The sequence below is a fragment of the Sporosarcina sp. P25 genome (assembly GCF_002743235.1).
Classification (GTDB): Bacteria; Bacillota; Bacilli; order Bacillales_A; family Planococcaceae; genus Sporosarcina; species Sporosarcina ureae_B.
In genome coordinates, this window is sequence record NZ_PDYV01000018.1 from 1 (window position 1) to 57671 (window position 57671).

Here is a 57671-nt window from a genome sequence, read left to right on the forward strand (position 1 = left end):
ACGTAGGATGGAAGCGGAAGTTGGGGCGACTCCTGGAGGATCAGCGTGAGTTCGAGACCCTGGACTGAACGAAGTGAGGGAAGCGGCTCGGGCCACGCCCTCAGGAAAGCGTCCGCCAACTGGAGCTTCCATCCCATCACACTCACAAATTCACTCACCACTTCAAAGTATTCGCTTTTGAACTTACATTACTTAAAATACATACCCATTTTATTTATGCAAATTTTCGAAGGTCGTACAAGTAGAAAACCCGTTCGTATGCTATAATAGCAGGTATACTTTAGGGGGAGAATATTTTGTACGATTACATAAAAGGCCATGTGACACGCGTGACACCAGAATATGTTGTGCTGGAGCAATCGGGAATCGGTTGGCAAGTTATGACGCCGAATCCATTTGCGTTCCACGTAACCGACGAGGTGCAGCAAGTGTTCACGTATTTGCATGTGCGTGAAGATACGCAGTTATTGATCGGCTTCAAGACGCTGGAACAACGTGAACTGTTCCGTAAACTGATTACCGTTTCGGGAATCGGTCCTAAAGGCGCGCTCGCAATTCTTGCGAACGGCTTGCCTTCTCAAGTAGTGAGTGCGATTGAGCGTGAAGATGAAGCATTCCTTGTGCAATTTCCGGGTGTCGGCAAGAAGACAGCGCGTCAGATGATTTTGGATTTAAAAGGCAAACTTCATGATCTATTTACGGAAATTGATTTGCCGGATTCCGAGGACACGCTCTTGACACTTACTGAAAGTGATGAGCTCGATGAAGCAATGTTAGCGTTGACTGCGCTTGGTTATTCTGATCGCGAACTGAAGAAAGTGAAGCCGAAACTCGAGAAAGAAGAACTCGATACAGAAGGCTATATGCGACTGGCGTTAAAATTACTATTGAAACAAGGCTAATACGATGGAGGTGGTTCCAATGGATGAACGCATACTGACGAATGAGGCGACCGATTTTGATGATAGTTTTGAACAATCATTACGCCCGCAATTATTGCAACAATATATCGGTCAGCAGCAAGCAAAAGATAATTTATCGATTTTTATCGAGGCGGCAAAGAAACGGGAAGAAAGTTTGGATCATGTTTTGCTGTATGGTCCTCCTGGGCTTGGAAAGACGACGCTCGCTACGGTCATAGGCAATGAAATGGGTGTCAATGTCCGCATGACGAGCGGTCCTGCAATTGAACGTCCCGGTGACTTGGCGGCAGTGGTATCTTCATTGGAACCGGGCGATGTTTTATTCATCGATGAAATCCACCGACTAAACCGGGCAATTGAAGAAGTGCTGTATCCGGCGATGGAGGATTTTTGTCTCGATATTATGGTCGGAAAAGGTCCGACTGCGCGTTCTGTGCGACTGGATTTGCCGCCTTTCACGCTGATCGGCGCGACAACGCGTGCAGGGGCATTGTCTGCACCACTTCGTGACCGCTTCGGTGTACCGCTTCGACTGGAATATTATGAAGTGGAATCATTGACAGAGATCGTCATTCGAAGTGCGAATTTGTTTGACGTGCACATCGATCCGCAGGCAGCTGTGGAACTGGCAAAACGCTCTCGTGGAACTCCGCGTATTGCAAATCGTTTACTGCGAAGAGTGCGCGATTACGCACAAGTACGCGGCAATGGAGTCATTACGCTTTCGATTGCACAAGAAGCGCTTGATATGCTGCAAGTGGATCACCATGGACTCGATCAAATCGACCATCAGTTGCTCCATAGCATGATCGAACGATTCCGTGGCGGTCCAGTTGGTATCGATACACTCGCTGCGAGTATTGGCGAAGAGTCAGTGACAATCGAAGACGTCTATGAGCCGTATTTATTACAAATGGGATTTATTCAACGTACATCAAGAGGTCGGATGGCAACGGAAAAGGCTTACGAGCATTTCGGCTATCCGCTTCCTGAATGACAGATAGGAGTTAGCATGATGGAAGTAGAAGACTTTGATTTTGATTTACCGGAACATTTAATTGCCCAAACACCACTTTTGGATCGCACAGCGAGCCGTTTACTCGTTATGGGACGCGATAACGGTATCGTGACACATAAGTATTTTCGTGATTTAGTGGATGAACTAGAATCTGGGGATTTGCTAGTGTTAAACGATACAAAAGTATTACCGGCGCGTTTGATCGGGACGAAAGAAGAAACTGGCGCGACGATTGAAGTGTTGTTGTTAAAAGAAACAGGTGATGACCGCTGGGAAACACTGGTCAAGCCTTCGAAACGTATAAAAGTGGGGACGGTCGTGACGTTTGGCGACGGCTTGTTGCAGGCTGAATGTACAGCACTTGGCGAGCAAGGTGGGCGTGAGTTCAAATTTAGTTATGATGGTATTTTCTATGAGTTGCTCGATCAACTTGGACAGATGCCGTTACCACCATATATTACGGAAACATTAGAAGATCAGTCGCGCTATCAAACGGTTTTCGCAAAAGAGCGCGGCTCTGCGGCGGCACCTACAGCGGGCTTGCATTTTACGGATGAAATCTTGGATGCACTGCGTGAAAAAGGCGTTCAGATCGCTTTCATTACGTTGCATGTAGGACTCGGTACATTTCGTCCTGTTAGTGTGGATTCAATTGAAGACCACACAATGCATGCAGAATATTATGTTATGACAGAAGAAACGGCGGCACTTATTCGCGAGACAAAAGCTAGTGGCGGCAATGTAGTAGCGGTCGGTACGACGTCTACTCGGACGCTTGAGACCATTGCTTCAGAGAATAATGGAGAAGTAGTCGCGGCAAGCGGTTGGACTTCAATTTTTATTTATCCAGGGTATGCGTTCAAGGCGATTGACGGCCTAGTGACGAATTTCCACTTGCCGAAATCCACGCTATTGATGCTGTTATCGGCATTTGCTGGACGCGATCAGGTTATGCATGCATATAACGAAGCAGTGAAAGAGCAGTATCGCTTTTTCAGTTTTGGGGACGCGATGTTCATCCGCCCTGCTACAAGAAAGGAACGAGATTAATTGGCAGCTATTACGTACGAACACATCAAAACATGTAAACAAACGGGTGCGCGACTTGGAATTGTCCATACGCCACACGGTTCATTTGAAACACCTGCTTTCATGCCAGTCGGAACACAAGCTACGGTCAAAACAATGGCTCCGGAAGAATTGAAGGCAATGGGTGCAGGCATTATTTTAAGTAACACGTATCATTTATGGTTGCGTCCAGGTAATGAAATCGTTAAAGAAGCGGGCGGATTACATAAGTTCATGAACTGGGATCGCCCCATTTTGACTGATTCAGGCGGCTTCCAAGTGTTTTCACTTAGTAAATTCCGTGATATTAAAGAAGAAGGCGTTCATTTCCGTAATCATATCAATGGAGATAAGCTGTTTTTGAGTCCGGAAAAAGCGATGGAAATCCAAAACGATCTTGGAGCCGATATTATGATGGCATTTGACGAATGTCCTCCATTTCCTGCGACGCATGAGTACATGAAAGCAAGTGTTGAGCGTACGTCACGATGGGCAGAACGTTGTCTAGAAGCGCACGGGCGTCCTTTAGATCAAGGATTATTCGGTATCGTACAAGGTGGAGAGTTTGAAGATCTTCGTAAGCAAAGTGCACGTGATTTAGTATCCATGGATTTCCCAGGCTACGCAATCGGTGGATTGTCAGTCGGAGAACCGAAAGATATTATGAATAATGTGTTGGAGTTCACGACACCTTTACTTCCGCAAGATAAGCCACGTTATTTGATGGGTGTTGGATCTCCAGACTCCTTGATAGACGGTGCAATCCGCGGAATCGATATGTTCGACTGTGTCTTGCCGACGCGTATTGCACGTAATGGTACGTTGATGACAAGTGAAGGTCGCGTAGTTGTCAAAAATGCGAAGTACGAAAGAGATTTTGGTCCACTGGATCCGAACTGTGATTGTTATGCGTGCAAAAACTATAGTCGTGCATATATTCGACATTTAATTCGTGCGGGGGAAACTTTTGGTATACGTTTGACGTCTTATCATAACCTGCACTTTTTGCTTAACTTAATGGAGCAAGTACGTCAGGCCATACGTGAAGATCGTCTCGGTGATTTTCGTGAAGAGTTTTTTGAGCAATACGGCTTTAATAAACCGAATGCAAAAAACTTTTAAATCTTGTATAATAAAAAATGATGCTTCAGGAAGGGGGAAAATATATAATGATGGAACAATACGGTGGTATTTTCACACTAGTAATCATGGTAGCTATAATGTGGTTTTTACTCATTCGTCCTGCTCAAAAGAGACAGAAGGCAGCGAAAGAGATGCAATCTAGTTTAAAGCGTGGAGACGAAGTGGTTACAATCGGCGGTATTCACGGAACTGTGGATGCAGTAGATGAAACGTCTATTTTCTTACGTGTATCTGACACTACAGTTTTGCGTTTTGACAAGCAAGCAGTAGGCAGAGTCGTAACAGCGTCATAATAAAAAGCGGTTATCTAGTGGTATATCCATAGATTGCCGCTTTTTTGTTTTGTCACGTATAGAAAAAAGATCTGCCGGCACACTAGGTGTGAAGGAGGCAGATATGCTGTGCACGAGTTACTCATCATCGGATTACGTACGGTATTTTTATATGTTTTTCTTCTTGTGATATTGCGTATTATGGGAAAGCGAGAAGTTGGTGAATTGGGCGTTATTGATGTCGTCGTTTTCATTATTATGGCGGAAGTAGCTGCGATGATTGTAGAATCTCCCGACAAACCCATTATCAAAGGAATCCTTCCTATACTTATTTTGCTGGTCATTCAATATATTTCGTCGATGATTTCATTGAAGAGTAAGAAGTTTCGTGACCTAGTCGATGGAGATCCGACGTTGATTATTAAACATGGAGAAATCCAACAACATGAAATGCGTAAACAACGTTATAATCTCGACGACTTGTTTCAACAATTACGGGAGAATCAAGTCGGGTCAATCCATAATGTGACGTTTGCGTATCTCGAATCTTCCGGGAATTTATCTGTATTCACAAAAGACGGTGACTTACCGATTGTCGGACTAGTGCTTGACGGCGATATTCAACCGGAGCATCTAAAGTTGATTGGCAAGACGGAAGATTGGTTGCTACAGGAGTTACGTGCTAAAAACATCACCGATTTGAACAAGATTTTCTATTGCTCGTATGAACAAGGTGAAATAAGAGTCCAACTGACACAAGATCAATAGCGTTTAACTAAATTACGTAGCATGACAAAGTCCTGCGTTTTGATTTGTCTGGTTAGTAATAATAAAGCGAACAGCACGCCGGACGTAATGGCGCATTCGACAAATAGATGATGCGAGCCGATAGGAATGAAAATCGGACGGATGACGACGGTCAGCAAGAATACGATATAGGTCATGGCGAACATCGAAAACCCTGTGGCGGTCGATTTGTTTTGCCGTAGCGTGGCAATATGCAAGAAAGATGTCACGAGTACACCGAAGCCGATTGCGAGAACCGCGCCAGTTTCTTGAAGTCCTGGTTGCGAAGCCAAGATGAACATCACCGCAAGTTTTGCGATCCCTCCGTAGACCGAGTTCATCATGCCGGCTTTCGCATCGCCTGTCGCTTGCAAAATCGAATAGAGTGGACTTTGTATATAATAAAAGAAGAAGATGGGCGCAAGCAATGTCATATAGCTGCCGCCATCTACAATGTGGAACAGCTTTTCTGCAAGTGCTTGCCCGTGCATATAAAATACAGTAGCCGCAAATGCGCCCGTTAAAGCGGATAAACGCAATGCTAAATGAATGCGTTCTTGCAACTTTTTGACGTTGCTAGAAGCCGCTGCACCACTGACCGCTGGGACGAGCACGACGGATAATGCATACGGAATGAATGCGGGAAACAATAATAACGGAATAAGCACACCAGAAATTACTCCATACAATGATGTCGCCGCTACCGTTCCAACGCCTGCCATGGAGAGGGCGCGTAAAAAGATGATGGGCTCAAGGAACCAAGTGAAGGTCCCAAATAAACGACTGCCTGACGAAGGAAGTGCCACCTCAAGGATGGGCTCCATCGGATATCGCGGTTGTTTTTTCTGTGGTTTCGGTTCTTTCTTTTGTTGCTGCCGGTATTTGTATAGAAGATAGAGAACCGATACAACTTCAGCGAGGAATGTGACAGCCATAGCATACGCTGCATTCATCATCGGATCTTCCGGAGCCAGAATGTACGGCAGCATCCAAGTGATCAATAAAATACGGAAGATTTGCTCGATGACTTGTGCCCATGCCGTTTCTTCAATACGTGAAATCCCTTGGAAGTACCCTCTGATTAATCCGCCAATTGAGGCGATAGGTACGATGGCGAGGGCTACATATAAGGCAGTGGATGTTGCGCTGTTACCGAGTAACGTCTCCGCTAAAAAAGGGATGAACAGAATACACGCTGGAATGAAAACGGCACCGGATAAAATGGTGATAAACGTGGCGGTTTTCATAACTTGTCGTAATTGTACCGTGCCGCCTTGTGCTTTTATTTCCGCTATGACCTTCGCAATCGCAATGGGTACGCCAAGCTGTACTAACGAGAGGAAAAAGACGAACGCCGGGTATGCGGTCATATAGATCCCGACTGTTTCCTCTCCTGCAACCCGCATAAATTGAATTCGATAGACGAAGCCGAGTAATTTTGATAAAAACACGGCCGCCATCAAAAAGATCGTCCCCCGAATAAATGATGACACCCTACACCACTCCTTCTGATTTGCCCCGTTTTCGGATATAATACGAATGCTTGTGCAAAACCCAAATATAGTTAAGTGTATGTGATATAATTAAGTTTATTCCGGAACTATTCACGAGGGGGGAAGTGGCATTGGATCAACAGTTGACAGACTTATACAGACAGTTGCTCCCTGCACTAGAAAGCAAAAAGCAAGAATTGACGTTTTACGGCTACTCGGAGATTACGGAAGAAGATTTACTGAACTATTTGGTGGAGAAGAAGTGGCGGAAAAAAGAAATTTCTGCGATGCGTTCGTATGAAATGATTTCAGATGTTTTGGCAATTACTGCGGCACAGTTCATGACCCATACGCAAACAGAAGCTCAACGGAACAGTGAAGAAGTGATGGAATTGAGTAAAGAAGAATGGTCTGTGCTATTTTCGCCCAAAAAAATGGATTGATTTGCAATTCTTATCATGAAGTATTTGACACGGACAACCTACTGTTTCATAATTGGTATGTTGTACAATGAGAGAAGAAAGTACATAACAGGTGCTATGCCGCTCTAGTATATGAGGGGGAAAAGGAAATATGAAAAACAGAGGAAGGATCGTCGCGTTTTTGCTGCTTATCGTCATTTTGGCATCAACGATATTTTCTACGACGAGTCCCATTTTAAAAGATGTCAAGCTAGGACTTGATTTGCAAGGTGGTTTCGAGGTTCTTTACCAAGTGAAACCATTGAAAGAAGGACAAAAGATTACGGAGTCGACGGTTGCCGATACGGCCCGCGCATTGACGAATCGTATTGACGTGCTCGGTGTAAATGAACCCAGCATTCAAATCGAATCAAACAACCGAATCCGAGTTCAGCTTGCTGGGGTAGAAGATCAGGAAACTGCCCGCGAATTATTATCCACTCAAGCCAATCTTTCTTTCCGTAATGCGGATGACGAATTGATGCTCGACGGAAATGATTTGAAAGCAGGTAAAGCAAAAGCCAATTTCGATGAAAATAACAACCCTGTTGTTACATTGGAAATGAAAGATCCAAATAAATTTGGAGAAGTTACATCTGAAATTGCAGCAATAAAGCCGAACAACGTGCTAGTTATTTGGTTGGATTTCATTGAAGGTGAAAATTCCTTTGCGGAAGAAGCTACAAAACCGGAACCCGCATTTATCTCGGCTCCGTATGTTGCTAACACCATTAACTCTTCAAATGTCGAAATCTCAGGTAACTTCACTATTGAAGAGACGAAAAACTTGGCTGGTATTCTGAACGCCGGTGCATTACCTGTTGATTTAGAGGAAATTTACTCGACTTCTGTCGGTGCACAGTTTGGTGAACAAGCACTAGATAAAACGATATTTGCTGGAATTGTCGGTGTCACCTTAATCTTTATCTTTATGGCATTCTATTACCGTTTGCCAGGGATTGTGGCAGTTGTCACTCTATCTGTTTATATCTTTTTAATATTGCTAGTGTTCACATTAATCAATGGTGTGTTGACACTACCTGGTATTGCAGCATTAATGCTCGGGGTCGGTATGGCAGTCGATGCCAATATCATCACTTATGAGCGGATCAAAGAAGAATTACGTGTCGGAAGATCGGTTAAAACGTCCTTTATGGCTGGAGCGAAGTCTTCGTTCACCGCAATCCTCGATGCGAACGTCACGACACTCCTTGCAGCAGTTGTATTGTTCATTTTCGGTACAAGCTCAGTTAAAGGTTTCGCGACCATGCTCATTATCAGTATTTTGGTCAGTTTCCTAACAGCCGTTTGGGGATCTCGTCTATTGCTTGGACTACTCGTTCACAGCGGATACCTCGATAATAAAGTTGGCTGGTTCGGATTGAACAAAAAACATCTTCATTCAGCAGATGAAGGCTATGAAACGCTAGATCTCACAACAAAATTCGATCGTTTCGATTTCGTTCATTCAAGAAGACGTTTCTATGCACTTTCTATCGTCTTGTTAATTGTCGGTGCGATCATGCTAGGTGTCTTCAAGCTCAACTTGGGAATCGACTTCTCCGGTGGTACACGTGTGGAAATGCTAGCTGAACAACAGCTCGATGAGACGGAAGTAACGAAACTTCTTGAAGATATTGGCCACCCAACGTCGGATGTCGTCATTTCAGGCGATGAAAAGAACATTGCGGTTGCACGATATAAAGAAGACTTCTCACAAGAAGAAGTCAACAAAATCAAAAAAGAGTTATCTGAAACATTCAGTGCAGAGCCGAACGTTTCAACAGTTTCCAATACGGTAGGTAAAGAGCTCGTGCGTAATGCGATTTATGCACTTGCGGTTGCGGCTCTTGGGATCATCATCTACGTAGCGTTACGTTTTGAATGGCGCATGGGTCTGGCGGCGATTATCGGTTTACTGCATGACGCATTCTTCATGATAGCCGTCTTCAGTATTTTACGACTCGAAGTAGACATCACTTTCATTGCGGCGGTATTGACGATTGTCGGTTACTCCATCAACGATACGATCGTCACCTTTGACAGAATACGTGAGAACTTGAATCGCTCGAAGCATATTAGCGAAGAAGATGAATTGGCAACGATTGTCAATAAATCATTGCGACAGACGCTTGGCCGTTCGGTTAACACAGTTCTGACTGTAGTCTTCGTCGTAGTGGCATTGATGGCACTCGGTGCAGAATCAATTCGACCGTTCTCGATCGCATTATTGATCGGCTTGCTTGCAGGTACGTATTCTTCCATCTTCATCTCTGCTCAACTTTGGTTCGACTTAAAGAGAAAGCAAATTTTGAAGAATGGCGGAATAAAAGTAGATAAAGAGAAAAAACAATGGGGCTCAGACGAACCTGTTGTGTAATACGTTTGAACTATAGTGAAAGCAGGGTATACTTCGGTATATCCTGCTTTTTTTGAATGGAGGAATGGAACACATGAAGTTTCAATGGACTGTTCTAGTTGGTTTGTTATTTGCTGTGTTCATCGCATTGTTTGCTGTATTTAATGTAGAATCTGTACCGGTTAATTATTTCTTTGGTACGACGATGATTCCACTTGTATTAATTATTCTTGGGTCAGCGTTGCTTGGTGCGATTATTAGTGGTTTCTTTGCTATTTACAAGTCGTATAGAAGTGGACGACGTGTCAAAGAGTTGGAGAAGCAGATGCATTTGAAGGAGAAGGAATTGACTGCGCAACGTAGGCAGATGCAAGAGATGGAAGAACGGATCGATGTGTTGATGGAGGCGCCGTTGGTTGAGGCTGAGATTGTTCCACCGAGGGAAGTTTATTAGCGTGTGAATTGCCGCAGTGAGTCGTGCTTAGCGACTTGTTGTGGCTTTTTTGCTGTTGTTTCTTTTAATGTGCTTTTAGTTGGGAAGTAAGAAGTGGCAGGGGATGGCCTTCGTTGGAAAGTGTGTAGGGCAGTGCTAGTAGATGTTTTTAATCGATTTAGTACTTAAGTGCTTGTCGAATTGTAGTTCTGTTAGGAGTTTGTGGTTTTGCTGGCAATGTAAGTGTAATGCTCATTGTCCCCACTACAGCGCTGGTGGATGGCTTTCGCAAGATAGTGTGTAGTGCAGTTCATACACTTCACTCGCAAGAAACAAGTGATAGCTATCTCAATGTCACTGTTTTTCTTTTTGCTAGAAACACGAACTAATTCATTTCCCTACGGTAGCGCAGGCACAACTGCGGGGTAGGCCGTGGCCATGAGACAACTGGCAGCCCCACCGCCAGCTGGCTCATGGCTTTAGGCAATCCCCCACGTGCCTGCGCGGGTCCAGAAAGTGAACACTTGCCAACTTTAGTATCCAAAAATAAGTCGAGCGACGTACCCAACAAAAAGTGAGCAAGAAATGCATGATAGCTATCACAATGTCGCTAGTTTTTCTTTGTTAGAAACACAAACTAATTCATTTCCCCACAGTAGCACAGGCACAACTGCGGGGTAGGCCGTGGCCATGAGACAACTGGCAGCCCCATCGCCAGCTGGCTCATGGCTGTAGGCAATCCCCCACGTGCCTGTGCGGGTCGAGAAAGTGAACACTTGCTAACTACAGAATCCAAAAAATAAGTCGAGCGACGTACCCAACAAAAAGTGAGCAAGAAATGCATGATAGCTATCACAATGTCACTGTTTTTCTTTTTGCTAGAAACACAAACTAATTCATTTTCCCACAGTAGCGCAGGCACAACTGCGGGGTAGGCCGTGGCCCTGAGCCAACTGGCAGCTCTATCGCCAGCTGGCTCATGGCTGTAGGCAATCCCCCACGTGCCTGCGCGGGTCCAAAAAGTGAACACTCGCTAATTTTAGTACCAGATAATCAGTCGAGCCACGTCCCCAACAAAAAGTGAGCAAGACCGGCAGCCGTGTAGTCGCTCTGCCATAAGGATTTCTCTGTTAAGTAATGTACAAAATTTCTTATTTTGCTAGAACCACAATCTACATCATGACCACTCAGTAGTGCAAGTACAACTACAGCACTCTCAAATTCGCCCACTCGAGCAACGGCCTACTATGCCTATGAGGCTAACTGCTATCTCTCACTCTTTATATCAACTACCTCTGCAGGTCTTATAGGAAGAAAACGATGCTATCCTGTTCTTACTCCCCATCTTTCCATCCCGTTTCCTTTCAGTCTCCATCTTCATTAGCTATAATAAGAACAGAGGATGTGAAAGCATTGATACAATCAAAAAAAAGATGGCAAATCGATCGGCCAGATGAAGAACTCGTCAACCAGCTCGCAAAGGACTTGAAGCTTTCCACGATGCTGACAAAAATACTTGTCGCACGCGGAATCACGACAAGCGAACAAGCAAACGCGTATCTGCACATGGACGAGTCCAACTTACATGACCCGTTTTTATTACATGACATGCAAGAAGCCGTCGATTGCATCCAACATGCAATCGACACACAACAGCAAATTACAATTTTTGGAGATTATGATGCGGGTGCGACACGTTTCTAAGTGAAAAGCTTAGACACTAGGAGAAATCCTAGGAGAACTGATTTCTTGATAGGTAGAATGATGGGGTAACGCCTTGAAATGCCTACTCTGATACTCCGACATGCCTTTTCTAAGGTTATAGTAGAAAGGTATGAAGCTCGGTGAAGTCGGCAGAGAGATACCGTAAGTTAGGGAGAGCATAGCGAGTACCTGACACGAAAGCTGTCCAGAGGTGGATGGTGTGTCCCATATGCCGGGAGTCCATAAAGTATCTATGGTTAGAATGTGCTGAACAAGCACTGACGAATCTCTGAATGTACGGGTCTAGACGTAGTTGTCACAGAAATGTGATAGGTGGTAGTGCCATCGCATGTGTGGATGAGTAAAAATCTGGCGTTATGAAAATCCATAGTTTGTTACAGGCAAGCTCAAGCATGCAGGATCATAGGAGAAACCTAAAGATATATGTAAGGATAAAGAAATTGGAACGTGGAAAGCGAAGGATGCGGAGGTATTAACCTACCTGAGAAGCAGTTCAGTAGATAAAAGGGCGACCTATTAAAACTGATTTACCTTTCGTGAGAGTGGAGCCATAGTACCTTTGAAACCATGATAATAAGTGGTGGAGGGATAGGCTCTAGTCGGATATTTCAAAGACTTATAAATGCATAACAGACACAGATTCGAGTATGACTAAAAGAATCACCACTTGAGAGAGGGGTTGATGTCTGTGGCAAATTCACAAATCGTTAAACATGTTAAAAAGTCCAAGCTTAGAAACGCAGAGTATTACCACATGCAAGATACATTTGACATGTTGTATGAACAAAGCAACAATAGCAGTTCTTTCAAAAACTTAATGTCCATAATTAGTTCAGTTGAAAACATTAAGTTGGCGTATCGAAACATTAAGAAAAATACAGGTAGCAAAACGGCTGGCGTGGATGGTCGAACAATCTATCATATATCCAAGCTGACCGAGGAGCAATTTGTAGGTTTTGTTAGAAACAAACTGCGAGATTATAAACCGAAAGCAGTTAGACGAGTGGAAATACCAAAGCCAAATGGAAAAATTAGACCTTTAGGAATTCCCGCTATCTGGGATAGGATAGTCCAACAATGTATATTGCAAATTCTTGAACCCATAGTGGAAGCAAAATTCTCCGGAAGAAGTCATGGATTTAGACCGAACCGCTCAGTAGAGAATGCGATAGCTCAAAGTTATCGTCTTATGCAGAATTCAAAAATGTCATATGTAATCGATATAGACATAAAGGGATTCTTCGATAACGTGTCTCACTCCAAGTTGCTAAAACAGATGTGGGCAATGGGCATTCAAGATAAGAATTTACTCACTATCATTTCAAAAATGCTTAAAGCTAAAATTAAGTTGCCAAATGGTCGAATCATTGAGAATGATAAAGGTACGCCACAAGGTGGAATCCTATCTCCTTTGCTATCTAATGTTGTTCTAAATGAACTTGACCGTTGGATTGAAAGCCAATGGGAGGATATTCCTACTCAAAAGGATTATCTGCAATACCATTACAAGAAAAATAATCACGCAGATAAAGGTTACAAGTACAGGGTGCTTAGGAAATCTAAGCTAAAAGAATGTTATATTGTTCGATATGCAGACGATTTCAAAATCTTTTGCAGTAATCCTAATCACGCCAAACGATTATTTTTCGCAGTACAAAAATGGCTGAAAGAAAGACTTGGTTTAGAAATAAGCGAAGACAAATCAAAAATAGTGAATCTCAAAAAGGATTATTCTGAATTTCTCGGGTTTAAAATGAAGCTAATTCCAAAAGGTGAAAAATGGGTTGTGAAAAGTCATATGTGCGACAAAGCAGTTCAACGCACAAAGAAAAACTTGAAGCAAATCATAAATGGTATTCGATATGATAGCGGTGTTAACGATCAAGCAAGAAAAATAGCACTCTACAACTCAACTGTAATAGGACTTCATCAATATTTCCGTACCGCTACAATGATTTCCGAAGATATGGGGAACATTGCATACGAAGTAAATGCATGTATGAAAGACCATCGTATGAAAAGGCGAATTAAGAAAACAGGTGTGATAACATCTGATTTCATTAAGAAAGAATACGGAAAGAGCAAACAATTAAGATTTATATCACGAGATCCGCTCCTTCCAATTGGATATATTAAACATAAGAATCCAATGATGAAGCGTAACGCAGTAAATGCATATACAAAAGAAGGTAGAGTAGAAATTCATAAAAACCTGATAACTGTTGATATCAGTATACTTCGATTTCTGATGGAGCATCCAATTCCCCAGAGAAGTATAGAGTACAACGATAACCGTATAGCATTATACTGTGCACAAAGAGGAAAATGCCATGTAACTGGGCAAATGTTAAACCCGATGACGATTCATTGCCATCATAAAGTACCACGGTTGCAAGGTGGTAATGACCAATATAACAACCTCTGTCTCGTTGATAAGGAAATCCACATTTTAATTCACGCAATAGATGAAGAAATAATCTCAAAGTATAAAAAGTTACTAACCAACTCACAAAGCCTGAATAAAATAAATACGCTACGAAAGAAATTGGAACTACAGCAATTAACTATCTAATTGGACGATTAGACATACAAACGAACAAGTGAATTCTGTTAAGTTATGTAGATTACCAAAGTTTTGAAATTTTTCGATAGAACGCCGTGTGAGGTGAAAGTCTCACGCACGGTGTGAAGTGGGGGAAAAGCTGGCGATAAACTCAAAAGCTTACCTATCACTATACGGCGTAACAAGTGTCACAGTGCTCTTGACAGCGCTCGAACGTCTTGGTGCAAAAGTGAACTTCGCCATCCCGAACCGTTTTGAACACGGTTACGGACCGAACAGCGACTACTTTGCACAACTACATACAGAAGGCACAGAAGTCTTGATCACAGTAGACAACGGAATCTCAGGCATTGAACAAATCGCTTTCGCCAAGTCGCTTGGACTGTCGGTCATCGTGACGGACCACCACGAAATGGGTGACGTCTTGCCTGACGCGGATGCGGTCATCCACCCACGTCATCCCGATGGCAATTATCCATTTGGCGAACTTGCAGGTGTCGGTGTAGCGTTCAAACTAGCTTCTGCTTTACTTGGAGAGCCGCCACTCGACTTGCTGGAATTCGTTGCCATCGGTACGATCGCGGACTTGGTTCCGTTAGAAGATGAAAATCGCTATATGGTGAAAGAAGGTATTCGCAGATTGCGCCGCACGCAACGTCCTGGAATTAAGGCGTTGATGCAAGTGAGCGGTCATGAACAAAATGCTTTATCGGAAGAAACGATCGGCTTTACGATCGGTCCACGTCTGAATGCACCGGGCCGACTTGGCGATGCAGATCCAGCAGTTGATCTATTAAAGGCAGAAGATGAGCAACAAGCACTCGGAATTGCAGAAGAATTGAATGATTTGAATAAAGAACGGCAACAATTAGTGAAAGAAATCGCAAAGGAAGCACAAGAGCAAGTGGAAATCCGTTATGGCGATCAAGTTCCTCACGTGCTAGTCGTAGAAGGGGAAGGCTGGAATCCGGGTGTCGTCGGCATCGTGTCATCGAGACTGACGGAGAAATACTACCGTCCTTCCATCATTTTGTCGATCGACCATGAAACAGGAATGGCGAAAGGTTCTGCGCGTAGTATTGAGGGCTTTGATTTATATAAAGAGTTATCGAAGAATGCGTCAATTCTGCCACATTTCGGAGGGCATGCGATGGCTGCCGGGATGTCATTGAAACTAGAGGACGTTGAATTATTGCGTTCGAATTTGAATGAACAGGCGAAGGAAATATTGACAAGAGAGGATTTACAGCCTATTTTATCCATCGATGTGCCGCTTGCGCTGGATGAAATTGATATTGCCTCAATCGAAGCGCTCGAGAAAATCCGGCCGTTTGGAATGGGATTCCCGAAGCCAGTTTTCTTATTGGAGCAGCTCGACACGATATCTGTCCGTAAAATCGGTACAGCGAAGGATCATTTGAAACTTGAAATGGGCGACCATACTGAACGTCTAGATGCAATCTACTTCGGAGCGGGGGCATTGGCAGACGAAATGGCACCGCAAAGTAAGCTTAGTTTGACGGGTGATTTGCAAATTAATGAATGGAACGGGAACAAAAAAGCGCAGTTACTTGTCGAAGATGTGAAATGTGACGAGTGGCAGTTGTTCGATTACCGTGGAATCCGAGAGCCAGCTAGATGGTTGCCGCTGATTCCGGATCAAGCCCAATTTATTGCGTTCAGTGAAGAAGCTATCCAACATTTCGCTCCGTTCTTTAAAGATATTCCAATTGCTTTAATTGGACGCGACGAACTTCGTCTTTCTTCAGCTATTGTATTGCTCGATATGCCTCAGGCTGAAGAACAGTTGAAACAAGTGATGGAAAAGACGCGTGCCGACCGAGTGTATCTTCATCTGCATGTGCATGATTCGATGTACTTCGAAAAGATACCAGATCGCCAACAATTTGGTTGGTATTACAGCTTTTTGAAAAAGCGTGAGACATTTGATATACACAATCAAATCGATATGCTTTCCAAACATAAAGGTTGGAAAAAAGATGTGATAAAGTTTATGACAAAAGTGTTTTATGAACTGGAATTTGTTACACTAGAGAATGGTAAGGTGACGATGCTTACTTCTGCCGGCAAACGAGATTTGGCAGAAGCGCCATCTTATAAAAAACGCCAACAGCAGATCAAACTGGAAGAGTTGTTGCTTTATGCTCCGTATCAGGACTTGAAGAAAGTATTCGACTCTTTGCGTGAGACAGATGCTGTTGAGGAGGAAAAACTGTGGACTTAAAAAAGTTTGTAACGACTGTAGACGATTATCCAAAGCCGGGTGTCAGCTTTAAAGACATCACGACGATCATGGATAACGGAGAAGCATATAAATATGCGACAGACCAAATTGTTGAGTATGCGAAGGGATTGGACGTAGATATCATCGTGGGGCCAGAAGCACGCGGTTTCATCATCGGATGTCCTGTTGCTTATGCACTTGAAATCGGTTTTGCACCGGTTCGTAAGCCAGGTAAATTACCACGCGAAACGATCTCGGTATTTTATGACTTAGAGTATGGACAAGATGAGTTAACGATCCATAAAGATGCTATCAAGCCTGGCCAACGCGTACTCGTTGTCGATGATTTACTTGCAACTGGTGGTACGGTCGGCGCAACAGTCGAATTGATCGAGAAACTTGGTGGCGTTGTAGCTGGCTGTGCATTCTTGATCGAACTATCGTACTTGAACGGTCGCGAAAAGTTGACGAATGAAAACATCAAGGCATTAATTACGTACTGATGAGGGAATCCTTCGCTTAATGCGGAGGATTCTTGCTATATAAATATAGGCGCTGAGTTTGATTCGCTTTACATATAGGTGATAATATACATATACTACTAAAAACTATTGTCTAAATATTTACAGAATAGGCTGAAAGGGGTAAGTCAATGGCGAAAAATCAAGACCTGACAGAACAAGACATATACGACTTGGTCTCCAAATATATGAACGAAGAACACGTCGAATTCATCAGGCGGGCATATGTGATGGCTGAAAAGTCGCACGAAGGGCAGTTTCGGACTTCAGGTGAACCGTATATCAACCATCCGATTCAAGTCGCAGGAATTTTGGCGGGTCTTCAAATGGATCCGGAAACGGTCGCAGCCGGCTTTCTACATGATGTGGTGGAAGATACGGAAATTAGTCGCGAAGATATTATTCGTGAATTCGGTGATGAAGTCGCCATGCTCGTTGATGGCGTAACGAAGCTCGACAAATTAAAATTCAGATCCAATGAAGAAAAACAAGCGGAAAATCACCGTAAAATGTTCATTGCGATGGCGCAGGATATCCGTGTCATTTTAATCAAACTTGCGGATCGATTGCATAATATGCGGACATTGAAGCATGTCCCGGCAGCGAAACAACGCCGGGTATCGGAAGAAACGTTGGAGATCTTCTCACCACTCGCTCATCGCCTCGGAATTTCCACGATTAAATGGGAACTGGAAGATATTGCGTTGCGTTATTCCAATCCCCAACAATATTATCGTATCGTCAATTTGATGAAGCAAAAGCGGACAGAACGCGAACAGTATTTGAAAGACGTCATGAATCAGATGCGTGTCGAACTGGATGAAATGGGTATCGCTGCAGAAATTCATGGTAGACCAAAGCATTTGTATTCTATTTATCAAAAGATGGTTATCCAGAAAAAAGAGTTCAATGAAATTTATGATCTACTGGCGGTACGTATTGTCGTGAAGAGCATTAAGGATTGCTATGCGGCGCTTGGAATCATTCATACATTATGGAAGCCGATGCCGGGACGATTCAAAGATTATATCGCCATGCCGAAACAAAATTTGTATCAATCTATCCATACGACTGTTGTCGGACCTGCAGGAGATCCACTCGAAGTACAAATTCGGACAGAAGAGATGCACCGGATTTCAGAATTTGGTGTGGCTGCTCACTGGGCATATAAAGAAGGTAAACAAGTCGCGAAACTAGCGAGTGATATTGATTCGAAATTGACATGGTTCCGTGAGATTTTGGAAATTCAAAATGAATCCTCTAATGCACAGGAGTTTATGGAATCATTGAAGTTTGACTTATTTTCGGACATGGTCTATGTGTTTACACCGGACGGAGATGTTGTCGAATTGCCGCAAGGATCGGTACCGATTGACTTTGCCTATCGGGTCCACTCCGAAATTGGGAATCGGACGACCGGGGCTAAAGTGAATGGTAAAATCGTGCCGCTTGATTCGTCATTATCAACAGGTGATATCGTCGAGATTCTAACTTCGAAACAGTCATTTGGTCCAAGCCGTGACTGGTTAAAATTAGCGCATACCTCACAAGCGAAAAATAAAATCCGCCAATATTTCAAAAAGCAATTGCGTGACGAGAACATCGACAAAGGTAGCGAGATGATTCAGAAGGAACTGAAAGAAGAAGAGTATGATATCAAGGAAGCGTTGAGTAAAGAAAATATGCAGCGTACCATTGAAAAATTCAGTTTTACTTCTGAAGAGGACCTTTATGCTGCAGTCGGTTCCGGTGGCATTACCGCGCAACAAGTAGTCAATCGACTAGCTGAGCGAATGCGCAAAGAACGCGTGAAGAAAGAAACGATTGATAAAATCGTCTCAGAAATTCAAGCGCCAAAGCCGGAAAAACAGACGGAATCAGGTGTAATCGTCAAAGACATTGACAATATGCTGATCCGTATTTCGAAGTGCTGTAACCCGGTACCCGGCGATGAAATTGTCGGTTTCATTACACGTGGCCGTGGCGTTTCCGTGCACCGTACCGATTGTCCGAACGTATTGTCTGAACAAGGACAGCAAGAACGTATTATCGAAGTCCACTGGGCATTGCAAGACGATCAAGTTCGCAAAGAATTCCAAGTCGATATTGAAATTTCCGCATTCGATAGACAAGGTTTACTCAATGAAGTGATGATGGTCGTCGCCGATATGAATACGCCAATTACCGCAGTGAGTGGCAAAGCAGACAAGGATGATATCGCCCATATCCATATGTCGATTAAAATCCAAAACATCGCGCATTTGCAACGCACCGTCGATAAAATCAAACAAATCAAAGACGTTTATTCTGTAGAACGAGTTATGAACTAATTAGGAGATGTGAACATGCGAGTTTTATTACAGCGTGCGAAAGACGCTTCCGTAACAGTTGGCGGAGAAATTACAGGCTCCATTTCAACTGGCTATGTGTTGCTTGTCGGCATCACACATGACGATACCGAACAAGACGCCACGTATATTGCGAATAAAATTGCTGGCTTGCGTATCTATGAAGACGATGAAGGAAAATTGAATCGTTCAATCAAAGAAATCGATGGCGCGATTTTGTCCGTATCTCAGTTTACTTTGTATGGCAACGTACAAAAAGGGCGCCGTCCAAGTTTTATCGAGGCGGCCAAAACTGATGTGGCAGAACCGTTGTGGGAATACTTCAATGAACAACTGCGCAGTCTTGGACTTTATGTTGAAACAGGCCAATTTGGTGCCACGATGGACGTGCAGTTGACGAATGATGGTCCTGTGACATTGATGATTGAGTCTAGGTAAGTGAAGTGGTGCGTCTATGAGCGGATGTGGGTCGTGATAGAGCGCTTGACGTAGGTCTATGAGCGGATACCAGGTGCCATAGAGCGGTTAGGACGTTTCATAGAGCGCTTATGGACGTTAATAGAGCGGATAAATGTTTTGAATGAGCGTTTGCTAGTGCTGACCAACATATATAATTCACCAAAGAAGTTGACAGTAGTAGCAGTTACGACTAACATAGATAGTAATCGAATTAATTCACATACCGATGATGTGGAAAATACCTTTACTATAGGCTGGAAAGAGAACGGGGAACTTGGCTGAAATTCCCTGACAGAACCGTAAAGCGAACAACACCACGGAGGATTCATGCTGAAATTAGTAGGCGTGGACGGAACCGGCCGTTATCCGGATTCGAGTGGGCACTTTTGTGTCAATTTGGGTGGAACCGCGGAAGCTACAAGCTCTCGTCCCTGTTTTATTAGGGATGGGAGCTTTTTTGTGTTCTCAGAAAGTTCGCCCGTTATTAGATAATCGAAAGGAGTTTTACTAATGAATTTTAAAGTTCCCCGCGGTACGCAGGATATTCTTCCTGATGTTTCTTGGAAATGGCAGCGCGTTGAAAAGATCGCTCGTTCGATTTGTGATGTTTACAACTACAAGGAAATCCGTACACCGATTTTCGAACAAACCGAATTATTCCAGCGCACAGTCGGTGATACGACAGATATCGTGCAAAAAGAGATGTACACATTCACGGATCGAGGAGATCGCTCGATGACATTGCGTCCAGAAGGTACAGCGCCAGTCGTGCGTTCATTCGTCGAACATAAAATGTTTGGCTACGCAGATCAGCCCGTGAAGCTATACTACACAGGTCCAATGTTTCGCTATGAGCGTCAACAAGCTGGCCGTTACCGTCAATTCGTCCAATTTGGCGTAGAGGCAATCGGCAGTGATGATCCAGCAATCGATGCAGAGGTAATCGAGTTGGCAATGAATATTTATAAGAAAACAGGTCTTTCGGATATCAAACTGGTACTAAATTCACTTGGCGACAAAGAATCACGCGATGCACACCGAGAAGCGCTGATTGCACACTTTAGCCCAAATATTGCGGAATTCTGTTCGGACTGCCAAAACCGTCTAGAGAAAAATCCATTACGAATTTTGGATTGTAAAGTGGATAGAGAACATCCATTGATGAAAACAGCGCCTTCACTCGCGGATTATCTCAATGAAGAATCGAGCGCGTACTTCGAAAAAGTGAAGAACTACTTGGACATCGCAGGCATCGAGTACGAATACGATCCCAATCTTGTCCGTGGACTGGATTACTATAACCACACTGCATTTGAAATCATGAGCACATCCAAAGGTTTTGGCGCGATCACGACACTATGTGGTGGCGGACGTTACAACGGACTCGCTGAAGAAATCGGCGGCCCACCAGCACCGGGTATCGGCTTCGCTCTTAGCATCGAGCGGCTTTTGCTAGCGCTTGAAGCGGAAGAAAAATCTTTCACGGACGAACCGTCACTCGACGTCTACATCGTCACACTTGGCGATGCAGCACGACAAAAAGGCTTCGAGATTCTCGGCAAGCTACGCAAGAATGGTTTACGCAGCGTGATGGACTACATGGACCGCAAGATGAAGGCCCAAATGAAGTCCGCTGACCGCTTGAAAGCGAACTACGTCATCGTCATCGGCGAAGACGAAGTGAACGAAAACGTCGTTCAGCTGAAGAACATGGCGGGCGGAGAACAGAAAAAGGTTACGGTTGACGAATTAATTGGGGAATTGGAGAAGTAAGAGCTTGTAACGTCATGGGGATTTCCGTTCCGAGCGGACGCTTTCCTGCGGGCATGGCTTGAGCCAAGCGAACAGCGAAGGGTTCGCTTTGCCGTATTTCTGTTTACTTTGCAGAAATTAAGGCATCTGTCCGGGGTCTCAAGGCTCATGCTTATCCCGCGGGAGTCGCCGCTCTGCACTCCACTCCCTACCTTTAGAGTAGGGAGTACTCTGTTACTGTTCTTGAATTTAAATTTTAAAGAATTAAAAAGCAGTACACTTATTCACTCATAAATTTCAATGGAGTCACTAACTAATCATAGTCCCCACTTAGGATTGGAGCGTAAGAGGGGCGACTCCGGGAGGATCAGCCCGACAGGTGAGACAACTAAAGGGAGCACAGCGACCTAGTTGGCTCACCGCGGGCCCTCTGGAACGCGTCCCCTCTGAAGCGTAAATCCCAAGCACAACACCATTTCACTCTCTATAGTACTTTTACTTTTTTAAATTAAAAATACAAACTCAAACATCAGAAGGGTAGTGTAGTCACTATGCAACGCACACATTATTGTGGGAACTTATCAGAACTACAAATCGGAGAAGAAGTCACGCTCAAAGGCTGGGTGCAGAAGCGCCGTGACCTCGGTGGACTCATCTTCATCGACGTCCGCGACCGTGCAGGCATCGTCCAGACGGTCTTCAACCCAGATATCTCAAAAGAAGCTCTCGAAATCGCTGAAACATTGCGTAACGAATACGTCATCGAAGTCACAGGTCTCGTCATCGAACGTGAAGAGCGTACGAAGAACAAAAACATTGCAACGGGTGCAATAGAAGTTCAAGTGGTGGAAGTCAAAGTCATCAACGAAGCGAAAAACCCACCGTTTACTATTGAAGACGAAACGGACGTAGGTGAAGAAACGCGTCTGAAGTACCGTTACCTCGATCTTCGTCGCCCAGAGCTTGCAAAAGTTTTCAAAATGCGTTCAGATATTACGAAAACAGTGCGTAACTTCTTGGATGAAGAAGGATTCTTGGAAGTAGAAACACCGATCCTAACGAAATCCACTCCTGAAGGCGCGCGTGACTATTTAGTACCAAGCCGTGTTCACGAAGGTGAATTCTACGCATTGCCACAGTCCCCACAGTTGTTTAAGCAGTTATTGATGGTATCAGGCTTCGACCGTTATTACCAAATCGCTCGTTGTTTCCGTGATGAAGACTTGCGTGCAGACCGTCAACCGGAATTCACACAAATTGATATGGAAATGAGCTTCATGTCAATCGAGGAAATTTTGGAGCTTAACGAACGTTTAATCAAGAAAGTAATGAAAGATGTTAAACAAGTGGATGTTGAAACTCCATTTAAACGTATACCATATGATGAAGCGATGGGACGTTTCGGTTCAGATAAGCCGGACACTCGTTTCGGTATGGAATTGACGGATGTATCTGAAATCGTCAAAGACTCTTCATTTAAAGTATTCGCTGGCGCAGTTGAAGCGGGCGGCCAAGTTAAATTGATCAACGTTAAAGGCGCGGCGGATAAATATTCACGCAAAGATATTGATGCACTTGGCGAGTTTGCAAAAGTATATGGCGCGAAAGGTATGGCTTGGTTGAAAGTGACGGAAGACGGCTTCAATGGCCCCATTGCGAAATTCTTCGATGGAGAAATCGGCGAAGCGCTAAAAGTAGCTGGCGGCGGAGAACCTGGAGATTTGTTCTTATTCGGAGCAGATAAGAAATCTGTTGTAGCGGATTCACTTGGTGCATTGCGTCTGAAGCTTGGAAAAGAATTAGACTTGATTGACCAATCTCAATACAACTTCCTATGGGTGACGGACTGGCCGTTATTCGAGTACGACGAGGAAGATGGCCGTTATTACGCAGCTCATCACCCATTCACGATGCCTGCTGATGTGGAAGAATTGAAAACAAGTCCTGAAACTGTAAAAGCCCAAGCATATGACTTAGTGTTGAACGGTTATGAGCTAGGTGGCGGATCATTGCGTATTTATCAGCGTGACGTACAAGAAGCGATGTTCAAGGCACTTGGATTCACGGAAGAGCAAGCGCGCGAACAATTTGGCTTCTTGTTGGATGCGTTTGAATACGGTACACCTCCACACGGTGGAATTGCGTTCGGTCTAGACCGTATCGTGATGTTGCTTGCTGGATCTACCAACTTGCGTGACACGATTGCCTTCCCTAAAACAGCTAGTGCAAGTGATCTATTGACTGAAGCACCAAGTACTGTGGATGATGCACAGTTAAAAGAACTTGGGATTAAAGTAGTTGCTGAACCAGTAAAAAAGTGAGTAAACAACTATTTTAAAAGACTTCGCTCAAATTGATTGAATTATAAAAAAACATGTGATAAGATGAAGGTAGTAGAAATCCTGAAGTGTTCGTCATTTGTAAATTAGTTTTGACCCAACATCTTATCGTCGGGAGTTCAACGTTATAGCTTGGCTGACATGCCTTTAAACGGGACGTCAAAAGAGTTATACAGGACACCCACCTGCTATTAGCGGGTTCAAAGCGATATTCAAAGACGGCACAGTCGGGATTTCACTTTCTTACAAACATTCACCTTCTTGCTTACGCAAGGAGGTTTTTTATTGCCTAAAATTCAGTTAGTTGCGCGTGTGCAGGAAACTGTTTTAGGATAGAGTAAATACAATTTATGATAAAGGATGCGGTATGGATGTTACATCAATTTTCGAGAAATGAATTATCGATAGGTAAAGAAGGCGTAGAGAGAATGAAGGGCAAGACAGTTGCGATTTTAGGCGTCGGGGGAGTCGGTTCATTTGCAGCTGAAGCATGTGCGCGGACAGGAGTTGGACGTATTATTTTAGTCGATAAAGATACGATTGATGTCACCAATATCAACCGCCAACTCGTCGCCTATTTATCGACGGTAGGGCGTTCTAAAGCCGCTGTCATGAAAGAACGAATTGCAGATATCAACGCAGACTGTGAAGTGATTGATCTACATATGTTCTATACTGAGGAAACGTCTGAAGAATTCTTCTCGTACGCGCCGGATTATGTGATCGACGCTTCAGATACGATCAGCTATAAAATTCATTTGATCCAGCAATGTGTCGAACGCGGAATTAAAGTGATTTCGAGCATGGGCGCTGCCAATAAAACGGATCCAACACGTTTCCGGATTGCGGACATTTCGCAAACGCATACAGATCCATTAGCAAAAGTGATGCGTCTTCGTTTGCGCAAGCTGGGTATTCCTAAAGGTGTACCTGTTGTGTTCTCGGATGAAAGCCCCATTGTTGTGCGTGAAGATGTCCTTGAAACGGTCGGAAATGCCGATGCATCGATCCGAAAAGCACAAATGCCTCCAGCTTCCAATGCATTTTGTCCGTCGGTGGCGGGTTTAATTCTCGCCAGTTGGGTATTAAATGATATAGTGGCAGATATTCCTGTGGAACGTGTCAATGATGCCAAATAAAGGAGAGGTTATATATGGAAACAACCGAAATGATCATTAATGGAAAGCGACTTGGTGCGGATCTACCGCAAATCGAAGTAGTGAATCCTTCAACTGGTGAGACAATCGGTGCCGTACCTAAAGGCGGCAAAGCGGAAGCAACGCAAGCGGTCGATGCGGCTTCTGCTGCATTTTCGGATTGGGCAGCTTTGTCTGCGTATGAGCGCAGTGCGTATTTAATGAAATGGCATGCCTTGATTGAGAAAAATGAGGAAAGTATAGCTGAAACTATGACGGCTGAGCAAGGGAAGCCTTTAGCGGAAGCACTTGGTGAAATGCGTTATTCGAATGGATATATTAGCTGGTTTGCAGAAGAAGGTAAGCGGATTTATGGTGAAACCATTCCTGCTACGCAATCCAATAAGCGAATGTTCGTCCAAAAGCAACCAGTAGGTGTCATCGCGTCGATTACGCCATGGAACTTCCCTGCAGCTATGATTGCACGTAAAGTCGGCCCTGCACTTGCAGCAGGCTGTACAGTTGTGATGAAGCCCGCTTCTCAAACTCCATTGACTGCGATTCGTTTAATTGAGCTTGCACAAGAAGCAGGCATTCCTGACGGTGTGCTGAACCTCGTAACGGGCAGTGCGAGTGAAATTGCAGAAGCTTGGCAGGAAGATGGTCGCGTGCGCAAGCTGACATTTACAGGATCTACTGAAATCGGCAAAACATTGATGAAAGGTGCAGCCGATACGATGAAGAAGATTTCATTGGAATTAGGTGGACAGGCACCCGCGATTATTATGGCTGATGCGGATCTTGATAAAGCAGTGGATGGTGTCATCGCGGCAAAATTCCGCAATGCAGGACAAACGTGTGTCTGTGCGAACCGTATTTACGTACATTCATCGATTGCAGAGGAATTCACAACACGCATTGCAGAAGAAACAAGGAAATTAAAAGTCGGCGACGGCAAAGAAGAAGGTGTCGTAATCGGTCCATTAATTGATCAGGATGCAATTGATAAAGTGGACGAGCATGTACTAGATGCAAAATCCAAAGGGGCAACAGTCGTTACGGGCGGTGAACATATTGAAGGGTTATTCTACCAACCAACGGTCTTGAAAGACGTAACCGACGAGATGCTCTGTATGGAAGAAGAAACATTCGGCCCTGTATTGCCAATTGCGACGTTTGAGACACAAGAAGAAGTCATCAAGCGTGCGAATGATACAGTATTTGGATTAGCAGCATACGTCTTCACGGAGAACATCACACGAGGTATTCAACTATGTGAAGCATTAGAGTATGGGATCGTAGGTCTGAATGATGGCTCGCCATCCGCACCGCAAGCTCCGTTTGGTGGCTTTAAACAAAGTGGTCTTGGGCGAGAAGGTGGACATCAAGGTATAGACGAATATCTGGAAGTAAAATATATCTCACTAGGTTTATAATAAAAGGAAGCAAAAAGGGAGAGCTGTACTCTTCCTTTTTGCTTCTTTTAATTGGTATGGAATTCGCGCAAAATACTATTGCCATCCAGTACTTTAAAATGCGCAGTCATCGTGCGGTCTTGTACACTGTCTGCCGCAACATGATGGCCGAAATCGGGGACATAGACGCGATCGAGACCAAAATTCACGATGTAATGGTCGTTCTGGCGATACTCTCGGTCGGTGGTCTGTGCCAGCCAGCCCATTAAATAGACACCTTCAGCAGGTTTTTTATCGCTTAATGAAACTAATTCAGCGACACCGTTGTTGTGTTCCAATACGCCAAATACCCGTGTCTGACCGATGTCGTTAGGTTTTTTTAATGCTGTCACCAAACTAGGGGTCATGCGCTCCTTTGGTACTTTTTCGACGTCGTAGCGAAGTAGGACATAATTTTCGTTTGCATCTTGCTCGGTAATCGTTTCTGATTGCAGGTAGATATCCGTGCCGTTTTGAATTGTGGTGAAGTAAGGAATTGTAAGACTAGCTAAGATGAGCAGTGGAACGATGAAGAGTATGGATATACTGAATTTACTATGTTTGGGTCCCATTTCAGAGTCACCACCTTTTCTGCCGTTTTCATAAAAAGTGTTCTTCTTATGTACAGATAGCATGTGCAGATGATGTATGTTTTAGTAATTAATTACCCAGTTTTTTATTTAGGAAACCTCTCACAATGGTTATGTATATAGTAGAGTGGGGTGGGTAAGGGGAGTTGTGTGCTTTTGTGATGTGTCTGCGCGAGGCGAGACAGAGGAAACGCATGAACTCCAGTACCTGATAATCAGACAAACAATGTTCCCGTCCAACACTAAGTTCATTCTATACATGGTGCGCACCCCTATCCTATTCACTATTTCTCTAACACAAAAACTGCCACAACAAGTCATAGCGACTAGTGTGGCAGTACTTTTATTAAATCAATAATCCAAACAATGTACTATCTTTGTTTACTTCTTTATAAGGGAATCCGTTTTTTTCCATGCGAGCAATCAGGCCGTTATAGTCTTCTTTGTGTTTAATCTCAATTCCGACAAGACCTGGACCGCTCTCTTTATTATTCTTCTTCGTATACTCGAACATCGTAATATCGTCATCCGGTCCAAGTACACCATCAAGGAACTGGCGTAGTGCACCTGCGCGTTGTGGGAAGTCGACGAGGAAATAATACAGTAAGCCTTCGTAAATCATCGACTTCTCTTTGATTTCCTGCATTCTACCGATGTCGTTGTTTCCACCGCTGATCACACAGACGACGCACTTGCCTTTGATTTCATTTTTATAGAAGTCGAGTGCTGCAATGGGAAGGGCACCTGCTGGCTCGGCGATGATCGCGTGTTCATTGTATAGATCGAGAATTGCCGTGCATACTTTACCTTCAGGGACGCTGACGATATTTTCGAGATAGTTATTGCAAATATCGTAATTCAGATTACCTACACATTTGACGGCCGCGCCATCAACGAATTTATCAATCGTTGCCAAAGGGACAACCTTTTGCGCATCGATAGAAGCCTTCATGCTCGCTGCACCTGCTGGCTCTGCACCGATCATCTTCGTATGCGGAGACAAGTTTTTGATGTATGTACTAATTCCGGACATCAATCCACCGCCACCGATACTTGCAAATACATAATCAATTGGCTCTTCGATATCATTCATGATCTCAACAGCTACTGTTCCTTGACCTGCGATGATATCCTTGTCATTAAATGGATGAATGAAAATACGCTTTTCTTTTTCCATCAATTCAACCGCTCTCTCGAAACAATCGTCGAACGTATCTCCGACTAAAATAATTTCAATGCGATCGCGTCCGAACATTTTCACCATGTTTACTTTTTGTCTAGGAGTTGTTTGTGGCATGAAGATTTTGCCGTCAATATCGAGTTTCGCACATGCGAACGCTACACCTTGTGCATGGTTACCTGCACTCGCACAGACAATTCCTTTTTTACGTGCTTCTGTTTCGATGCGTTTCATCTTATAATAAGCACCGCGCAATTTAAAGGAGCGGACATGTTGCAAATCTTCACGCTTAATATACACATGGCAGTCATACTTTTCTGATAGACGATCATTTTTCTGTAAAGGCGTATGAGCTACGATGTCTTTCAGCAGCTGATTGGCGATTAAGATATCTTCTACTTGAACACTTGGAGTTTCCATTTTTTTCACCTTCATAACTTATCATCTAACCTCCGTTATTGAGTCAACGTTTACTCATAATAACATGAAAAAAACTGAATGAACACAAGAAAGTTCAAAATTGTGAGTTTATTTTAAGAATAGCGACTTTATTTTAAAAAGGCTTGTAGATGTAAGCGGTTACTTCGTTGGCGAAGACTTTCGATAAATTGGATAGATCAATCATTTGATTTATTTATTATATAAAGGAGTTATTTACCTGTTATACCATAGCATTAGACAGTACATGTAGATTGCATTTCAGATTATGCACGAGTAAGTGGTGTTTAATTCATAAAACATAAGGGAAAACTAGTGGATGAAGAACTAACACACCAGGAAGGAAGCGTTTATTCATGCAGAAATGGGATAGTAGACCCGAAAAGCCGGATAATATGCAATGGACGGTGTTTGTCGTAACTCTTGTCATTATCGCGGCTGTAATAGTTTACGGGTTGATCATGTAAAGAGGTGAGAAGTGGTATGCCATAAGATGGGCGTACCACTTTTTAATTTCATCTTTTACAATTCCTTCATTCGTCGCGCTCTTTTGTATTCTGTCGCGTAATAAAAGATTTCATCCGAAAAGAGTGACAAATCTGACGACTCTGTTATATATTAGTCTTAAGAAAAGTTGCTGTATCAGTACAGCGAATCACACAAACCGAATGGAGGAATGAACGATGAAAAAGAATACAGAGCAGAAAAGACAAATGGTGGAAAAAGTTTGTACGGAATGTGGAAATCAGTTCAAGGAAAAGCAAGAGTCCGTAATGTACGAATGTGAGCGTTGTGTCGGACGACATGAAGAATAATCATCATCCTATGCCCCCTTATACGGGGCATAGGATTTTTTATGGATGAAAGTTTAAGGAAGCGATGCGCGTAAAGTTATTGATTTGCTAACAAAAAAATTCGTGAAACCGTGCCAATGCTGACTATATATACATTTCACATGAAAGATATCCTAAAACCATCCGAACGATACCGTGATTTCTTTTTCATAATCCTATCCAATTTGTTAGTATAAGTGGATAGAGTGTGTGGAACGCTCTATCGATAGTCTTAAAGTTGCTCACGTGTAATCCGTTCAGCTCGCAGATGAAAAACCTCATTCGGATAGCAATGGGATACTGTATACAAATTTAAATTATATAGGGGTGTATTAGTTTGGATGACAAAAAAGATGTATTAGATAGCGGTCCTTTCTTTCATGGAACAAAAGCAGAACTGAAAGTTGGAGATTTATTAGAACCACAATTTCTATCAAATTACCAAGATAAAAAATCTAACTATATATACTTTACTGCAACAGTAGAAGCGGCTAAATGGGGTGCGGAATTAGCAAGGTCTAAATCAAAAGAGAGAATTTACCTTGTAGAACCAGTGGGTGTTTTTGAAAATGATCCCAACTTAACTGACAAAAGATTCCCTGGAAATCCAACACGTTCCTATAGGTCTAAATCTCCTTTGAAAATAGTTGCCGAATTAAGTTCATGGGAAAGACATTCCGACGAAGAGATAAATCATATGCTAACTTCTTTAAAAGAGTTAAAAGAACAAGGGAAAAATGTAATTGAAGATTAATTCTTACTATCTCTTAAGGAGTAAAGGAAGCATATGTAAAAAGTCCGATTTCTTAGTATACAATTGAGAAATCGGGCTTTTTCATTTCCTTAGAAAGAGCCCGTTAACGAAAGGTATTATGCAGAATAAATCATATCCTTAGCCCTTGTTAAAGAACTTCGAATGAATAATGTTTTAGAAAAACTGAGAGTGGTATAGAATGATAAGATGTATTAAGTATGTTGGAAAGGAGGATGTGTGTATGGCGTACATTGGTTTATTATTAATCGCAATCTCAGTATTGATTGTCGCCATCTACCTTTCATTGTTACTAACGAAGGCTTCGAACTTATTGCTGACGGTTATGGGAACGGTAAAAGGGGTAGAGGCAGAGCTCGACAAAAGCATTGAACAATTATATGGAACTTTACATGAGACTGAACAACTGGCGACAGATGTTCAAGTGAAACTCGCTGCAACGACGCCTTTATTTTCTACTATCGAAAATATTGGACGATCAAGCCAGTACTTGAGTGAAGAAGTAAACAAGCGGACAAGACAATTTGAAGAGGATGGTTCTCTTCCAGGAACAGAAAAGTTTGTTCAAGCCATCCAATATGGAGAGTTTGGTGCCCAAGTTTACGATTCATGGCAACGTGGCAAAAAGAGTTTAAAAAATACGTAAAAGGAAATGAGGGTTGAGAATGGATCTCGTTGGAATTGGCGTCATACTCATCGGTATCGCCTTCGTCATTTTAGCTATTTATTTTGCTAAGGTATTACAACAAGTTGGAAATATACTACAGGACGTTGATAAGACGGTAGGTGCGCTTCCAAAGCAACTGGATGGTATTTTAGATGAAACAGGAGACCTAATTAAAAACAGTAATAATTCGTTAGCAGATATCAATACAAAGATTGAAAATCTAACTCCATTGTTCCAAGTGATTGGTGACCTTGGAGAGTCTACACATCAGTTATCCTCTTCGTTAGTGGACATGTCTTCATCTGTTCAACAAAAGGGAGATCATGCGGACACATCAGAGCAAAACAAGAAGCTAGGTAACATCTATGGTTCCGCTATGTTAGGTTATTATATCTTTAAAAAGCGTAAGCAATCTGTGAGCGCGGCGAAAGATCGTGCCGAACAGGTCGGCCCACAAAAAAAGTTACCAGCACCAGATCAAGCATCGTTTTAAGTGCTGACAAAGACTGAAGATCAACCCCAATCGGGCTTGGTCTTCAGTCTTTTTTTGGTGCGGAAGTGTTGTGGGGAGTACTGTTGATGGGGAAGTACGACGCGGAGTGGATCGAATTTACGAATATCTGAAGGGTAGACATTGATAGAATGATATAAGCACATCAAAGCATAGATGCTTAAATTTGCGACTTTCAAAAAAATGAAACCATTTATATGTAATGTACGTATGAATAGTAGAACAATGTTTATGTATTAGATGTATTTTAGTACTAAGTGTCATAGTTGTGATTTTGCATAAAGGATTTGTGCTCGTGCAGTAATCGAGCTGTTTTATTAAAAAAGGAGGTGGAAGAATGGATACTATTTCCCAGATTTTACATTATAATAATCCGATGTTTTATGTCATCATTATTTGGTCCGTTATTTGGAAAGGTATAGCCCTTTGGCATTCTGCTCGTAATAAACAGTTAGCTTGGTTCGTTGTTCTTCTAATCGTCAATACGATCGGACTTTTAGAAATTATTTATCTTATTTTCTTTAGGAAAGATAAGAAAACAACTAGATGAGCTATCTCTGCTATTTAAAAAATTCATGGATCGGTTTTATAGCGATACTTGCTCTATTTACGTGTAAACATTGACGCGTAGGCATTTAAAAGACCACCAATTCATATGCGAATTAGTGGTCTGTTTTGTGTTTTATGTGAGTGGAATGAACAAGTCTTCCACTTACGGACGCATCTTCTTGAGTTCTTTACGCTGCTGCATCAAATAAAATGCTAACGTAGCGACTCCATACAAACCTTTATACTCTTTCTCGCGGACAAACTCGCCAGCATTTCCTACACGATCCTTAAAACGAATCGTCTTATCAAGTGCGGCAGTCGTCACTTCACGAGAAGCTTCACCTACATCTCCAACGATCTGGAATACCGGCGTCACTTCATAAATCTGCTTGTTTACATTACTAATTGTATCATTCGTCGTATGAAGAATCTGCTGGGTCTGACCTGTAACTTCCGCTACCGTTGACGGCAGGGTATCGGTCGTCTTCTTGACACTTTCCAATACCTCGGTCAATTTCCCAAGTGGTTTAATTAACACGATCGCGACAATAATTAGCGCAATGCCGATGAGCAATACGCCTATTCCTAGTACCCAATCCATCAAGTTCACCTCTCTCTGTTATTCTGCTTCATCTTATAGTACATTTTTGACGCTGCTTCAGACAATGCAGTCGTTTGCTCCATCAACTTGGCATACTTGCCAGGAGGCGCTGATACTTGATCCGCCATTTTAGCGATAGAGTTCTGCACGTACTGGGTGGATTCGCGAAGTTCTTTCGCTGAAGCCGCCAATCCGTCAACCGATTGCAGTTTTGCATTCGCATCATCCGCAATTTGGTTCGTCTGAGTCATGAGCTGATCGGCTTTATCTGTGATGCCGCCCACTTTCAGTTCCACACGTTTCATCGTTTCTTTTACATCTGTCATTGCTTCTTTGACCGCCTTGGCTGTTTTAATAATAGCAATTGCGATAACTACTAAAGCCGCAACGGCGACTATGGCACTAATATACAAGAGCACCTTCAATCTAGTCACCTCCACATAATAAGTGCATTTCTAATCTAAACGTCTAGCTTCCGTCGAAACGGGTAAACGTTCTATATCCTTGTCATTCCACAAATGAAAGTAATCTAAACACTGGTATGCTAATTAACTAGTAAAACCATGTTTCCATATCAATACGTGAGAAAAATACCTGAACTATGATATGATTTTCAAATCAAATACTGAAGGGGTGAAATGAATGCCTTGTAAAGGTTGCGTTATCCAGAATATTGATTATGAAGTCTCATTTGAAAATTGTAAGCAAACAGCATTGTTCGAATCCATAGAAGACCATTTGAAGCGAGTCCTTATGCTGGTGAACCAGGAAGATCAAACATTTCATGTGAAAGAACAAGGGATAAAAGAATTATACGACTTTTGTGTCGATCATGCAGTAGAAATGGATGCTATTCGTTTTCGTCTCAACCAAACCGACTGGCGGCCGCTCTCTGAAGTCATGCAAGTAGTCGAAATGCAGTGGATTGATCAAGTCATTCAAAACCAACAATTGACGAGTCATTATCAGCCTATTGTTACACCTGACCTCGATATTTATGCTTATGAATTACTCGCGCGTTTCTATCATAAAGACGGTAGAGTGATTTATCCGAATGAAATTTTCTCCGCAGCAAAAGAGCGCGGTAGATTATATGCCCTAGACAGAGTATGTCGTCTGACAGCCGTTCGCTATGCAAAACATATTACGCAAAAAGCATTTATTAATTTCATTCCAACATCTATCTATTCACCGGAGTTTTGCTTGCGCTCGACGATTAATTTAGCGAACGACTTGGCAATTGACCCCCATCGTTTAATATTTGAAGTAGTGGAGTCGGAAAAAGTGGAAGACATGGATCATTTAAAAATGATTTTGGAGTATTATCATTCAAGAGGATTCGAGTATGCGCTCGACGATGTTGGGGAAGGTTATAACACGGGTGAAGTGCTCTCTTTCCTTCGTCCGAACTACATGAAGCTCGATATCAAGTATGTACAAGGCGTCGCGACTGATTCCGATAAGCAGTTTATAGCAACGGAGTTTCTTGAAAAAGCACTAGCTGTGGATTCAATTCCGTTAGCAGAGGGAATCGAAACGGTAGAAGATTTTGAATGGTTGAAAGCGAAAGGTTATCAATTATTTCAAGGCTATTTATTTGGCAAACCATCGGCAGTGCCACAAGATAAAGTTTCTATATAGTGTGTTAGGGGGGGCAATTAGTTTACATAGAAATTGTTTTAATGTTAAACTAAATAAGATAAGGAGATGGTACCTATGAAATTAGACAAAAAAATCGCAATCATCACAGGCGGGGCAGGCGGAATCGGATTAGGAATCGCTACAGCATTTGTGAAAGAAGGAGCGACTGTCGCAATCGTCGACTTGAACAAAGAAGCAGGCGAAGCGGCTATTGAAAAATTACAGAAAATCTCTCCACAATCGATCTTTCTTCAAGCGGACTTATCTGTACAAAAAGAATTGCCTTCACTTGTTGAGCAAGTTATAACGAGACTCGGCAAATTGGATGTTTTAGTCAACAATGCACACGCTTCACGTATGAAATCCATTGAAGAGATGACACAAGCAGACTTAGATCTCTCATTCAACACAGGATTTTATCCAACATTCTACTTGATGCAAGCTGCTCTTCCACACTTGAAAGAGTCAAAAGGAACCGTCATCAACTTCGCTTCCGGCGCAGGATTAAATGGCGATGTGAACCAAGGTTCATACGCTGCAGCGAAAGAAGCCATTCGTGGAATCACAAGAGTGGCAGCGAATGAATGGGGACCATACGGCATCACATGTAATCTGATTTCACCCATTGCGAAAACCCAAGGAATTGAACAATGGGGACAAGAGAATCCGGAATCTTACAAAGCGATTCTTGCGAAAAACCCACTTGGACGCCTCGGCGATCCAGAAAAAGACATCGGTCGCACAGCAGTGTTCCTAGCGAGCGACGACGCTTCTTACATCACAGGTCAAACGATGATGGTAGACGGCGGGTCCATTAAATTACGTTAATAAATTGTCAAGGCTACCCTAGTTAAGGGGTAGTCTTTTTTTGTAGGTGGAAGTATGAGCGCATGCGGTTGTAGATAGAGCGGATAGCGCGTGCGATAGAGCGGCTGAGGTGGAAGTGTGAGCGCACGCGGCTTTAGATAGAGCGGTTGCGGTGGAAGTATGAGCGCACGCGGTTGTAGATAGAGCGGATAGCGCGTGCGATAGAGCGGCTGGGGTGAAAGTATGAGCGCTTGCGGCTGTAGATAGAGCGGATACCGCACGCTATTGAGCGCATTCACGACAGCCTTCATCAATGATCCAACCACACTCTCCACAAAAAAAGCTGCTCCAGAATGGAACAGCTTTCCCTCAAACAAATGTGTTATTTAACTTAGTGTAAATTTGGACTAAACTATTTCGTTCAGCATCCGATAAGTGACTGAAGAACTCTGAACGCACCTTCATTCCGCATTTCTGTGCTTCGACCAAAATTTCTAAGCCTTTAGGAGTTATTTTCCAATACTTTGTTCGACGGTCATCTTCATCATTACGCAACGTAATGCACTCATTTTTAATGAGCTTCGACGACAAATGCGTCAATGAAGCGGGCGTGAAGCCTAGAGTCTCAGCCAAGTCAGAAGGACGTTGCTCCCCTTTGTTATGTAACTCCAGCAACACAAGAATATGGGAGATTCCTAGGGATAGCTTGGATTCTTGCTGAAAACGGATCAGCATTTTATTCGTTACTTGATCCATCAAATGTACCAAATTGAAAATGGTCTGTTCTTCATTCAAAAAACAACACCTCCTTTTCCTTTAAGAAACTTTATGTTTATATATTATTCATCATACTATAGTATATAGGAAATAAAACAGTTGTGACACGATAATCATACATACATCCCACGCAACATGTTAAAATCCAAGAGTTTTTCATTTTCTTCTTTTTAATTGTAGATTGATAGCGTATGATGAAGACAACGAATGAACTAGATGAACTAAATAGGAAGGGTGGGCATAAGGTTTGATGAAAGTTAAAGATTCGTTAACGTTTCAGTTAGGTACTATTATAGCTGGGATTTTGGTGGTGATGCTAGTCATTACATCACTGGCTACGTATAAGACGGCTTATGATAAATTGTATGACGCTGCTGGAATTGAGGCGTACGGCTGTGCCAATATTACTACTGGTTTGATTCGACCTGGTGATTTGGAGAAGGCATTGGCTGGCGATGTCGATACACAAGATGAACTTGGGAAGACGTTGAACTGGACAACCGAACATAAGAATATATTTGAAACACAATATATTTTGGATTTGGATGGAAAACTCATTGCTCTCGACGATAATCTGAAAGCAAAAGGATTTAAGCCAGGAGATCAGTTCCATTTAGATGAAGAAGCGATTACAGATCTACTCGAACATCGACATTCGACATACTCCCAACCTTACGAGTATGGTGATATGGAGCGGCTTTCAGGTTATGCGCCAATACATAAAGATCAGGATGCAAGTAAAGAAATCATCGCAGTCAGCGTTATCGATTTCGATGCGAACATCGTCAAACACCGTACATGGGATGTCGTACGCGATGGAATCTTGATCAGTATTATTCCTATGATACTTGCCTCAATCGGAACAGGATTCCTGATTCGCCGGAAAACGAAGCCAATTACAAGTTTAATTGAGCAGGCGAAGAAAATTGCGGATGGCGACTTGGCGGTTCAACCGACTGAAGTGAAGTCACAAGACGAAGTGGGAGACTTGGCTCGTACATTGAATCGTATGACGGTGAACCTACAAGATATGATTGCAACGATGAATACGACATCGCAACATTTATCCGAAAACGCGGGAGAAACGTCTGCATCACTTTCTGAAATGCGTGAAGCGATTACGATGGTTGCGCATAATATCGAAGAAGTCGTCACAGCGGTTACAGATGGTACGTCAAATGCAAAGCACGCAACAGGTATTCTTACAGGATTAGCAAGTGGTTTAAGCAATACGAAACAAAGCGCCGATTCGATGCTCGTTAACTCCAATGAAACGATGAAGATTGCACTAGAAGGCGCAAAACGTGCAGAAGAAATTAGCCACGATATGGAATTAATTCGAAATGGTTCACAAGAAGTGGGTGATACGATCCAAAACTTAGTCGAATCTACGACGAAGATCCAAAACATCACAGGTTCCATTGCAGGAATCGCAGCTCAAACTAATTTACTCGCGCTGAACGCATCCATTGAAGCGGCTCGTGCAGGTGAACACGGTAAAGGTTTTGCGGTAGTTGCAGAAGAAGTACGGAACTTGGCTGAGCAATCCAATCAGGAAGTACTCGAAGTAGAGAAGCTGGTGAAGGATATTTCTGATCGGATCCAGCAAGTTATTACTTCCACATCGGAAAATACGAAGCACATCACGAAGGGTACAGAAACAGTGAAGCTTACGTCTCAATCATTGAGTAATATTTCCGTAGCAGTCGGAGAAACGGTTAAGGAAATCAAGAATATCTCGAACTTGATGACGTCGGAAGCTGCGAAGTCAACAGAAGCAGTGCAGTTGATTGAGCACTTAACGCACGCTATACAAAATATCGAAGACATGACGAATAATATTGCAGCAGCTGCCGAGCAAACGACAGCGAGCATAGAAGAAATTTCAGAACGTTCTACGCAGACCAATCAAATGGCGCGTGAACTGGAAGTGTTTGTCGGTTCATTCAAATTACCTAAATAAACACTCGGCCATCGCTTATCAAGCGATGGTCTTTTTAACCATTGATTTTAGAATGTACGTTCTGTATAATACGAACATACATACGCTCAAGGAATGGGGAATACCTAATGGAAAGGAACCGAGATAGAGGGAAATTGAAGTGGACGTCACTCATGTTGCCTGAACACCTCGAGAGACTACGTGATTGGCAACAGGAAGATGAATATATAGAACGGCCTGAGTTAACCGACTGGGAGCTACAAACGATGCAGGAGACCCTTGAAGTGGCGTGGCGCAGGCGTGTCATGACGTCGATTAAGACGTGGCATGATGGAGCAGTTCGCTTTCATCAAGGAGAAATTGAAGTGCTTGACTTGCGAACGATGACGATCATGTTATGCGATCCGTTCGGAACGGAAAGAATTCATGTGGAGGATGTGGTAGATGTCCAGTTGTCCAAAGAAGCGGATGGTGTATAGGCAAAAATAAAAGCCGTCTGCGAAGGCAGACAGCTTAATCTCTGAAAAATGCTTTTTCTACGTTGTACTTTGCTTGCTGAGTGTTGATCACGTACGTTTCGTAGATTTCGCGTTCCATTGGATCATCGATGACAACAGCAGAAATTTTTGCTACTTCTTCACGGTGATTACGCAATGGAGACACTTGGTCTTCAAAATGCTTTTTCAGACGTGGACGCAATTTTCGTGCTTTTCCTACGAATAATAGCTCGTCGCTTTGGTTGAAGAACAACAAAAGGCCGCCTTTATCACGTGGAATATCATGAAAATCGATGAAACCATAGATGGGCTTGATCGGTGTTTCGTCCGGTCCCATTTCTTGTTTTCTGCGAACGATGGTTACGTCCGGTTTAGGTAATGTAATATTGATCATTTTACTTCACATCCTTATATCAGTCAGTGTTTATCCTATCATACGACCAAAAAAAAAGCGAGAAACTTTCTTTACATCCCTTGCATATAGTAAACAAATGTCTCGGGAAGGATGAAATGATGAAAAACCCTGCGGTTATAGAAACGTATCATATATCGAATACCAAACCGAAAGTGGATGTGTATTATCCTGTCATCACGAAACTGGATGATTCAAAAGTTCAACAGAAGCTAAATCAAGTGCTGTTCAAGGAAATGAATAAACTGCTAGAGGACAATAATTATTATGATCCAAGTCTTGTCGAGATGGTGGCAAATTACGAGATTAAAAATAATCAGCGTGATCTCTTCAGTATTAACTTGATCGTCTACTCGTTCACTGGTGGAGCTCATGGAATGACCTACGTCAAATCTCTGACATTTGATACGAAAACGGGAAGGCAATACAATTTGCAAGACATGTTCAAGCCAGGCAGTCCCTATGTGCAGCGGATATCTGAATATATCAGACGCCATATTCAGCAATGGAAAACACCGGTGCTTGAGCCATTCACTAAAATCAAGCCTGACCAAGATTTCTATATTGCAGACACGAGTCTTGTTGTCTACTTCCAACTATACGAAATTTCACCTTATGTAGCGGGCTTCCCTTATTTTCCGATCCCATTACTTGATCTACAAGATATTATCAAACCAAATAGTCCGGCAGACCGAATGTTGCCGTTTATAGGAACTTGAGAGCCTCTGTATAAACAAATGTATGGGCTTACATGACGAAATAGTGTTATAATTTCGATATACGAAATATACAAAAGAGGTGGAAACTATGCTAAGAAATTTCTTTATCGGTTTATCTGAAAATCAACTACTGAATCAAGCTGCCCAAAAATACGGCTTCCAATTAGGAGCTCAACAAGTAGTGGCAGGAACTAACATCGAAGAAATGATTGATAGTGTCAAAGAACTCAATCAAGCAGGTATTTCATGTACGATTGATAATCTGGGAGAATTTGTTTACGAAAAGAGCGAGGCCATCGAAGCGAAAGAACAAATATTAGTCGTAGTGGACGCGATCCAACAACATCAAGTGGATGCGCACATCTCGATCAAACCGTCACAACTCGGCCTCGATATTGACTATGCATTTTGTGAACAACAAGTAGAAGAAATCGTCAAACATGCAAATAAAGTAGGTATATTTGTTAATTTTGATATGGAAAATCACTCGCGACTTGAACCGACGTTTCGTTTACTAGACGAATTAAAAGCAAAAGGCTATGAAAACGTTGGAACTGTTATCCAAGCCTATTTTCATCGTGCGTTAGATGATACGAAGAAATACCATGATACACGCATCCGTTTAGTAAAAGGTGCCTATAAAGAGTCACCAGACGTTGCGTATACCGATAAAAAAGAAATCGACGAAAATTATATTAAAATTATTGAAGAGCATTTATTGCACGGAACGTTCACGTCGATTGCGACGCATGATCATAACATTATCCATCATGTGAAGCGGTTCGTGAAAGAACATGATATTTCACATGATCAATTCGAGTTCCAAATGCTGTACGGCTTCCGCCATGATTTGCAGCTGCAGTTGGCAAAAGAGGGCTATAATTTTTGTACATACGTGCCATTTGGAAAAGACTGGTACGGGTACTTCATGCGCAGATTGGCGGAGCGTCCGCAGAATATGAACTTGATGGTGAAGCAAGTGTTCAACAAGAAAACGAACACAGCGATTGGTTTAGTCGCCGGCGCGTTTGTGCTCGGACGATTGAGCAAGCGTGGGAGTGACAAGAAACAAGATGGTGGCTGGGTGAAGTATCGTTAAACGGTAGGATAGCGCAATGTGGATCGAAGTTTCAAGTGGACGCGCTCATAGATTCGTTCAAGCGCTCATAAAATATGCTAGACCGCTCTATGATACGTGATATCCGCTCTATCGACGTCCGTACGCGCTCTATGACGATAGATTATCGCTCTATCAAGACATGCGACCGCTCTATGCACGGTCGCGTCTCTACTATTTTGAAACGTAAAGCGAAGCGTTAGAAGCTGATCTCTAGCTTAAATCCCGAATCATCTATCCAGGATCCTTTGACTTTCCAGCATCTAGAACACTGCTTTCCCTGCAGTGTTTTTTTGTATCCACTTTACAGAAAACATGGAAAATAGTAGTGTTAAAGATAGTTAAAGTACTATTCACTCTTCATTACGCTAAAGATTAGGGGGAGAGCTGATGAAAAAACTTTGGATCATCGTACTCAGTGCGGCATTACTAGTTGGATGTAACACGAACCGGACATTGTCTTACGAGGAAATCGCCGTGAAGGACTTGAATAAGGGAGATCAGAAATTCCACGAACACGCGCAAGCTGAAAATGGCGTGTACTTATTCTACGACACGTCGGATGATAAATTGGTCATTTATTTTAATACCGCTCATGAAGGCCGAGAAGGTTACGCCGTGGACTTTACAAACTTTGATGTAGAAAGCGACGGAGACACGTTGCGTATTCTGTATGATAAGAATCAAGACCAAGGTGAATCGAAAACTTTTCAAGAACAGCAATTATATGAAGTTCAATTAGACAAAGAGTATGAAACGATCGAGCTGTTTGAGAATGGAGATATGGCGGCATTCACTTCTATCTATTCATAAATGACTTAAAACGAAATGAAATGAGGACGGTTATGAACATTTTTGAGGCGAACATTACTGACGTTCCTGTCATCCGTGACGTGATGATTCGGGCGTTCCGAGAATACGAGCAAGCGACACCTCCGACGAGTGCGTTGAAAGAGACCGTCGAAAGTATCACCGCTGAAATGCAAAGTGGTGTACAGGCGTTGATTGGTTATATAGAAGGGGAACCTGTCGCGATGGTCCGTTTTCGAATGGAAGACGAAAGCCTCTATTTTTCTAGATTCTCTGTCGTGCCGGAAAGACAAGGTCAAGGCATCGCGAAAAAAATACTACGGTTTTTAGAGGAATATGCGGCACAACAAGGGAAGAGAGTAATAGCATGCAAAGTACGAGCAGATGTGCCGAAAAACATCTCACTCTATCAATCAATCGGTTATCACGTGTGTGAGGAATCTGTATTACATAGAACAGATGGTACGTCGATTGCTGTAGTGTCTATGGAGAAATCGCTATCCTGAGCAGTGGGAGGCCGTGCAAGTGGAAAAAAAAGAAAAATTCCCGTGATGTATTGCAATACTTGGCACTTTTCGTTGTCTTGGGAACACAGATTGTTCGTCTGATTCTGTATATGACGGAAGTAGCATATATGATTTCAGAAACGACGCTTAATTTGTGGACGTATACAGCATTAGGAGTGGGAGTGGCTTTGTTGCTAGTGTCTTATCTGTTTCCGAAAAAGAAGCAGTCAGCATAAATTATGAAAGGAGGAAATACATATGCACAATAACAATTTATTTTTTTCGTTTCTATCTATTTTTAGCATATTCATGTACATCATCCCGATCGCATTGCTACTATTCACTGTATGGTTTGCGTTGAAATTGCTTAAAGTTCAAGAACGTAAGAATGCAATCCTTCAATCCATTGCAGACAAACTAAATCAGTAGAGATAGGAAGAGAAATCATTATCAAATCAAATAAAAGGAGAAACACCGTGATAAAAAATAGAACCGCACTTATATGCGCTATGGTGCTTTTTGCCATTTGTATGTTTTTATTTTTCCCCTATCCCAATAATCCGTTACTCGGAACTACCATGACGTTCATGTCGTTTCCTATTCAAACGGATGATGGATGGGTCTGGAAAGGAATACTAGGCACTTTTTTATTTCTTATCGCGATGGCATTGCTGATTTATGGATTGAAAAAACATTATGTCGTATTAGCGGTACTTGTACTCTTCCTATATGCATTACTTCCGAGATATCTCATTACAGTGTATCAAGAAACTTTGGCAAGCGGTATCGGAGCGATTTCGTATGACCAAAATGGCAAGTGCGCATTCGATACGTTAGACGACAATGAACGGATGAGTGGGGACTGCCAACTGTCTCTGAAAAATCACAGCAATCAATCCGTATCATTCGAACTGGAGTTCATGGACACGGGATTCGGCCAAGAAGAAATGAGAATGGTTTCCCTGATGAATCTCGCAGGTCCCTACAAGCTGACAATTGAAGGAAATCAAACAGAATTCATTGAAATCAATGAAATTCTGGATGTCTCGGATGTGTCGGATCATATCTATAGCGGATCAACATCAGATGTACATTTCAAGCTAATTGAAGAAAAGAAAGAACGTATTTTTTAATGTAGATCAGACAATCAATTGAGGATTGAATATAGCCAACAATAGGGTATTCAATAAAATAGATAAGGAGAGGATCTCATGCTTCGAAAACTATTTTATATGATGTTTTTGGCAGTTATACTGGCGGGTTGCCAGACAGCAGATAAGAACAGTACATTGAACACCCCACAAGAGGCACTAGAACAGCTTCATGCAGAAGAAGGTTTTGCGGAAGTGGTGAAAGTGTATCGAACGTTGGAAGTCGATAATGATAAGGTAATTAATGTCTATAAAGGGATACTGGACGGCACGGAAGAAATATTTGTCGCAAAGTTGAACAAAGAGAAAGATGATACGTGGACGGTAACGGATGCGATTGGAATCGGCATGCCTTCCGAGGAGAACCTAGGGGAGAGTATCAAAACTCCTTCGTTTGAAGCAGGTTTTACAAAGAAGAATAACGCACCGAGCCCTAATACTAAATTGGTGCAGACTGATGATAAAAAGTATCGGGTATGGGTGAAAGTAATCGACTAACAAGAAAAGACCGCCTGCGCGGTCTTTTTTTCATTGTCTGCCAAGTAAAATAACGAAATAGACGACCATTGCAAGCAATCCAAGCGGTACACCGACGCGCGCCCATTCCCCACTGCGAATATTGAGCTTACCTGCCGCAATAATATTCGGGATATTTCCGGGAATCAACATCCCGCCACTGATTAATAAGCCGAGTAGTAGCGCTTGGATCGTTGATGCGTCCATCGCGGGACTGATTTCCGCAGCAGCAAGTGTCGCGTTATCGAGCACAGCGGAAATCATATTGATCCAGTAAAGCGTTAATGGATGAAGATCGAGTAAGTAAAGGGTGATCAATGGCTCAAATCCCGCACCGAGCAATGTCAAAGCCAAAACGAAAATATACACTTTCACGCCGCGTCCGAAAATACTTATGTACGACTCTGCCGCTTGTCCGGAAGAACGGTACCGCGAGCGGTTGCGTGGGCGAATCAGAAAGAATGCAAGCAGTCCAAAGACGAAGACACCAGCTATAATATCGGTTCCAAGTAAGTTCATTAAGTAATAAAAGTCTTCATCCAGTTTATTCGTCGCAATCGTTGAAAGTGGCTCTCCAATTGGTGTCAGCACCGCGCCCATGCCAATTGCGTAACACGCTAAAATCACAAAACGGATTTCTGATATTCGGTCCATTTGCAAGACGGACGCGATGGCTACGAGGACTAGCGCTGCAATAATCGCCGTGATAATACTGGAAATCAACCCTAGTCCAATAATAATCAGTGCCAAGAATAACCGGAATGGAATAATTCGACTTCCTGATACTACTGCTTTCTCAAATGGATGTCGTATCCAGCGAAAGACTATTCCCGCTATGAGAACCGCGAGCGTAATATGCAATGGATCGCGTAACGCCTTATTCCACAACTCCCACTGCAACACCCCACTTACAAATGCCGCAGCACACCCCATAACAAATAAAAACAATTCCAAATTACGTTCAATGCGAGGGATCGTAAACGGCAAAAATAACACCAATCCTAAAATAATAAGCAATCCAACGACCATAGGCATCTCCTTTCGGCAATCTTTCTTTTATACTGTATGCAAAAAGCCGATTCATCTTGCATAGAGTCTGAATAGAATAGATATAGAGGAGGGACACGCATTGGAAGTTTCAGATATTGTACTGATCCCTGTCATTATCGGATTAACGGAAATTCTAAAAATGTATGGATTACAGAAGAAACTGATTCCGATCTTTTCTTTGCTACTTGGCATCGGTGGCGGGATTTTCTACTTGTTTCCGGATGATTGGAAATCGGGGATACTGGGCGGGATTATTATGGGATTATCGGCAAGCGGATTGTATTCAAGTGGGAAGACGATAGTTAAGAAGCCGCCGTGTGATGAGGAAGAAGATCAATGATTTTTAGAGAAAAGAAACCCCTTGTTTATGTCGTGACTGGACATGAATGAGGAGGTTTTTGTATGGTCAATATATGGAATGCACAAGAAGCAGAAAATAATTTTAATTTGAATCGCTTATTTTTCCCGCATGATGAAATGAAAAAATGCAATGCCATAATCGCACAGAAGGTAATTCACAGTAAAAATGAGTAAGGGGTGGGCTGAACTGGTTAAAACAATAACTTTTTCATTCAAAAGTACTGAATTTGAAAGTGTTGAGGCAAGTGAAACGTTTACTTTTGAAAAATTAGAAATTGATGAGAGTATGGATGAAAAAGAAGTAGAAATCGAACTCGAACGAATGTATCAAGCGTGGGTTTGGAACAAGCTAAATATATCGGGCAGCATCGTTACGGAAAAACCGGACCCAAGTTAATAATACTTGCCATGGAATTGGATATGGTAGTAGGAGGGGGAATTTTGAATGACTACTTTAGGCGTGGATATTGGTGGGACAAAGATGTTGTTAGTCGTTGAATATCAAGGCGAAAACATCTCGAAAATCGTACCGACAGGAAAGGCCAGTATTATCGCAAAAGCGAATACTAATGCCGATACACTACATAGAAACATAGAGCAGGGTGACACTACTGCGCATGAGATCGTCCAAATCGCCAAGGAGAACACACTTCCGGAATTATGGGCGGTATGCACCATTCGAAAATCAGAGAATGCTAAATATAAGGAAGCTGATGCTAATCTTTTGGAGTAAAACGATTGTCAAGAAATTGCCTTTTGAGGAAAAAAAGTGAAAGCGGCTTTCCGCTAGTATATGATTGTGGTATAATCGTCCTGGTTATGCAGATTCGGACTCATGATCAGGCCGTTACATAAGGGGGATTTGCATTGGGGATCGATAAAAAGCAACTTATCATAGAGGCAGCCAAACTTTACTACCAATTTGATTATACTCAGCTCGCCATTTCAAAAAAACTGGGCGTCTCAAGGCCGACCGTTTCCCGGCTCTTACAGCAGGCGAAAAAAAATGGCTACGTGAAAATCGACATCATCGATCCATTCCATGACAATAATCAATTGGTGAAATCCTTACAGCACAAATATCAAATCGAAGAAGTGAAAATTGCGTACTCGGCAGTGGAAGATGAGCGGGATGTGATCCAGGCTATCAGTACAGAAGCGGCGGACTATTTGTATCGAACCGTAAAAGACGGTGATATTCTTGGCGTGACGTGGGGCCGGACGATGTATCGGGTGGCCAACGCATTGAAGCAAAAAGATGTAAAAGGAGTCGAGGTCATCCAGCTGAAAGGCGGCATCGGCTTGTCGGACGTCAATACATATGATTCTGAAACGGTTTACAAATTTGCGGAAGCCTTCCATACCATCCCCCGTTACTTGCCGCTCCCCGTCCTAGTCGACACGCCTGAAGTCAAAGTCGTGATTGAATCGGACCGGTATATGCACCGGCTCATTGAACTTGGGAGACAGGCGAATATCGCCGTGTTCACGGTGGGCGCTGTCGACAGCGAATCGTTGCTGTTCCGTCTCGGCTATTTGACTGCCGAAGAAGAACAGCAACTCCATCAAGAAGCGATTGGCGACATTTGTTCACGCTTCTTCAAACATACAGGCGAAGTATGCGAGACTACTGTCAATGATCGGACGATCGGTATCCGGCTTGAAGAGTTAAAGCAAAAAGAAAAATCCATTCTTGTTGCTGGTGGGAACCGCAAAGTAGAGGCCATCCATGGCGCGCTTAATGGAGGCTATGCGAACGTCTTCATAACGGATCAGTATACGGCACAGGCTTTGTTGCTTCACCAATAGAAATACAGGGGAATCCGCTTATTAATAAGCGTGATTCTTTTTTTTATTCAGAATGAACAATGTTTCACCTACTCTGCACATCTGCTCAAGGTCTGTGATATACTATACATAAAGTCAGGTCGTCTCGGCATCCTAAGAAAAATGGTGTGCAAGAAGCAAGTTGTAAGCGTAACCAACATGCAAGGGAGGAAGTATGATGAACTTTGTATTTTACATAACCGGATTGTTGCTCGTGTTAACCGTGGGCTTGATTGTCAGTGTGGACCGCAGGAAAATCCACTATAAACCGATTGTGATTATGCTGGTGACCCAGCTTGTTTTGACATTTATTTTGTTGAATACAAAAGTGGGTGTAGTCTCCATCGGCTTTGTTTCGGCTTTATTCTCGAAGCTGGTTGACCTTGGGGTAACGGGTGTCAATTTCGTTTTTGGCGGTTTGGAAAATGAAGGGGAATCCGTATTCTTCTTGAATGTGTTATTGCCAATCATTTTCATTTCCGTGTTGATTGGTATATTAAATCAATTCAAGATTTTACCGTTCATCATTAAATATGTAGGACTCGTACTGAGCAAGTTGAATGGCATGGGGAAAATGGAGAACTATATAGCCGTATCCTCTGCGGTTCTCGGGCAGTCCGAAGTATTTTTGACTATCAAGGACCAAATGGATGATATTTCGAAAAGACGTTTGTACACGTTTTGTACTTCTGCGATGAGTGCAGTCAGTGTCGCTATCGTAGGTGCATACATGGAAATCATCGAACCGCAATTTGTCGTAGTGGCGATTGCGCTCAATATTATGTCGGCACTGATTGTCGCAAGCATCATCAATCCCTATGAATTATCGAAAGAAGAAGATACGCTGACGATCGAGTCGAAGAAGAAGCTGTCATTCTTTCAGATGATCAGCGAAAGTATCATGGATGGTTTTAAAGTCGCGATTATTGTCGCCGCCATGCTGATCGGTTTCATCGCGTTAATGAACGGAATCGATTATCTCTTTGAAATGCTGTTCAACGTTTCCTTCCAGACTATTTTGGGATATATCTTTGCTCCGATTGCCTTTGTGATGGGTATCCCTTGGGTGGACAGTGTACAAGCGGGCAGCATCATGGCGACCAAGCTTGTCACCAACGAGTTTGTTGCGATGTTAAGTTTCACAGATATTTCGGCAGGCTTGTCAACGAAAGCGGTAGGTATGATATCGGTATTCCTCGTTAGTTTTGCGAATTTCAGTTCCATCGGGATTATTACAGGTTCTGTCAAGGCGTTAAGTTCCAAACAAGGGGACGAAGTGGCAAGAAATGGTTTGAAATTACTTTTGGGTTCAACATTGGCGTCAGTTCTTTCAGCGACTGTCATTGGGCTATTTTTATAATAGGAATAGAACAGAAATTTAAAAACAGGAGTGGTGGATAGTATGCGTATGGTAGATATGATTGAGAAAAAGCGAGATGGACATGTGTTGACAAACGAGGAAATTTCATTTGTTGTCAATGGATATACGGACGGCTCAATTCCAGATTACCAAATGTCGGCCTTTCAAATGGCGGTATATTTCCAGGGGATGACGTTGGAAGAAACCGCGCAGTTCACAATGGCGATGGTGGAGTCAGGCGACCAAGTCGATTTGTCTGCTATCGAAGGCGTCAAGGTAGATAAACACTCTACAGGTGGAGTTGGCGATACGACAACACTTGTGCTCGCACCACTTGTCGCCGCACTCGATATCCCGGTAGCCAAAATGTCGGGCCGCGGATTGGGGCACACGGGCGGAACACTTGATAAGCTGGAGTCAGTTCCCGGTTTCCATATTGAAATTACGGACAAAGAATTCTTCAATCTTGTCAATACGAACAAAATTGCGGTGATCGGACAATCCGGCAATATCACCCCTGCAGACAAGAAGATTTACAGTCTGCGCGATGTCACGGCAACAGTCAGTTCCATTCCGTTGATCGCAAGCTCGATCATGAGCAAGAAGATTGCGGCGGGATCGGATGCAATTGTTCTCGATGTAAAAGTCGGAACTGGCGCTTTCATGAAAGACCTCGACATGGCTCGTGAACTCGCGGGTGAAATGGTGCAGATCGGAAACAAAATCGGCCGTCAGACGATGGCGGTAATTTCGGACATGAACCAGCCGCTCGGTTATGCCATAGGAAATGCACTCGAAGTCAAAGAAGCCGTCGAAACGTTGCAAGGCAATGGCCCCGAAGATTTGCACGAACTGTGCTTGACGCTCGGCAGCCATATGGTTCGTTTGGCAGGAAAAGCAGACTCGACGGAGGAAGCACGAAAAATGCTCGAAGAAGTTATCCAAAACGGCAAAGCGCTTGAGGTATTTAAACTGTTCTTGCAGTCCCAGGGGGGTGACACATCTGTCATTGACGATGTGTCGAAGCTTCCTACGGCCAAGTACAAAATAGACGTGCCGGCAAAAGAAGCGGGATATGTCTCCGCAATTACCGCGGATGAAATCGGTACGGCCGCGATGCTTCTGGGTGCGGGACGCGCAACTAAAGAGTCCGAAATCGATTTGGCGGTCGGACTGGTGCTGCACAAGAAAATCGGTGATTCCGTGAAAGTGGGCGAATCGCTCGTGACGATTCACAGTAATACAGAAGATATCGAAAGCGTAAAAGAAAAGATCTATCATGCCTATGGTGTATCGGCGTCTAAAGTACAGCCCGTCAAACTTGTGCATGACGAAATTACAAACTAATTAAAGGAGTGGTTCGCAAATGAATAAAGCACAAATGATCGACCATACACTATTGAAAGCCGACGCAACGAAAGACCAAGTCGCGGCGCTCATACAAGAAGCAAAAGATTATCAATTTAAATCGGTGTGCATTAACCCGGGCTGGGTTTCATATGCCGCTGAACAGCTAAAAGGCACAGATGTGTTGGTCTGCACGGTGATTGGTTTCCCTCTCGGAGCGACTACCCCTGCAGTCAAAGCATTCGAAACTAAAGATGCAGTGGCGAACGGGGCAGGAGAAATCGACATGGTCATCAACATCGGGGCCCTGAAAGACCGGGATGACGAATGGGTCGAGTCGGATATTCGTGCGGTGGTTGAAGCAGCCAACGGTACATTGGTCAAAGTCATCATCGAAACGTGCTTGTTGACCGATGAAGAAATCGTCCGTGCATGCGAGCTATCTGTCAAAGCAGGCGCTGATTTCGTCAAGACGTCAACTGGATTCTCGACAGGCGGAGCGACGATACATGACGTGGCTCTTATGCGGAAGACGGTAGGCCCGAACGTTGGAGTCAAAGCGTCCGGCGGCGTGCGTAGCGGAGAAGATTTCGATGCGCTAGTCGAAGCGGGGGCTACGCGCATTGGCGCAAGCTCAGGTATTAGTATCGTAAAAGGCGAAGTTTCAGACTCGAATTATTAATAGATCCGTTACAGGACTGTTCTGCATATACGCAGGGCAGTCCTGTTTTCATGGAACGAAACGACCTATACCGTCTCCAGCAATTGATATTGTACTTCTCGCTTCAACCTGAAAAGACTGGTCGTGTGTGTCCGGTCTCTTTTGGTTTTCTGAAAAGTTTCATATATATGTCTGTGTTGGTAAAATAAAATGAGAGAAAAAGATCAGTTTAAACTACTCCCTCTTCTACACGTAGTGAAAGTAGAAGTAGTTCAAGTGGAATAATTAATGACCTAGAAACGGGTGCAATCAAAGAATCGAATACACCTATGAAACCACCAGTGGTAATGGGCGAGGCACTGAAGAGTTTACGGAGCCTCCATCAACAGGAATATTTTCGTCTTCAGGTGGTTCAAAAGGTGGGGCAAAGGTAGGTGAAGATGAAGTTATAAAAGTACATATTAAATGGGATGACTTTGAAGAGTCATTTGAACTGCATAATAATAGTAAGTAACTTCGTTGAATTAACGGGTCATTAATACAGGATAAAAACTGTTGCTTCGCACTCCAGACGGCACTCTAAGGAGCTGGCTTGAGCATCCTCGGTCGCAAAAGCCGCGCCCTGCGGGGTAGACTGTTTTCCGCTCCAAGCAGCGGAAGACAGTTATTATAAAGCGCATATTCAAGAATCGGGTCAGTTTGAAGAACAATCTAAAAAACTTCCTCAACTTTATTATAGCTTAATCGAATAGAAGTTGTCGTTTGTTCCAAAACGCGTCCTTTCTGTGCACATAGTTGGGTTTTTAAAGTTATATATGCAAAATAACACTTGAAATAAGCACAAATCATCGGTCGAATTGACAGGTTAAGGAAATAGAGGATTATATATACTAATATTATCCTTGCAGATTTATCTGTAGTGCGGCCTAAAAGATAGTACCTGAACGCATCGAGCGAGCCAAAAAGGAAAAGCGATCTTCTTCGGGAGGTAGCTTTTTACGTTTTCAACTATTATTGTAATTGCTAAGTAGCAATTACTTATTTCAATACAACGTGCTCTTGCAGCAAAAAAAAACGATTCCCCTACAAATGTTAGGAATCGGTTTTGAAAAATTAAAGATGTTAAACAATCGCGCGATTACGGAAAAGTAATTTTGTACAAAGGGATATATTATTCAAAGTTTTCTACTGCGTGTATAATAGGTATACACAATGATTAAAAGGAGGTATCTGTATGCAAATCATTATATCTAACAGTTCAAAAGATCCTATCTATGAGCAGATATCCAAACAAATTCAAACCAAAATATTGTCAGGTGAGCTAACAGAAGGAACTGCTTTGCCTTCGATAAGACAATTGGCCAAAGATTTAAGAATTAGTGTTATCACTACTAAACGGGCATATGAAGAATTGGGGAATTTGGGATTCATTTATTTAATTGTTGGAAAAGGTTCATTTGTTGCAGAGCAAAATTTAGATGTTATTCGGGAGAAAAAGCTGAAAGCGATTGAAGAACAATTAAGTGCAGTTATCTGCAATAGTAAGGAAATTGGGTTACCTTATGAAGAATTACAAGATTTATTAAAGTTGTTGTATGAGGAGTGATAGGGATGGAAAATGTAATAGAATTTCACGGTGTTTCCAAAAAAGTTCAGGCATTCTCCATAGATAATATGGATATACAGATAAAACAAGGGTACATAACAGGCTTTATTGGTACAAACGGATCTGGTAAGTCAACTATGATTAAGTTAATGATGAATCTTTTACAGCCAGATAAGGGGAGGGTAAGCATATTAGGACTAGATTATGCCAGTCATGAAAAAGAAATAAAAGACCGTATAGGCTTTGTGTACGACAGCAATATATTTTATGAATCCCTGAACTTAAAGGATATTAGCAAAATCGTTGCTCCAGCATATAAACAATGGGATAATAAGCAATTTAATGAGTATGTTAATCAATTTGAGCTACCTTTAAATAAATCTATTAAAAACTTTTCTAAAGGAATGCAAATGAAGGCTTCTATTGCGATTGCCCTGTCTCATAATGCAGAATTAATTATTATGGATGAGCCAACAGCGGGATTAGATCCAACATTCCGTAGAGAATTATTAGAAATTTTTCAAGAATTCATGGTAAATGAGGGCCGGAGTATATTCTTTTCAACGCATACTACAAGCGATTTGGAGCGCTTTGCCGATTATATTGTATTAGTTGATAAGGGGGAAATTCTTTTTAATCAACGTTCGGATGAGTTACAGGAACAGTATGTTTTGGTAAAAGGAAGTATCGATTTGCTTGATCGGGATACGGAAGAACATTTCATTCACATAGAATGTTCTCGGGGTGTGTTTCAAGCTTTAACAAAAGATGCAGCAAAAGTAAAAACTGTCTTTGAGGATCATATTGTAATAGAAAAAGCCTCTTTAGACGAGATTATGTTTTATATGAAAGCTGCACACAGGCACAAGTTAAATAATTTAAGTTTATAAAAAGATATTTGATTCTGTAAAATATACAGATATCCACATTTACTTTTTCTCGTCTATTCTTTGATTCTTTAATAATCTAATTACCAGTTTAAAGACTTTTAGATAAATATACGATACGAACGAAAAAATATTACACTTTAAAGATCTTAATTTAATATTAAGGTCTTTTTTGTTGAAAACTGAGAAAAGCAGATTAGCTATTGTGTATAATGTATTTACAGTATATATTGTATATATTGGGTAGGTGCTTAAAAAGGAAGTGGTTCTAGTTACAGAATAATTCAGGTTAAAGCTTATCAATTTTTCAAGACATAATTATAAAACGACACATTTTTTTGGGATTTATTTTAGGAGTGTGAAAAATGGAGAATATAGTAGAATTTAATGCTGTAAGCAAACATTTTAAAGGTTTTTCCTTGGAGAATATCAATTTGCAAGTAAAAAAAGGCCAAATAACAGGGTTTGTCGGGGCTAATGGGGCAGGAAAATCGACCACGATGAAGTTAATGATGAATCTTTTACAAGCAGATGCGGGCGAAATAAAGGTATTTGGAAAGGATTATGCCAACCATGAGAAAGAAATCAAGGAACGCATAGGATTTGTCTATGATAGTAATGTCTTTTATGAAGGTTTAAATTTAAAAGATATGCGAAAAATCATTGCCCCTGCCTATAAAAACTGGAGCGACAAGAAGTTTTATGATTATATCAAGAAATTTGAACTACCGTTAAACAAAGCAGTTAAAACCTTTTCCAAAGGGATGCAGATGAAAACCTCTTTGGCAATGGCTTTATCACATGAGGCTGAATTTATTATGATGGATGAGCCAACAGCTGGTTTAGATCCCGTTTTTCGAAGAGAACTGTTGGATATTTTAAAAGAGATAATGACAGATGGCAGGCGGACTATCTTCTTCTCCACCCATATAACCAGTGATTTAGAGCGGATTGCAGACAATATTACCTTCATTCAAAACGGAAAAATTCTTTTCAACGATTCGATAAAAGATGTGCAGGAGCGTTATGCGTTAATCAAAGGAAAGGTCAATTTACTTAATCACGAAACAGTAAAAAGCTTTATAAGCATTGACCGTTCTTCGACTGAATTTCAGGCACTAACAAATAATGCAGAGGAGGTAAGGAGAACATTAGGAGATCAAGTGTCTATGGAACAAGTCAGCTTGGAGGATATTATGTTTTACGCGAAAGGAGCTAGTCGGAAATATGTTTAACTTGATAAAAAAAGATTTTGTTATACAAAAGACACAAATACTATTATTTATTCCGTTTATTATGTTCTTTGCAATGTTTGCCGATCATATGAGCCCAGCTTTTGTTTTTCTGATGGCCGGCATGTATATACCGATGAATGGATATATTTATGATGAACGGTTAGAATCTAATATTCTTCTTAATTCTTTACCGTATACGCGAAAGAATATAGTTGCCGCAAAATACATCGGTGCCATTGCATATATGATTTTATCAATAGGATTAGCTGGCATCATTCTATATGTATTTAATTATGACTATATGATAAGAGATATAGCCATAGCTACAGGGCTATTCCTCATCTTTGCTGCTTTTGCCTTTCCGTTATTTAATATATTAAAGCCTGGATATATAGGTATAGCAATTTTAATTGGGGTGATATTTTTTGCAGTTATTCTGCCACCTATTTTCCGATTCCTAGCAGAACATCTTACAACTATTACAAGTTTTCTTACAAGCTTGTCGACAACAACGCTTTACATTAGTGGCGCCGCTATATCAATTTGTCTCTATCTGATTTCCTGGATGGTTAGTCAATTTATTTATCAGCGGAAGGTGTTCTAAATTAATTCATATCATATTTAATAAATATACTTGGAAGGAGTAATTACATGATATTGTTAGCAGAAAAACTTTTTTTATTATCCGTTGATCCAAAAACTAGTCGACCATATGGCCGTGCAGCGTCCGCATTGTCCTATAGTTTAAGCGGTGCTTAGTTGGCGGAACTGGCGCTTAACGGATATATTGAGTTACGTAATTCTAAAATTGAGGTTGTTGATTCGAGTACAGAAGACCCATTGCTTAAAGAAACATTAGACATCATAAAAGCAAAACCTTTGAAAATACCAAAACAGTGGATTTCTACTTTACGAACTTCCCACAAAAATATTCAATATAAGATAGCTACTAAATTGGACGATGATGGCGTCATAACAATGGAAACAAAACGAATATTGGGAGCTGTTCCTGCTTATTTTTACAAATTCAATCCAGATCCTTTTGTAAAAGAGGCACATAAAAGCTTTCATAAAGTAATTCAAAAAAACAAAAAACAGAGCCCTTTAGTCAAAGAAGAACGGACTATTGTGTTAATGTCATTAATTTATGCTAGTAGCTTGCTACGTATCGTTTTTCCTAATAGTAAAGAAGCAGGGGAGGCTGAGAAACAGATAAAGCAACTTAATAAAGATTTACCTATTTCTAGTGCTGTCAAAGCAACAATTGATTCCATCAATATGAGTATTTTTGCTTCATCTGCCTATTTTTCAAATTCTTATTAAATAGTCTGTGTGATTACAACCATAAGAATGTAACACTTCTGCCATGAAACCTATCACTGATTGTCGTTACTTTTACCAATGGGTATCGTCAAGGAAGTACTGATTTATAATGTTAAGTATTTAAAGATCATAAGCCTAATTCCTCGCTAAAAAGACAGAGGAATTAGGCTTATGATCTTTAACAAAATGGCCCGATTCCGGCATAATGCTTATTCAACAACTGCGCCCGAATGTTGAATCATCATCTACAAGCTATTCGATAAACATTAGCATTTGTAGAAACAAAGAAAAAATCATTTTTTCTATTTATCAAACGTACAATTCCAAACACAATAAGAATTAGAGCAATTGGTAAAGTGTAAAAGTCATTAATTGGTGTAAGAAAACCTATAAAAAAAGTTACAATACCTAACAGTATCATTCCGAAACCTAAACTAATCACCCCGCTTATACATTGTCTTTCATTTAGCCCTATTACTGAATCAGGTGCAGATCTCTTATACAATGATTGTACCTGATTGCTGATGAAAGTATCGGTCTAAATAGAACGTGAAGAAAAATTTCTGCTAATATTAATCTTTATTAATGACCCATATTATCGTTGTTACCGCTAATTGTTTCTACTACTTCTCCATCTTTATCTATCACAATACTGTCGGTTTCCTTATGAGCCTCGGTCAAAGGTTAATAATAAGTAAAAACACCAAATGTAATGATAGCTGCCGTTGTTAATACTATAGAAATTCTTTTTTTCGTGAAGTAATCATCTCCCTACAATTTTTTTGTATTCGGTTCTTCTTAAAATACTTAATCAAGTAAAATAGTAAAACGGCTATAACTGTGCAAGGGATTATACAAATAAGAATAAAAGTGCCAAAAAAGATATACACTGCCCCATCCCAACCAACAAATAATGCACCCATACAAATGATTCCTATACTTAGCAAAAGTAACCCAACAAAACTTGAAATAAAGTACTTGTCATATATAGTTCTTATAAAAAGCATTAAGGTAATTACTAATAAGAAGACCCCACCCAGGATAATATAAATATACATCCTAAACCCTTCCTTTCCACATCGCTTTTATTACCTTTAATTACGGTGTAGGCCGAATAGTACATACAGTGGAGTTATGAGAAGTCGGGAGTTAATCACTCCATCCTACTCGATTCCCCTGTTACAAACGCCTCCAATTCAGAAACCTTGTCACCTTTCAATAGATGGGTTACGCCAAACGTTTCTCCTTTTCCACCATGATTAAACGCAATGTTAAGGTCGTTCACCAACTGCCTCATGTATTCGAATGCTTGACGCATATCATCTTCGGTCGGTTTCCATTGGTCGGAAAGTGACGTATCTTCTTTCGCCTGCCCGTACGAGTCTAAATGCGCCGTGCGCACAAATTGAACATGCCCGATGTAACTCGAAAGCAGAAACAAATTTTCATATTCTATTCCGAATTCGGTGCCACTTAAAACTTCTGTGTTTGGGTATAATTCCATGACTTTTTGTGCCTTCAAGTAATATTCGAACCCTTCGTCATTGTTCGCTTCTTTTAATCGAGGGTCATCCAACGGTGCGGAAAGCATTGCATTTATTTCCTTAAGCCACATTCCGATTTCCTTGTCGTACACTTTTGTTACAGGTTCGGTCGATTTCTTTGAATCTTCGTCAATCTTTGTTTCTAGGTTACTTTTCACTGCAGAATCGCTAGTCTCAAGTTGTTCTTTATGAGAGCAACCTACTAATAAAAGTCCATATACAATAAGAGTAACTGTAAATTTTTTCATAATATCCCATCCCTTATAATAATAGACGCGCATTAATTTGAAAAGTTACACAATATCTTTGTTTGGCCCAATTGCGGTATTGGGGCATGTGCTTATAAAACAAACGCGACCGATTGACGAAGTCTCACATCAAACTATGAATTGCGTAAACCAAGAAATGTACTTAGCTCCTGGTATAAAGAATACTTGTGTCAATAAAGTTCCTAATAGTCTTGAAGTAACCATCATTAATGACATATTCTTAAGGGTTTGGTAATTCCCTCTTCCATTCACTACATCATCTGCAATGACAGAGACCTTTGGATCGACGAAAATAATTAACAGTATTGTGGCCACCCCGTTTATTAAACCCGATGCCATAATTGCTGTTGTTGCACGTTCTGGGGTAAGCAACGCTGCATATAAAGCAGATAACACACCGATAGTGTATATTGCTGTTATTATCATATTTATTAAGAATAACCTCACTGGAATATCTTTGATTTTGGTATCTTTTAGATATGAAAATCTCGGTAAACTGAAATGTGTTATGCCTCGTTTTATGTACTGTAAGGAAAAAAGTCTTTTAAATAAAGATGGGACGGATCCCCTCTCTTCGGATAAATGAATAATTGCTCTTGAAAATAGGGCTATAAAAGTAGGGAGTAAAAGCATCCCGAAAATCGTCCCGACTGTTGACGCACCTATTA

At 42.0% G+C, this 57671-nt stretch carries 57 protein-coding genes, 1 other RNA gene, 1 pseudogene and 1 other annotated feature (1 of these 60 running past the window's edge); of the genes and pseudogenes, 49 read left to right on the forward strand and 10 right to left on the reverse strand.

Annotated features, from left to right (window positions below):
• The first annotated feature begins 296 nt into the window (after window positions 1-296).
• The 6 genes from ruvA (at window position 297) to CSV70_RS13270 (ending at window position 5192) form a co-directional block, all read left to right on the forward strand.
• On the forward strand, window positions 297-902 hold the full coding sequence (ruvA, locus tag CSV70_RS13245) for a Holliday junction branch migration protein RuvA (protein ID WP_085131006.1): 606 nt from the start codon (window positions 297-299) through the stop codon (window positions 900-902).
• 19 nt (window positions 903-921) lie between these two features.
• Complete coding sequence (ruvB, locus tag CSV70_RS13250) at window positions 922-1920, forward strand: Holliday junction branch migration DNA helicase RuvB (RefSeq protein ID WP_099626869.1); 999 nt, start codon at window positions 922-924, stop codon at window positions 1918-1920.
• Between the two features lie 18 nt (window positions 1921-1938).
• Entirely contained in the window at window positions 1939-2991 is a 1053-nt protein-coding gene (gene queA / locus CSV70_RS13255; RefSeq protein ID WP_099626870.1) for a tRNA preQ1(34) S-adenosylmethionine ribosyltransferase-isomerase QueA, read from the forward strand.
• Window positions 2992-4131, forward strand: a complete 1140-nt coding sequence (gene tgt / locus CSV70_RS13260) for a tRNA guanosine(34) transglycosylase Tgt (RefSeq protein WP_085131003.1) — start codon at window positions 2992-2994, stop codon at window positions 4129-4131.
• Window positions 4132-4181: 50 nt separating this feature from the next.
• A complete protein-coding gene (gene yajC, locus CSV70_RS13265; RefSeq protein WP_085133532.1) occupies window positions 4182-4445 on the forward strand; it encodes a preprotein translocase subunit YajC in 264 nt (87 codons plus the stop codon).
• Window positions 4446-4553: 108 nt separating this feature from the next.
• Entirely contained in the window at window positions 4554-5192 is a 639-nt protein-coding gene (locus tag CSV70_RS13270; RefSeq protein WP_099626871.1) for a DUF421 domain-containing protein, read from the forward strand.
• Here the strand turns inward: CSV70_RS13270 and CSV70_RS13275 are convergent.
• Window positions 5186-6703, reverse strand: coding sequence for a putative polysaccharide biosynthesis protein (locus CSV70_RS13275; RefSeq protein WP_099626872.1), 1518 nt, complete (start codon window positions 6701-6703; stop codon window positions 5186-5188). The genes CSV70_RS13270 and CSV70_RS13275 overlap by 7 nt on opposite strands.
• 131 nt (window positions 6704-6834) lie before the next feature.
• Here CSV70_RS13275 and CSV70_RS13280 point away from each other — a divergent pair, with 131 nt between their 5' ends.
• The 14 genes from CSV70_RS13280 to CSV70_RS13345 all read left to right on the forward strand — a co-directional run bounded on the left by CSV70_RS13280 (window position 6835) and on the right by CSV70_RS13345 (window position 26480).
• Window positions 6835-7146, forward strand: a complete 312-nt coding sequence (locus tag CSV70_RS13280) for a post-transcriptional regulator (RefSeq protein ID WP_158232423.1) — start codon at window positions 6835-6837, stop codon at window positions 7144-7146.
• A 130-nt stretch (window positions 7147-7276) separates the two neighbouring features.
• Window positions 7277-9544, forward strand: a complete 2268-nt coding sequence (gene secDF / locus CSV70_RS13285) for a protein translocase subunit SecDF (protein WP_099628528.1) — start codon at window positions 7277-7279, stop codon at window positions 9542-9544.
• 73 nt (window positions 9545-9617) lie between these two features.
• Window positions 9618-9977, forward strand: coding sequence for a LapA family protein (locus CSV70_RS13290; protein ID WP_085130998.1), 360 nt, complete (start codon window positions 9618-9620; stop codon window positions 9975-9977).
• Window positions 9978-11360: 1383 nt separating this feature from the next.
• On the forward strand, window positions 11361-11660 hold the full coding sequence (locus tag CSV70_RS13295) for a single-stranded DNA-binding protein (protein ID WP_233191814.1): 300 nt from the start codon (window positions 11361-11363) through the stop codon (window positions 11658-11660).
• Between the two features lie 709 nt (window positions 11661-12369).
• Window positions 12370-14253, forward strand: coding sequence for a group II intron reverse transcriptase/maturase (gene ltrA, locus CSV70_RS13300; protein WP_099628529.1), 1884 nt, complete (start codon window positions 12370-12372; stop codon window positions 14251-14253).
• 118 nt (window positions 14254-14371) lie between these two features.
• A complete protein-coding gene (gene recJ, locus CSV70_RS13305; RefSeq protein WP_255397415.1) occupies window positions 14372-16489 on the forward strand; it encodes a single-stranded-DNA-specific exonuclease RecJ in 2118 nt (705 codons plus the stop codon).
• Window positions 16480-16992, forward strand: coding sequence for an adenine phosphoribosyltransferase (locus CSV70_RS13310; protein WP_085130996.1), 513 nt, complete (start codon window positions 16480-16482; stop codon window positions 16990-16992). Before recJ ends, CSV70_RS13310 begins: the two co-directional genes overlap by 10 nt.
• 149 nt (window positions 16993-17141) lie before the next feature.
• Window positions 17142-19340, forward strand: coding sequence for a RelA/SpoT family protein (locus CSV70_RS13315; protein ID WP_085130995.1), 2199 nt, complete (start codon window positions 17142-17144; stop codon window positions 19338-19340).
• A 15-nt stretch (window positions 19341-19355) separates the two neighbouring features.
• Entirely contained in the window at window positions 19356-19796 is a 441-nt protein-coding gene (dtd, locus tag CSV70_RS13320; protein ID WP_099626879.1) for a D-aminoacyl-tRNA deacylase, read from the forward strand.
• A 238-nt stretch (window positions 19797-20034) separates the two neighbouring features.
• Window positions 20035-20253, forward strand: a binding site (T-box leader).
• Between the two features lie 74 nt (window positions 20254-20327).
• Window positions 20328-21590: a histidine--tRNA ligase gene (gene hisS / locus CSV70_RS13325; protein ID WP_099628531.1), complete on the forward strand. Its 1263-nt coding sequence runs from the start codon at window positions 20328-20330 to the stop codon at window positions 21588-21590.
• 530 nt (window positions 21591-22120) lie between these two features.
• Window positions 22121-23890, forward strand: coding sequence for an aspartate--tRNA ligase (gene aspS / locus CSV70_RS13330; protein ID WP_099628532.1), 1770 nt, complete (start codon window positions 22121-22123; stop codon window positions 23888-23890).
• A 75-nt stretch (window positions 23891-23965) separates the two neighbouring features.
• A non-coding RNA gene (ssrS, locus tag CSV70_RS13335) (6S RNA) lies at window positions 23966-24146 on the forward strand.
• 133 nt (window positions 24147-24279) lie between these two features.
• Entirely contained in the window at window positions 24280-25047 is a 768-nt protein-coding gene (locus CSV70_RS13340) for a tRNA threonylcarbamoyladenosine dehydratase (RefSeq protein WP_099627544.1), read from the forward strand.
• A gap of 14 nt (window positions 25048-25061) precedes the next feature.
• Window positions 25062-26480, forward strand: a complete 1419-nt coding sequence (locus CSV70_RS13345; protein WP_099628533.1) for an NAD-dependent succinate-semialdehyde dehydrogenase — start codon at window positions 25062-25064, stop codon at window positions 26478-26480.
• Window positions 26481-26527: 47 nt separating this feature from the next.
• On the opposite strand, the gene CSV70_RS13350 is transcribed toward CSV70_RS13345, so the two are convergent.
• The gene (locus CSV70_RS13350; RefSeq protein ID WP_158232344.1) at window positions 26528-27070 is read right to left on the reverse strand and encodes a GDYXXLXY domain-containing protein; all 543 of its coding nucleotides are present in this window, start codon (window positions 27068-27070) and stop codon (window positions 26528-26530) included.
• Between the two features lie 364 nt (window positions 27071-27434).
• Entirely contained in the window at window positions 27435-28703 is a 1269-nt protein-coding gene (gene ilvA, locus CSV70_RS13355) for a threonine ammonia-lyase IlvA (RefSeq protein ID WP_085130988.1), read from the reverse strand.
• Between the two features lie 686 nt (window positions 28704-29389).
• On the opposite strand from ilvA, the gene yhfH reads away from it, so the two are divergent.
• The 5 genes from yhfH (at window position 29390) to CSV70_RS13380 (ending at window position 32039) form a co-directional block, all read left to right on the forward strand.
• Complete coding sequence (gene yhfH / locus CSV70_RS13360) at window positions 29390-29521, forward strand: protein YhfH (protein WP_099627541.1); 132 nt, start codon at window positions 29390-29392, stop codon at window positions 29519-29521.
• A gap of 355 nt (window positions 29522-29876) precedes the next feature.
• Window positions 29877-30293 carry an NAD(+)--rifampin ADP-ribosyltransferase gene (gene arr / locus CSV70_RS13365; RefSeq protein WP_099628534.1) on the forward strand — a complete coding sequence of 139 codons (417 nt, stop codon included), beginning with the start codon at window positions 29877-29879 and terminating at the stop codon, window positions 30291-30293.
• Window positions 30294-30534: 241 nt separating this feature from the next.
• The gene (locus tag CSV70_RS13370) at window positions 30535-30957 is read left to right on the forward strand and encodes a DUF948 domain-containing protein (protein ID WP_158232421.1); all 423 of its coding nucleotides are present in this window, start codon (window positions 30535-30537) and stop codon (window positions 30955-30957) included.
• A gap of 19 nt (window positions 30958-30976) precedes the next feature.
• Window positions 30977-31471 (forward strand): DUF948 domain-containing protein, encoded by a 495-nt coding sequence (locus tag CSV70_RS13375; protein ID WP_233191815.1) that lies wholly within the window; start codon window positions 30977-30979, stop codon window positions 31469-31471.
• Window positions 31472-31826: 355 nt separating this feature from the next.
• Entirely contained in the window at window positions 31827-32039 is a 213-nt protein-coding gene (locus tag CSV70_RS13380) for a DUF5652 family protein (protein WP_085130984.1), read from the forward strand.
• Between the two features lie 162 nt (window positions 32040-32201).
• On the opposite strand, the gene CSV70_RS13385 is transcribed toward CSV70_RS13380, so the two are convergent.
• The gene (locus CSV70_RS13385) at window positions 32202-32639 is read right to left on the reverse strand and encodes a DUF948 domain-containing protein (protein WP_085130983.1); all 438 of its coding nucleotides are present in this window, start codon (window positions 32637-32639) and stop codon (window positions 32202-32204) included.
• Between the two features lie 5 nt (window positions 32640-32644).
• The gene (locus CSV70_RS13390; protein WP_232319241.1) at window positions 32645-33058 is read right to left on the reverse strand and encodes a DUF948 domain-containing protein; all 414 of its coding nucleotides are present in this window, start codon (window positions 33056-33058) and stop codon (window positions 32645-32647) included.
• A gap of 223 nt (window positions 33059-33281) precedes the next feature.
• Between CSV70_RS13390 and CSV70_RS13395 the strand changes: the two genes are divergently transcribed.
• Together CSV70_RS13395 and CSV70_RS13400 are read left to right on the forward strand one after the other, a co-directional pair.
• On the forward strand, window positions 33282-34280 hold the full coding sequence (locus CSV70_RS13395; RefSeq protein ID WP_099628537.1) for an EAL domain-containing protein: 999 nt from the start codon (window positions 33282-33284) through the stop codon (window positions 34278-34280).
• 75 nt (window positions 34281-34355) lie between these two features.
• A complete protein-coding gene (locus CSV70_RS13400) occupies window positions 34356-35108 on the forward strand; it encodes an SDR family NAD(P)-dependent oxidoreductase (RefSeq protein ID WP_099628538.1) in 753 nt (250 codons plus the stop codon).
• A gap of 348 nt (window positions 35109-35456) precedes the next feature.
• Here CSV70_RS13400 and CSV70_RS13405 read toward each other — a convergent pair whose 3' ends face one another.
• Window positions 35457-35882, reverse strand: a complete 426-nt coding sequence (locus tag CSV70_RS13405) for a MarR family winged helix-turn-helix transcriptional regulator (protein ID WP_085130979.1) — start codon at window positions 35880-35882, stop codon at window positions 35457-35459.
• A gap of 232 nt (window positions 35883-36114) precedes the next feature.
• Between CSV70_RS13405 and CSV70_RS13410 the strand changes: the two genes are divergently transcribed.
• Together CSV70_RS13410 and CSV70_RS13415 are read left to right on the forward strand one after the other, a co-directional pair.
• Window positions 36115-37827 (forward strand): methyl-accepting chemotaxis protein, encoded by a 1713-nt coding sequence (locus tag CSV70_RS13410; RefSeq protein ID WP_099628632.1) that lies wholly within the window; start codon window positions 36115-36117, stop codon window positions 37825-37827.
• A 107-nt stretch (window positions 37828-37934) separates the two neighbouring features.
• Window positions 37935-38285 (forward strand): YolD-like family protein, encoded by a 351-nt coding sequence (locus CSV70_RS13415; RefSeq protein ID WP_099628539.1) that lies wholly within the window; start codon window positions 37935-37937, stop codon window positions 38283-38285.
• Window positions 38286-38319: 34 nt separating this feature from the next.
• Here the strand turns inward: CSV70_RS13415 and CSV70_RS13420 are convergent, their stop codons facing one another.
• Window positions 38320-38697: a nucleotide excision repair endonuclease gene (locus CSV70_RS13420; protein ID WP_085130977.1), complete on the reverse strand. Its 378-nt coding sequence runs from the start codon at window positions 38695-38697 to the stop codon at window positions 38320-38322.
• Window positions 38698-38813: 116 nt separating this feature from the next.
• Here CSV70_RS13420 and CSV70_RS13425 point away from each other — a divergent pair, with 116 nt between their 5' ends.
• From CSV70_RS13425 to CSV70_RS13455, 7 genes are all read left to right on the forward strand, one after another.
• Window positions 38814-39434, forward strand: a complete 621-nt coding sequence (locus tag CSV70_RS13425) for a DUF3298 and DUF4163 domain-containing protein (protein WP_232319189.1) — start codon at window positions 38814-38816, stop codon at window positions 39432-39434.
• An 88-nt stretch (window positions 39435-39522) separates the two neighbouring features.
• Entirely contained in the window at window positions 39523-40533 is a 1011-nt protein-coding gene (locus CSV70_RS13430; protein WP_099628540.1) for a proline dehydrogenase family protein, read from the forward strand.
• A 408-nt stretch (window positions 40534-40941) separates the two neighbouring features.
• Complete coding sequence (locus CSV70_RS13435) at window positions 40942-41364, forward strand: hypothetical protein (RefSeq protein WP_099628541.1); 423 nt, start codon at window positions 40942-40944, stop codon at window positions 41362-41364.
• A 32-nt stretch (window positions 41365-41396) separates the two neighbouring features.
• Window positions 41397-41867 (forward strand): GNAT family N-acetyltransferase, encoded by a 471-nt coding sequence (locus CSV70_RS13440; RefSeq protein WP_099628542.1) that lies wholly within the window; start codon window positions 41397-41399, stop codon window positions 41865-41867.
• A gap of 258 nt (window positions 41868-42125) precedes the next feature.
• Window positions 42126-42296, forward strand: coding sequence for a hypothetical protein (locus tag CSV70_RS16615; RefSeq protein WP_199171626.1), 171 nt, complete (start codon window positions 42126-42128; stop codon window positions 42294-42296).
• Window positions 42297-42343: 47 nt separating this feature from the next.
• Window positions 42344-43000 carry a hypothetical protein gene (locus CSV70_RS13450; protein ID WP_099628543.1) on the forward strand — a complete coding sequence of 219 codons (657 nt, stop codon included), beginning with the start codon at window positions 42344-42346 and terminating at the stop codon, window positions 42998-43000.
• Window positions 43001-43078: 78 nt separating this feature from the next.
• Entirely contained in the window at window positions 43079-43516 is a 438-nt protein-coding gene (locus CSV70_RS13455) for a hypothetical protein (RefSeq protein ID WP_099627529.1), read from the forward strand.
• 30 nt (window positions 43517-43546) lie between these two features.
• On the opposite strand, the gene CSV70_RS13460 is transcribed toward CSV70_RS13455, so the two are convergent.
• Window positions 43547-44563 carry a DUF1646 family protein gene (locus tag CSV70_RS13460; protein ID WP_099628544.1) on the reverse strand — a complete coding sequence of 339 codons (1017 nt, stop codon included), beginning with the start codon at window positions 44561-44563 and terminating at the stop codon, window positions 43547-43549.
• Window positions 44564-44663: 100 nt separating this feature from the next.
• Between CSV70_RS13460 and CSV70_RS13465 the strand changes: the two genes are divergently transcribed.
• The 13 genes from CSV70_RS13465 (at window position 44664) to CSV70_RS13520 (ending at window position 55190) form a co-directional block, all read left to right on the forward strand.
• On the forward strand, window positions 44664-44924 hold the full coding sequence (locus CSV70_RS13465) for a hypothetical protein (RefSeq protein WP_085130969.1): 261 nt from the start codon (window positions 44664-44666) through the stop codon (window positions 44922-44924).
• Window positions 44925-44986: 62 nt separating this feature from the next.
• Window positions 44987-45118: a hypothetical protein gene (locus CSV70_RS16805; protein ID WP_255397416.1), complete on the forward strand. Its 132-nt coding sequence runs from the start codon at window positions 44987-44989 to the stop codon at window positions 45116-45118.
• On the forward strand, window positions 45111-45341 hold the full coding sequence (locus tag CSV70_RS13470; protein ID WP_233191816.1) for a hypothetical protein: 231 nt from the start codon (window positions 45111-45113) through the stop codon (window positions 45339-45341). The genes CSV70_RS16805 and CSV70_RS13470 overlap by 8 nt, the downstream gene beginning before the upstream one ends.
• Before the next feature lie 48 nt (window positions 45342-45389).
• Window positions 45390-45677 carry a hypothetical protein gene (locus CSV70_RS13475; protein WP_099628545.1) on the forward strand — a complete coding sequence of 96 codons (288 nt, stop codon included), beginning with the start codon at window positions 45390-45392 and terminating at the stop codon, window positions 45675-45677.
• Between the two features lie 134 nt (window positions 45678-45811).
• A complete protein-coding gene (locus CSV70_RS13480) occupies window positions 45812-46753 on the forward strand; it encodes a DNA-binding transcriptional repressor DeoR (protein ID WP_099628546.1) in 942 nt (313 codons plus the stop codon).
• Between the two features lie 196 nt (window positions 46754-46949).
• The gene (locus tag CSV70_RS13485; RefSeq protein WP_085130966.1) at window positions 46950-48131 is read left to right on the forward strand and encodes a NupC/NupG family nucleoside CNT transporter; all 1182 of its coding nucleotides are present in this window, start codon (window positions 46950-46952) and stop codon (window positions 48129-48131) included.
• A 42-nt stretch (window positions 48132-48173) separates the two neighbouring features.
• On the forward strand, window positions 48174-49478 hold the full coding sequence (locus CSV70_RS13490) for a pyrimidine-nucleoside phosphorylase (RefSeq protein WP_099628547.1): 1305 nt from the start codon (window positions 48174-48176) through the stop codon (window positions 49476-49478).
• A 19-nt stretch (window positions 49479-49497) separates the two neighbouring features.
• A complete protein-coding gene (gene deoC / locus CSV70_RS13495) occupies window positions 49498-50160 on the forward strand; it encodes a deoxyribose-phosphate aldolase (RefSeq protein WP_099628548.1) in 663 nt (220 codons plus the stop codon).
• A 1213-nt stretch (window positions 50161-51373) separates the two neighbouring features.
• Window positions 51374-51745: a GntR family transcriptional regulator gene (locus tag CSV70_RS13500; protein ID WP_099628549.1), complete on the forward strand. Its 372-nt coding sequence runs from the start codon at window positions 51374-51376 to the stop codon at window positions 51743-51745.
• 5 nt (window positions 51746-51750) lie between these two features.
• Window positions 51751-52635, forward strand: a complete 885-nt coding sequence (locus tag CSV70_RS13505) for an ABC transporter ATP-binding protein (protein ID WP_099628550.1) — start codon at window positions 51751-51753, stop codon at window positions 52633-52635.
• Between the two features lie 362 nt (window positions 52636-52997).
• A complete protein-coding gene (locus CSV70_RS13510) occupies window positions 52998-53867 on the forward strand; it encodes an ABC transporter ATP-binding protein (RefSeq protein WP_099628551.1) in 870 nt (289 codons plus the stop codon).
• Window positions 53860-54471, forward strand: coding sequence for an ABC-2 transporter permease (locus CSV70_RS13515; RefSeq protein ID WP_099628552.1), 612 nt, complete (start codon window positions 53860-53862; stop codon window positions 54469-54471). Before CSV70_RS13510 ends, CSV70_RS13515 begins: the two co-directional genes overlap by 8 nt.
• Window positions 54472-54626: 155 nt before the next feature.
• A complete protein-coding gene (locus CSV70_RS13520) occupies window positions 54627-55190 on the forward strand; it encodes a GOLPH3/VPS74 family protein (protein ID WP_099628553.1) in 564 nt (187 codons plus the stop codon).
• Window positions 55191-56343: 1153 nt separating this feature from the next.
• Here CSV70_RS13520 and CSV70_RS13530 read toward each other — a convergent pair.
• Both CSV70_RS13530 and CSV70_RS13535 read right to left on the reverse strand, forming a co-directional pair.
• Entirely contained in the window at window positions 56344-56982 is a 639-nt protein-coding gene (locus tag CSV70_RS13530) for a hypothetical protein (RefSeq protein ID WP_099628555.1), read from the reverse strand.
• Between the two features lie 129 nt (window positions 56983-57111).
• Window positions 57112-57671, reverse strand: a pseudogene (locus CSV70_RS13535) (lipid II flippase Amj family protein) (it continues 192 nt past the right edge of the window).

What these genes read in the sequence shown, in the direction of transcription:
- ruvB (WP_099626869.1), top strand. Translation starts at nt 922, where the DNA reads ATGGATGAACGCATACTGACGAATGAGGCGACCGATTTTGATGATAGT.
- queA (WP_099626870.1), top strand. Translation starts at nt 1,939, where the DNA reads ATGGAAGTAGAAGACTTTGATTTTGATTTACCGGAACATTTAATTGCC.
- yajC (WP_085133532.1), top strand. Translation starts at nt 4,182, where the DNA reads ATGGAACAATACGGTGGTATTTTCACACTAGTAATCATGGTAGCTATA.
- secDF (WP_099628528.1), top strand. Translation starts at nt 7,277, where the DNA reads ATGAAAAACAGAGGAAGGATCGTCGCGTTTTTGCTGCTTATCGTCATT.
- CSV70_RS13290 (WP_085130998.1), top strand. Translation starts at nt 9,618, where the DNA reads ATGAAGTTTCAATGGACTGTTCTAGTTGGTTTGTTATTTGCTGTGTTC.
- CSV70_RS13315 (WP_085130995.1), top strand. Translation starts at nt 17,142, where the DNA reads ATGGCGAAAAATCAAGACCTGACAGAACAAGACATATACGACTTGGTC.
- dtd (WP_099626879.1), top strand. Translation starts at nt 19,356, where the DNA reads ATGCGAGTTTTATTACAGCGTGCGAAAGACGCTTCCGTAACAGTTGGC.
- hisS (WP_099628531.1), top strand. Translation starts at nt 20,328, where the DNA reads ATGAATTTTAAAGTTCCCCGCGGTACGCAGGATATTCTTCCTGATGTT.
- aspS (WP_099628532.1), top strand. Translation starts at nt 22,121, where the DNA reads ATGCAACGCACACATTATTGTGGGAACTTATCAGAACTACAAATCGGA.
- CSV70_RS13340 (WP_099627544.1), top strand. Translation starts at nt 24,280, where the DNA reads ATGTTACATCAATTTTCGAGAAATGAATTATCGATAGGTAAAGAAGGC.
- CSV70_RS13345 (WP_099628533.1), top strand. Translation starts at nt 25,062, where the DNA reads ATGGAAACAACCGAAATGATCATTAATGGAAAGCGACTTGGTGCGGAT.
- CSV70_RS13350 (WP_158232344.1), bottom strand. Translation starts at nt 27,070, where the DNA reads ATGGGACCCAAACATAGTAAATTCAGTATATCCATACTCTTCATCGTT.
- ilvA (WP_085130988.1), bottom strand. Translation starts at nt 28,703, where the DNA reads ATGAAGGTGAAAAAAATGGAAACTCCAAGTGTTCAAGTAGAAGATATC.
- yhfH (WP_099627541.1), top strand. Translation starts at nt 29,390, where the DNA reads ATGAAAAAGAATACAGAGCAGAAAAGACAAATGGTGGAAAAAGTTTGT.
- CSV70_RS13370 (WP_158232421.1), top strand. Translation starts at nt 30,535, where the DNA reads ATGGCGTACATTGGTTTATTATTAATCGCAATCTCAGTATTGATTGTC.
- CSV70_RS13375 (WP_233191815.1), top strand. Translation starts at nt 30,977, where the DNA reads ATGGATCTCGTTGGAATTGGCGTCATACTCATCGGTATCGCCTTCGTC.
- CSV70_RS13380 (WP_085130984.1), top strand. Translation starts at nt 31,827, where the DNA reads ATGGATACTATTTCCCAGATTTTACATTATAATAATCCGATGTTTTAT.
- CSV70_RS13385 (WP_085130983.1), bottom strand. Translation starts at nt 32,639, where the DNA reads ATGGATTGGGTACTAGGAATAGGCGTATTGCTCATCGGCATTGCGCTA.
- CSV70_RS13395 (WP_099628537.1), top strand. Translation starts at nt 33,282, where the DNA reads ATGCCTTGTAAAGGTTGCGTTATCCAGAATATTGATTATGAAGTCTCA.
- CSV70_RS13400 (WP_099628538.1), top strand. Translation starts at nt 34,356, where the DNA reads ATGAAATTAGACAAAAAAATCGCAATCATCACAGGCGGGGCAGGCGGA.
- CSV70_RS13410 (WP_099628632.1), top strand. Translation starts at nt 36,115, where the DNA reads ATGAAAGTTAAAGATTCGTTAACGTTTCAGTTAGGTACTATTATAGCT.
- CSV70_RS13415 (WP_099628539.1), top strand. Translation starts at nt 37,935, where the DNA reads ATGGAAAGGAACCGAGATAGAGGGAAATTGAAGTGGACGTCACTCATG.
- CSV70_RS13420 (WP_085130977.1), bottom strand. Translation starts at nt 38,697, where the DNA reads ATGATCAATATTACATTACCTAAACCGGACGTAACCATCGTTCGCAGA.
- CSV70_RS13425 (WP_232319189.1), top strand. Translation starts at nt 38,814, where the DNA reads ATGATGAAAAACCCTGCGGTTATAGAAACGTATCATATATCGAATACC.
- CSV70_RS13430 (WP_099628540.1), top strand. Translation starts at nt 39,523, where the DNA reads ATGCTAAGAAATTTCTTTATCGGTTTATCTGAAAATCAACTACTGAAT.
- CSV70_RS13435 (WP_099628541.1), top strand. Translation starts at nt 40,942, where the DNA reads ATGAAAAAACTTTGGATCATCGTACTCAGTGCGGCATTACTAGTTGGA.
- CSV70_RS13440 (WP_099628542.1), top strand. Translation starts at nt 41,397, where the DNA reads ATGAACATTTTTGAGGCGAACATTACTGACGTTCCTGTCATCCGTGAC.
- CSV70_RS16615 (WP_199171626.1), top strand. Translation starts at nt 42,126, where the DNA reads ATGCACAATAACAATTTATTTTTTTCGTTTCTATCTATTTTTAGCATA.
- CSV70_RS13455 (WP_099627529.1), top strand. Translation starts at nt 43,079, where the DNA reads ATGCTTCGAAAACTATTTTATATGATGTTTTTGGCAGTTATACTGGCG.
- CSV70_RS13460 (WP_099628544.1), bottom strand. Translation starts at nt 44,563, where the DNA reads ATGGTCGTTGGATTGCTTATTATTTTAGGATTGGTGTTATTTTTGCCG.
- CSV70_RS16805 (WP_255397416.1), top strand. Translation starts at nt 44,987, where the DNA reads ATGGTCAATATATGGAATGCACAAGAAGCAGAAAATAATTTTAATTTG.
- CSV70_RS13470 (WP_233191816.1), top strand. Translation starts at nt 45,111, where the DNA reads ATGAGTAAGGGGTGGGCTGAACTGGTTAAAACAATAACTTTTTCATTC.
- CSV70_RS13475 (WP_099628545.1), top strand. Translation starts at nt 45,390, where the DNA reads ATGACTACTTTAGGCGTGGATATTGGTGGGACAAAGATGTTGTTAGTC.
- CSV70_RS13485 (WP_085130966.1), top strand. Translation starts at nt 46,950, where the DNA reads ATGAACTTTGTATTTTACATAACCGGATTGTTGCTCGTGTTAACCGTG.
- CSV70_RS13490 (WP_099628547.1), top strand. Translation starts at nt 48,174, where the DNA reads ATGCGTATGGTAGATATGATTGAGAAAAAGCGAGATGGACATGTGTTG.
- deoC (WP_099628548.1), top strand. Translation starts at nt 49,498, where the DNA reads ATGAATAAAGCACAAATGATCGACCATACACTATTGAAAGCCGACGCA.
- CSV70_RS13500 (WP_099628549.1), top strand. Translation starts at nt 51,374, where the DNA reads ATGCAAATCATTATATCTAACAGTTCAAAAGATCCTATCTATGAGCAG.
- CSV70_RS13505 (WP_099628550.1), top strand. Translation starts at nt 51,751, where the DNA reads ATGGAAAATGTAATAGAATTTCACGGTGTTTCCAAAAAAGTTCAGGCA.
- CSV70_RS13510 (WP_099628551.1), top strand. Translation starts at nt 52,998, where the DNA reads ATGGAGAATATAGTAGAATTTAATGCTGTAAGCAAACATTTTAAAGGT.
- CSV70_RS13515 (WP_099628552.1), top strand. Translation starts at nt 53,860, where the DNA reads ATGTTTAACTTGATAAAAAAAGATTTTGTTATACAAAAGACACAAATA.
- CSV70_RS13530 (WP_099628555.1), bottom strand. Translation starts at nt 56,982, where the DNA reads ATGAAAAAATTTACAGTTACTCTTATTGTATATGGACTTTTATTAGTA.